The organism is Xanthomonas sp. LMG 12459 (genome assembly GCF_009192905.1).
Lineage (GTDB): Bacteria > Pseudomonadota > Gammaproteobacteria > Xanthomonadales > Xanthomonadaceae > Xanthomonas_A > Xanthomonas_A sontii.
In genome coordinates this window covers 1-55697 of the sequence record NZ_NSGT01000066.1, presented here as the reverse complement: position 1 = coordinate 55697, position 55697 = coordinate 1, and the positions used below count along the sequence as shown (strand labels likewise).

Sequence of the window (55697 nt, the reverse complement as noted above, 5' to 3'; positions counted from 1 at the left end):
CCGACCTGGCGGTGCAGGCCTTCGCCCGCGACCTGGACCATCCGCGCTGGCTTTACGTGCTGCCCAACGGCGACGTGCTGGTCGCCGAGACCGCCGAGCCGCCGGCACCGGAAAAGGAGAGCAGCGGCCTGCGCGACAAGATCCAGGGCGCGATGATGGCCAAGGCCGGCGCCGCCGTGCCCAGCGCCAACCGCATCACCCTGCTGCGCGACGCCGACGGCGATGGCGTCGCCGAGGTGCGCACGCAGTTCCTCAAGGGCCTGTATTCGCCGTTCGGCATGGCCCTGGTCGGCGACCGTCTGTACATCGCCAATGCCGATGCCCTGGTCAGCTTCCCGTACAAGGAGGGCGACACCCAGATCACCGCCGCGCCGAGCTTCGTCGCCAACCTGCCCGGCGGCATCAACCACCACTGGACCAAGAGCCTGCTGGCCAGCCGCGACGGCAAGAAGCTGTACGTGGGCGTCGGCTCCAACAGCAACGTCGCCGAGAACGGCATGGAGCAGGAGCTCAACCGCGCCGCGATCCTGGAAGTGGACGCCGCCAGCGGCGCCACCCGCGTGTTCGCCAGCGGCCTGCGCAATCCGGTCGGCCTGGCCTGGCAGCCCGGCACCGACACGCTGTGGACCGTGGTCAACGAACGCGACGAGATCGGCAGCGACCTGGTGCCGGATTATCTGACCTCGGTGCGCGAGGGCGGTTTCTACGGCTGGCCGTACAGCTACTACGGCCAGCACGTGGACGAGCGCGTGCAGCCGCAGAACCCGGAGATGGTGGCCAGCGCGATCAAGCCGGACTACGCGCTGGGCGCGCATACCGCCTCGCTGGGCCTGGCCTTCTACGAAGGTGCGCTGCTGCCGCAGCCCTACCGCGGCGGCGCCTTCATCGGCCAGCACGGCTCCTGGAACCGCGACCCGCCGTCGGGCTACAAGGTGATCTACGTGCCCTTCGCCAACGGCAAGCCCAGCGGCAAGCCGCAGGACGTGCTGACCGGCTTCCTCGACGCCGAGGGCCGCGCGCAGGGCCGCCCGGTCGGCGTGGCGGTGGACAAGCCGGGCGCGCTGCTGGTCGCCGACGACGTCGGCAATGTGGTGTGGCGGGTGACGCCGAAGCCGGGCAAGTAAGCGGCGTGGTGAGTCGCGTGTTTCCGCATCGATCGTAGAAGCGGCTTCGGTCGCGGCGCGGGATTGATGGCTGCGACGTAGGCTTCATGGTGAAGCCCGATCGCGGCTTAGGCCGTTCCTGCAAAGGACCACTTCGGAAGGTGTGGCGCGTGCCCCCAGGGCTGCTGCATCGCGCATCTCATTGCGCGGCCGCGTGCTTCGAAAAACAGGGAAAACCACGACCGCAGCCGCTTCCTGGAAGCCGGCCTTGTTTGCTGCAATCGAAAATCGCGCGAGTGAGCACGAGGGCAAATCCATCTCTGCTAACGCGTGCAGGAGCGGCGTCGGCCGCGACCGGGATGCGCCTGGCACGACCTGGTCGCGGCCGACGCCGCTCCTGCACGTTTGATTGACCGAGCCGAAAGCCTGGCGTCAGTGCTCCACAGGCGCCGGTTCCACACCGAAGCGGCGGGCGTAGCCGCGTTCGTTGAAGACGCGCTCCACTTCGGTGTCGCCCAGTTCCGGGGCGGCATAGACGGCATAGACCACGCTGCCGTCGTCGCGTGCGCCGCGCTGGTGCAGGCGGTAGCGCGGACGGCCGGTGCCGGTGTTCTCCGGGTAGTGCAACGGCGGCTGGCTGCCATCCAGGTCCACTTCGCTGTTGTCGACGACGCCGCCGATGAACACTGCGCGCATGCTGCCTCTCCGGTCATTGGGTGCCTTGCAGCCTAGGCGCGGCGATGTTGCCGGAACATCAATGATGCGTTGGATTCGCGCAAAACCGGGGTCGCCGCGCACTGCCGGTAGAATGCGCGTCCCTGTTCCGATGACTCACGCCCGATGCCGGCTGCGCAAGACGCCCCCCTCGACACCCTGTTCCTGCCGTTCGCCCAGGGCGTGCTGCGCTGGCCTGCCGGCAAGGTGCTGTTCCTGCGCGCCCGCGACGGCTGGGCGCTGCGTCAGCACGCGCAGTCGCCGCAATTGGTCTGCGAGCAGGACTACCGGCCGTTCGCCAGCGCGCTGCAGCAGGGCGGCTGGACGGTGCGTGCGGAGCAGGACGGCGCCGCCGACGCCGGCGGCTACGCGCTGGTGCTGGTGCTGCCGCCGCGCCAGCGCGAGGAAGCGCGGGCGCTGCTGGCGCGCGCCGTGGCGCTGGCCGCGCCGGGCGGCATGGTGGTGGCCTGCCAGGCCAACAACGAGGGGGCGCGCTCCGGCGAGGACGACCTGCAGCAATTGGCCGGCCTCGGCGGCAAGCTGACCAAGCACCACTGCCGGGTGTACTGGACCGCGCCGCTGCAGGGCGGCCACGACGCCGCGCTGCAGCAGCGCTGGGCGACGCTGGATGCGGTGCGGCCGATTCTCAACGGTCGCTTCCGCAGCCGCCCGGGCGTGTTCGCCTGGGATCGCATCGACCCGGCCTCGGCGCTGCTGGCCGAGCACCTGCCCGCCGATCTGGGCGGCCGTGCCGCCGATCTCGGCGCCGGCTACGGCTACCTGTCGGCCGAACTGCTGGCACGCTGCCCGCAACTGACCGCGCTGGACCTGTTCGAGGCCGACGCGCGCGCGCTGGCGCTGGCGCGCGCGAATCTGGCGCAGGCACCGGCCGGCCCGACGCTGGGCTTCCACTGGCACGACGTGACCACCGGACTGCCGGGGGAGTACGACGTCATCGTCAGCAATCCACCGTTCCATGCGCCGGGGCGGCTGGAGCGGCCGGACATCGGCCGGCGCTTCATCGCGGTGGCGGCGCAGGCGCTGGCGCCCGGCGGGCGGCTGTTCCTGGTCGCCAACCGGCATCTGCCCTACGAGGCGGTGCTCGACGCCAGCTTCGGGGAGACCGAGGTGCTCGCCACCCGCGACGGCTTCAAGCTGATCCACGCGGTGCGCAGCCGCGCCGGAGCGCGCCGATGAAGCTGGTCAAGCACTTGGCCAACCTGGGCTACGGCAGCCGCAAGCAGGTGGCGCTGATGTTCCGCGAGGGCCGCATCACCGACGCCGAGGGCGAGGTGCTGTATGCCGACGACCAAGTGCCGCACGCCACGATCCGCGTCGACAGCGAGCCGCTGGACCCGCCGCCCGGGCTGATCCTGGCGTTGCACAAGCCTGTGGGCTACACCTGCTCGACCAAGGATCCGGGACGCATCGTCTACGACCTGCTGCCGCCGCGCTTCCGCCTGCGCTCGCCGCTGCTGTCCACGGTGGGGCGGCTGGACCGCGACACCAGCGGTCTGCTGCTGATGACCGACGACGGTGCGCTGCTGCATCGCATCGTCTCGCCCAAGGCGCGGCTGGCCAAGGTCTACGAGGCCACCCTGGCCGAGGATCTGCGCGGCGACGAGGCCGCGCAGTTCGCCAGCGGCACGCTGATGCTCGACGGCGAGACCACGCCGCTGCTGCCGGTGCAACTGGAGACGCTGGGGCCGCGGCAGGTGCGCGTGGCCCTGCACGAAGGCCGCTACCACCAGGTGCGGCGCATGTTCGCGGCGGTCTGCAACCACGTGGTCGCGCTGCACCGCAGCCATATCGGCGGCCTGGGCCTGGGCGACCTGGCGCCAGGGCAATGGCGTGCGCTGGATGCCGCCGACATGACGCGGTTGTTCGAGAGCCGGGATTAGGGATTCGGGAGTGGGGATTGGCAAAGGCGCGATGCTCCACGCACCGCGGCGAATCCGCTTTTACGACTCCCGACTCCCGACTCCGGACTCCCTGCCGTCAAGCGCGCGCTTCCATCCCTCAAGCCCCAGCGTCTCCAGGGTCTGCAGATTGCGTTCGACGATCACGTCGGCGTCGGGGAACGCGGCCACCGCGCGCTCCACGCTGTCCTCGCGCAGCAGGTGCAGGGTCGGGTAGGGCGCGCGGTTGGTGTAGTTGCCGATGTCGTCCGCCGCGGTGCCGGCGAACTGGTACTGCGGATGGAAGCTGGCCACCTGCAGGATGCCGTGCAGGTCCAGCGCCTCGACCGCGGCGTCGGCGTTGTCGAGGAAGTCGTTGTAGTCCAGGAAGTCCTGCAGCACGTCCGGATGCACGATCAACGTGGTGTCGATCTGCTCGGCCGGGGTGTCGCGCAGCAGCACCAGTTCCTCGGCCAGCTGTTCGAGCAGTGCCTCGGGCGTACTCGCATCGCTGAGCACGAAACGCACCTGCTGCTTGACGTACACCGCCTTGGCGAACGGACACAGGTTCAGCCCGATCACCGCGCGCTCCAGCCATCGGCGGGTCAGGGCGATCGGGTCGTCGGAGGCGGGGGCAAGCGAGGTGGGAGGCATGGCGTCGGCGGTGGCGAAGGGGCGGCGCGCGTGGGCACGGGGCCGCGCGCGGCGGCCAGTGTATGCCGGATAGGCGCCGGTGGCCGGGGTTACGGTGCGTTCCAGCGGTTGTAGGACACGTCCAGCCACGGCGGATGCTCGGCATACATCTCGCGGATCAGTTGCTTGGTCAGTTCCACCAGGCCGGAGTCGTCGTTGCGGCGATAACTCATGATGATCGGCGAGGTGGCGTGTTCGTCGTCGATCAGGCGGTAATGCAGGTCGCTGCGCATCGACCGCGCCGAGGCCGGGATCAGGCAGATCCCGCTCTCGGCCGCGACCAGGCCCAGCGCGGTCTGCAGCTCGCGCACCTCCTGCAGTTCGCTGGGATGCGCGCCGTGATCCTGCAGCAGCGACAGCACCTGATCGGCGAAGCTGGGGCGCGGATGGCTGGGATAGAGCAGCAGCCGTTGCCCGGCCAGCGCCGCCGGCGGCAGCGGCGCGTCCTCCGCGGCCAGCGGGTGTTCCATCGGGATCGCCGCGACCAGGCGCTCCTCGCGCAGGACCAGGCGTTCGACATGCTGGTCGCTGCTGCGCACGCGGCCGAAGCCCAGGTCGATGCGGCCTTCCTTCAGCGCTTCCACCTGCTGGCTGGACATCAGCTCGACCAGGCGCACTTCCAGGTCCGGTCGCGCCTGGCGCAGGCGCCGCACCACCGTGGGCAGACCGCCGTACAGGGTGGAGGCGACGAAGCCGATCGAGGCCACGCGGCGCTCGCTGCGGCCGAGCCGGCGCGCGGCCTCGGTCATCTGCTCGACCCGGCCCAGCACCTGCAGCGCTTCCTCGTAGAACAGCCGTCCGGCGTCGGTGAGACGCAGCGGGCGGCTGCGCCGCACCAGCAGCGGCACGCCCAGTTGCTGTTCGATCTGCTGGATCTGCCGGCTCAGCGGCGGTTGCGCGATATGCAGGATTTCTGCGGCACGGGTGAAGTTGCGTTCGCGGGCGACGGCCACGAAGTAGCGGAGTTGACGCAGATCCATAGACGCTCGCTGTGGCGGAAAGTTACATGACATTCAAAGTATGCTGTGCTGCAGCAAATCATGAACGTCTAGGTTTCCCGCCATACTATATCTTCAGGGTATGAAATGGTGCTGCATTCAGTCTTGGACGGCAGTGCCGTGCCGGGCCAAGAATCGGCGCCATGCCACGCGACCACGCCGCCATCGCTCCGAACATCGAACGCGTCGAGACGCTGCTGCTCGACCTGCCCACGATCCGCCCGCATCGCCTGTCGATGGCGACCATGCGCGGACAGACCCTGATGCTGGTACGCGTGCATTGCAGCGACGGCATCGTCGGGCTGGGCGAGGGCACCACCATCGCCGGGCTGGCCTACGGCGCGGAGAGCCCGGAGGGGATGCAACTGGCGATTGACCGCTACATCGCGCCGCTGCTGGTCGGTGCCGACGCCAGTGCGGTGCAGGCGCTGATGCAGCGTGTCGGCAGCATGGTCAAGGGGAACCATTTCGCCAAGTGCGCGATCGAGACCGCGCTGCTGGACGCGCAGGGCAAGCGCGTCGGACTGCCTGTGTCCGAACTGCTGGGCGGGCGCCAGCGCCAGCGCCTGCCGGTGGCGTGGACCCTGGCCTCCGGCGACACCGCGCGCGACATCGACGAGGCCGAGCGCATGCTCGACGCGCGCAGGCACAACGTGTTCAAGCTGAAGATCGGCACGCGAGCGGTGGCCGAGGACGTGGCGCACGTGGCCGCGATCAAGCGCGCGCTGGGCGCGCGCGCCGCGGTGCGCGTGGACGTGAACATGGCCTGGAGCGAGACCGAGGCGGTGCGCGCGCTGCCGGCGCTGGCCGACGCCGGCTGCGAACTGGTCGAACAGCCGGTGGCGTCGCTGGCGGCGATGCGGCGGCTGATGCGGCGCTTCCCGATCGCGCTGATGGCCGATGAGATGCTGAGCGGCCCGGAAAGCGCCTTCGAGGCGGCGCGACGCGGCGCGGCCGACGTGTTCGCCGTGAAGATCGAGCAGTCCGGCGGCCTGTACGCCGCGCAGAAGGTCGCGGCCATCGCCGATGCCGCCGGCATCGGCCTGTACGGCGGGACGATGCTGGAAGGGGCGATCGGCACGATCGCTTCGGCCCATGCCTTCGCCACCTTCGCCAACCTGCAATGGGGCACCGAGCTGTTCGGTCCCTTGTTGCTGACCGAGGAGATCCTCGCCGAGCCGCTGCGCTACGAGGATTTCCAACTGCACTTGCCGTGCGGACCAGGCCTGGGCATCGCCCTGGACGAGGCACGGGTGGACGCGCTGCGCCGCGATCGCCGCCGCATCGTGATGCCGGTGGCTACCGGCGTGGAGGAATGAACATGTTGTTTCACGTGAGCATGGAAGTGAACCTGCCCGGCGACATGCCGCCCGAGCGTGCCGAGCAGCTCAAGCGCGACGAAAAGGCGCGTTTCCAGCAGCTGCAGCGCAGCGGCCAGTGGCGCCATATCTGGCGGGTGGTCGGGCAGTACGCCAACGTCAGCATCTTCGACGTGGCCGACAACGCCGAACTGCACGCGCTGCTGCTGTCGCTGCCGTTGTTTCCCTACATGCGCATCGCGGTCACCCCGCTGTGCCGCCATCCCTCGTCGCTGTACGAGGACGATCGCTAGTCCCGCACCACGGGCGCTTCCTCGGGAGGGGAACGTCTCAAGGCAGCCAACGCAACCATGAGCAGAGAAGGAACCAGACGATGAGCGTCAAGATTTTCGAGACCCCGGAGGTGCAGGCGTTCCTGCGCACGGTCAGCGGCCTGGAGCAGACGGCCGGCGACGCGCGTGTGAAACGGATCGTGCATCGCGTGCTGTCGGACCTGTTCAAGGCCATCGACGATCTGGATGTCACGCCCGACGAGTACTGGAGCGCGATCGCCTGGCTCAACGACCTGGGCGCGGCAGGGCAGGCCGGGCTGATCTCGCCCGGGCTGGGCCTGGACCACTTCCTGGATCTGCGCCTGGACGCCATCGACGCGCAACTGGGCATCGACAATCCGACGCCGCGGACCATCGAAGGACCGCTGTACGTGGCCGGCGCGCCGGTGGCGCACGGCTTCGCCCGGCTCGACGACGGCAGCGACGAAAACGGCCATCCGCTGATCATGCACGGCACCGTGTACGCCGCCGACGGCCGCCCGCTGCCCGGCGCCACGGTGGAGGTGTGGCACTGCGACACGCGCGGTTTCTATTCGCACTTCGATCCCACCGGCAAGCAGGCGCCGTTCAACATGCGCCGCACCATCGTCGCCGACGACAACGGCCAGTACCGTTTCCAGAGCATCGTGCCCAAGGGCTACGGCGTGCCGCCGGGCAGCCCGACCGAACGCCTGCTGTTCGCGCTCGGCCGCCATGGCCAGCGTCCGGCGCACATCCACTTCTTCGTCGGCGCCGACGGCCACCGCAAGCTGACCACGCAGATCAACATCGCCGGCGACCCGCTGGTCAACGACGACTTCGCCTACGCCACCCGCGATGGCCTGGTGCCGGATCTGGTGGAACGCAGCGACGAGGCCAGCATCCAGGCCAACGGCCTGAGCGGCCCGTTTGCCGAGATCCAGTTCGATTTCCGCCTCACCGCACTGGTGGAAGGCGTGGACAACCAGGCCAATCCGCTGCGCCGCCGCGTCGCCGCCTAGTTTCCGCCGCGTCACGGGGCACGCTGCGCGTCGCCCCGTGCCGGTCACTGCCGCTGCCTGCGGTTGCCAACGCAGGCCGCCGCCATTCTCACAGGAGACACCCCCATGTCTGCCGTCATCGACCCTGCGGCCGCGCTCGACACCCTGCTCGCCAATGCCGTGCAGGACGATCCCGCCGCGGGACAGTTCCGCTGCCGTCGCGAGATCTTCACCAGCGCCGATCTGTTCGAACTGGAAATGAAGCATCTGTTCGAGGGCAACTGGATCTATCTGGCGCACGAGAGCCAGATCCCCGCGCCGAACGACTACTACAGCACCTACATCGGCCGTCAGCCGGTGGTGATCACCCGCGACAAGCACGGCGAACTGCACGCGGTCATCAACGTCTGCGCGCATCGCGGCGCGATGCTGTGCCGGCGCAAGCACGGCAACAAGGGCAGCTTCACCTGTCCGTTCCATGGCTGGACCTTCTCCAATACCGGCAAGCTGCTCAAGGTCAAGGACGAGAAGACCACCCAGTACCCGCCGCAGTTCGGCCAGGACGGCAGCCACGATCTCAAGCGCGTGCCGCGCTTCGAGAGCTACCGCGGCTTCCTGTTCGGCAGCCTGCGCGAGGACGTGGCGCCACTGCACGAGTTCCTGGGGCAGACCCGGATCATCATCGACCAGATCGTCGATCAGGCGCCGCAGGGGCTGGAAGTGCTGCGCGGCAACTCGTCCTATGTCTACGACGGCAACTGGAAGCTGCAGATGGAGAACGGCTGCGACGGCTACCACGTCAGCACCGTGCACTGGAATTACGCCGCCACCATGAGCCGGCGCAAGCAGGAAGGCACCCCGGCGGTCGATGCCGGCAGCTGGAGCAAGAGCGTCGCCGGCGTGTACGGCTTCGAGAACGGCCACATCCTGCTGTGGACCAAGACCATGAACCCGGAAGTGCGCCCGGTGTACGCGCAGCGCGAGGAACTGGCGCAGCGCCTGGGCGCCGACCGCGCCGCGTTCATCGTCGAGCAGACGCGCAACCTGTGTCTGTATCCGAACCTGTTCCTGATGGACCAGTTCTCCACGCAGATCCGCGTGGTCAGGCCGCTGGACGTGGACAAGACCGAGGTCAGCATCTTCTGCTTCGCGCCCAAGGGCGAAAGCGCGCGCGACCGTGCGCTGCGCATCCGCCAATACGAGGATTTCTTCAACGTCTCGGGGATGGGCACCGCCGACGACCTGGAGGAGTTCCGCGCGTGCCAGGCCGGCTACGCCGCCGGCGCGGCGCCGTGGAACGATCTCAGCCGCGGCGCGCCGTTGTGGATCGACGGCCCCGACGAGAATGCGCGGCGGATGGGACTGGCGCCGCTGCTGTCGGGCGAGCGCAGCGAGGACGAAGGCCTGTTCGTGCGCCAGCACGCGTACTGGGCGGAGGCGATGCGCGAGGCGATCGCACGCGAACGCGAGGGTACGGCATGAGCACCGACTACCAGACCATCTGCGCCTTCCTGTACCGCGAGGCGCGCCTGCTCGACGACCGCCAGTGGGACGAGTGGCTGACCCTGTACGCCGAGGACGCGGTGTACTGGATGCCGGCCTGGGACGACGACGACCGCCTCACCGACGATCCGCAGTCGCAGATCTCGCTGATCTACTACGCCGATCGCTCCGGGCTGGAGGACCGCGTGTTCCGCATCAAGACCGAGCGCTCCGGCGCCTCCACGCCGGAGCCGCGCACCAGCCACAACCTGAGCAACATCGAGGTGCTGTCCGAGCACGGGCAGGACATCGAGGTGCGGCACAACTTCCACACGCTCAGCCATCGCTACAAGGTCACCGACCAATTCTTCGGCACGGTGACGCTGACCCTGCGCCGGCAGGACGACGCGCTGCGCATCGCGCGCAAGACCATCGTGCTGAAGAACGATTACATCCGCCAGGTCGTCGACGTCTACCACGTCTGATCGGCACGCACCTGCGAGCAACCGCCATGTCCTATCGCATCGCGCTGAATTTCGAAGACGGCATCACCCGCTTCATCGACTGCAACGACGGCGAGACGGTGCTCGACGCCGCCTTCCGCCAGCGCATCAACCTGCCGATGGATTGCGCCGACGGCGTGTGCGGCACCTGCAAGTGCCGCGCCGAACGTGGGCGCTACGATCTGGGCGAGGACTACATCGAGGACGCGCTCAGCGCCGATGAAGCCGCCGCCGGCATGGTCCTGACCTGCCAGATGCGGCCGCAGTCGGACTGCGCCGTGGCGGTGCCGGCGACCTCGCTCGCCTGCAAGACCGGGAGCGTGCACTTCCAGGCCACGGTGGCGGCGGTGGTCGCGCATGCCGACGCCGCGCTGGAACTGACCCTGGAGACGATCGGCCCGGCGCCGGCCTTCCTGCCCGGCCAGTACGTCAACATCGCCGTGCCCGGCAGCGGCCAGTTGCGCGCGTATTCCTTCAGTTCCGCGCCGGGTGCGTCCACGCTGACCTTCCTGATCCGGCGCGTCCCCGGCGGCCTGATGAGCGCCTACCTGGACGCGGCCACGCCGGGACAGGTCCTGGACCTCAACGGCCCGCTGGGCAGCTTCTACCTGCGCGAGATCACCCGGCCGCTGCTGTTGCTGGCCGGCGGCACCGGCCTGGCGCCGTTCCTGTCGATGCTGGCGCAATTGCAGGCCAGCGGCTGCGCGCATCCGGTGCATCTGATGTACGGCGTGACCCGCGGCGCCGACCTGGTGCTGCTGGAGCGCCTGCAGGCGCTGGCCGAGCAGGCCGACTGGTTCACGTTCGATACCTGCGTGGTCGATCCGGCGGCGGCGCATCCGCGCACCGGCTACGTCACCGAGCACCTGCCTGCGCACGCCCTGCACGGCGGCGACGTGGACGTGTACCTGTGCGGACCGCCGCCGATGGTCGAAGCGGTGCGCACGCATTTTTCCGGCATCGGGCTGGTTCCGGCCGCCTTCCACTACGAGAAGTTCACCCCCAGCGCCGTGGCGCCGGTGCAGGAACGGGCCGCATGAGCGCGCGTTTCGCCGGCAAGGTGGTGGTGGTCACCGGCGCGGCGCAGGGCATCGGCCTGCGCGTGGCCGAGCGTGCCGCCGCCGAGGGCGCACGGCTGGTGCTGGTGGACCGCGCCGCCCATGTCGCCGAACTGTCCCAGGCACTGGCGCCGGCCGAAGTCGCCACGCTGGTGGCCGACCTGGAACACTACGAGGAGAACGCGCGGGCGATGCAGTTCGCGCAGGCGCAGATGGGCCGCATCGACGTGCTGGTGAACAACGTCGGCGGCACCATCTGGGCGCAGCCGTACCAGGAATACACCCCGGCGCAGATCGAGGCCGAGGTGCGGCGCTCGTTGTTCCCGGCGCTGTGGGGATGCCGCGCGGCGCTGCCGTACATGATCGCGCAGGGCGGTGGGGCGATCGTCAACGTCTCCTCCATCGCCACCCGCAGCATCCATCGCGTGCCGTACGGCGCGGCCAAGGGCGGGGTCAACGCGCTGACCGCGTGCCTGGCGTTCGAGCACGCCGCGCATGGCATCCGCGTCAACGCGGTCGCCCCGGGCGGTACCGAGGCGCCGCCGCGACGGGTGCCGCGCAATGCCGATGCGCAGAGCGCGCAGGCGCAGGCCTGGTATCAGCAGATCGTCGCGCAGACCGTGGAATCGAGCCTGATGAAACGCTACGGCACGCTCGACGAGCAGGCCGCGGCGATCCTGTTCCTGGCCTCGGACGAGGCTTCCTACATCACCGGGACGGTGCTGCCGGTGGGCGGCGGCGACCAGGGATGATCCACCCGCCCGGCCCGCCGTGCGCGCGTCGCCGCGGCCTGTCGCCACGCACCGGCGGCGCCCACTGACCCCCGTGTCCTCACCTCTGTCCTTTCCTGGAGCGAACGCCATGCAGTCCCCTCTCTTCGACCCTTCGCGGCTGGCGCCGGACGTGCTGGCGGTGTTGCAAGGCATGGCCGCCAGCGGCGCGCCCCCGCTGGAGACCCTGCCGATCCCGCAGCTGCGCCAGGCCTACGGTCAGATCGGCGCGCTGCTCGGCGGCACGCCGTTGCCGGTGGCCGAGGTCCGTGCGCTGACCGCCACGGGGCCGGCCGGTCCGATCCCGCTGCGCCTGTATCGGCCGGTCAGCGCGCCGCAGGCCACCGCGGCCATCGTCTATCTGCACGGCGGCGGCTGGAGTGCCGGCGATCTGGACACCCACGATCCGGTCTGCCGGCGCCTGGCGCAGGCGGCCGCGTGCGCGGTGGTGGCGGTGGACTACCGGCTGGCGCCGGAACATCCGGCCCCGGCCGGCCCGCAGGACGTGGTCGCGGCGATCGCCTGGCTGGCGGCGCACGCCGGCGAGCTGGGCCTGGATGCCGGCCGCCTGGCCGTGGCCGGCGACAGCGCCGGCGGCAGTCTGGCGGCGGTGGCCTGTCAGCAGTTGCGCGGCAGTGCGGTGGCGCTGCGCGCGCAGGCGCTGTTCTATCCGAGTACGGATCTGTCGCCGGCATCGCAGGACTTTGCGGCGCGCCACGAGAACGCGCATGTGCCGCCGCTGACGCTGGCGGTGATGCAGGCGATGTCGGCGCCGTTCGTGGCCGAGTACGACCCCAGCGACAGCCGGCTGTCGCCGCTGCGCGCGGCCGATCTGCGCGGACTGCCACCGGCCTTGATCTACACCGCCGCCTGCGACGTGCTGCGCGACGACGGCCGCCACTACGCCGATGCCCTGCGCACGGCCGGGGTGGCGGTGGAGTACGTCGAACTGCCGGGCATGGTGCACGGCTTCGTCGAAATGGCCGGCGTGCTGCCGGCCGCCGTGCGCGCCATCGAACATGCCGCCGCCTTCCTGAGCGCGCGACTGGCATGACCGGCAACCCCGATTCCCAGGAGAACACCCGCATGAACGATACGCTTTTGCTGCAGCACGATTTTTGGCACGGAGCGCTTTTCACCGGTCAGTGGCAGGCCGCCACCGAGAGCGCGGAGGCGATCGCGCCGGCCAGCGGAGAGCAGCTCGGCCGCGTCGGCCTGGCTGGCCCGGCGCAGGTCGCGGTCTCGGCCGCCGCCGCTGCGCAGGCGCAACGCGGCTGGGCCGCGGCGCCGTATGCGCAACGCGCGCAGGTACTGCGCCAGGCCGCGCAACTGGCCGAGCGGTTCCAGCAGGAGATCGCCGATTGGCTGGTGCGCGAGAGCGGTTCCACCCAAGGCAAGGCCGGCTTCGAAGCGGCCCTGTGCGCCACCGCCCTGCACGAAGCGGCGGCGCTGCCGTCGCGCAGCGCCGGCGAGGTGCTGCCCTCCGCGGCGGGGCGCCTGAGTCTGGCGCGGCGCCGTCCGCTGGGCGTGGTCGGCGTCATCGCGCCGTTCAATTTCCCGCTGTACCTGGCCATGCGCGCGGTGGCGCCGGCGCTGGCGCTGGGCAACGCGGTGGTGCTCAAGCCCGATCCGCGCACCGCGATCTGCGGCGGCGCGGTCATCGCGCGGCTGTTCGAACTGGCCGGCCTGCCGGCCGGCGTGCTGCACGTGCTGCCCGGCGATGGCGGCGCCGGCGCCGCACTGACCGCCGATCCGCACGTGGCGATGATCCAGTTCACCGGTTCCACCGCGGCCGGGCGCAAGGTCGGCGAGGCGGCCAGCCGTCATCTGAAGAAGGTGTCGCTGGAACTGGGCGGCAAGAACTCGCTGATCGTGCTCGACGATGCCGACCTGGATCTGGCGATCGCCAACACCGCCTGGGGCGCGTATCTGCACCAGGGCCAGATCTGCATGTCCGCCGGCCGCGTGCTGGTGCAGCGCGCACTCTACCCGCAGTTCGTCGAGCGGCTGGCGGCCAAGGCCAGGAGCCTGAGCGTCGGCGACCCGGCCAGCGGCGAGGTCGCGCTCGGCCCGTTGATCGATGCGACCCAGCGCGATCACGCAGCGCGCCTGGTCGCGGCCGCGCGCGAGGCCGGTGCCACCGTCGCCGCCGGCGGCGGCTACCGCGACCTGTTCTTCGAGCCCACCGTGCTCAGCGACGTCACCCCCGACAACCCGGCCTTCCGCGAGGAGATCTTCGCTCCGGTGGCGGTGGTGGTGCCGTTCGACACCGATGCCGAGGCCGTCGCCCTGGCCAACGACACCGAGTACGGGCTGTCGATGGCGGTGCTGTCGGCCGACGTCGGCCGCGCAATGGCGCTGGGCGAGCAGTTGCGCACCGGCCTGCTGCACATCAACGACCAGACCGTCAACGACGAGGTGGTCAATCCGTTCGGCGGCGTCGGCGCCTCCGGCAACGGCAGCAGCATCGGTGGCCCGGCGAACCTGGAAGAGTTCACCCAGTGGCAGTGGTTGACCGTCAAGGGCGCAGCGCCCGCCTATCCGCTTTGAACCCCAGGAGACAGTGCGATGAACGCAGCAACCGATAAACGCGAGATCACCGTGGCGGTCGCGCACGCGCCGCAACAGCCCTTCACCATCGAGCAGGCGCGCATCCGCGCGCCGCAGGACGACGAGGTGCTGGTGCGGGTGGTGGCCACCGGCCTGTGCCACACCGACCTGATCGTGCGCGATCAGTACTACCCGGTGCCGCTGCCGGCGGTGCTCGGCCATGAGGGCGCCGGCGTGGTCGAAGCGCTGGGTCCCAACGTCAAGAGCCTGCAGGTCGGCGACCACGTGGTGCTCACCTATGGCGCCTGCGGCCACTGCAATCCCTGCGATGGCGGGCATGCCGCGTATTGCCAGGAGTTCTTCCCGCGCAACTTCGGCGGTGCCGACGCGCATGGCCATACCGCCATCGAGGATCTGCACGGGCAGCCGCTGCACGACCACTTCTTCGCCCAGTCCTCGTTCGCCACCTATGCGCTGGCGCGCGAGAACAATGCGATCAGGGTGTCGCGCGAGGCGCCGCTGGAACTGCTCGGCCCGCTGGGCTGCGGCATCCAGACCGGAGCCGGCGCGGTGATCAATGCGCTGAAGGTGCGCCCTGGCAGCAGCTTCGTTGCGATCGGCGCCGGTGCGGTCGGACTCAGCGCGGTGATGGCCGCGCACGTGGCCGGCGCCGCCTGCATCATCGCCGTGGACGTGGTGCCGTCGCGGCTGGCGCTGGCCAAGGAACTGGGCGCCACGCACGTGATCGACAACCGCGAAGGCGATCTGGTGGAAGCGGTGCGCGCGATCACCGGCGGCGGCGCCGACTTCGCGCTCGAATCCACCGGGCGTCCGCAGTTGCTGGAGGCGGGCATCGAAGCGTTGGCCAGCCTGGGCACGATCGGCGTGGTCGGCGCACCCAAGCTCGGCACCATGGCCGGTTTCGACGTCAACAACCTGCTGCTGGGCGGACGCAGCATCCGCGGCATCGTCGAGGGCGACAGCGTGCCGCAGGTGTTCATTCCGCAACTGGTGACGCTGTACCAGCAGGGCCGCTTCCCGTTCGACAAGCTGGTGAAGTTCTATCCGTTGAGCGACATCAACCAGGCCGCCGCCGACAGCAGCAGCGGCATCACCCTCAAGCCGATCCTGCGCATGGCCAGCTGAGCCTTGCGCTGGCGACGGCGCTGCCGTCGCGCGTGTCCCCGCAGCAGGCGTCGCGCCTGCCTCGGCACCGACGTCGCCACACGCTGCCGTGGGCGATGCCGGTGCCGTTTTTTTTGATCGCGCCCTCGCCGTGCGCGTTCGCCGGCATCCTGCCTGCCTCGGCCGAGACGCGGGAGGCCGGCGCGCGTGCCAGGCTGCGCCGCAGTGCAGCGCCCGAGCGGTGTCTGCGTTGCCCTCCTTGCGTTGCCGGACCGCACCGCCGCCCGATGAAGCCCGTGCCGTGTAGCGCCGCGCGCCGCTGCGCTGCGCGTGCCTGGCTGTCTGTGCGCTGCGGCGCGCGGGGTGTCCAGTGGCATGCAGACACTGGCATGCGCAAGCTCGCCGAGGCGGCGCAGAGCGCGTGTGCGTGCGCGTCCAGGCGTTGGCGTTTGCGCAAGCGATGCGGGCGTGCGCCTGCGACGACGCTGCCGCTGCGTCGGCATGCACGCCATCGAACGCGCATGTTGCATCGCGGAAGATCCAGTGCTAGCGCGCATCGCGCGATGAACATACCAGCAGGGTATGAAACGAGACTGACATGGTCTTGGACGCCTGGTGTGATGCGGGGCAGTGTCGGACGCATGGATGCATCGCCGAGGTCAGTCGTCTCCTGCTTCGATCGTCGCGAGCGTCCGTACCGGTTGCGCGCACGGTCTTGCGTTCGCGTCGTACCGCGTCGCCGTGTCGGCCGACGCGTGCACAAAGGATGAGTGCCGTTTCCAACATCCCGCGCTGCCGGTCGTCACGACGGCAGTGCGGACCCCGCGTGCCGCCGGTCGGCGGCCGCACCCACGCATCGGCTCGGAGGGAGGGCTCGATCATGCAGCAGTTCGCACATCCAATGCGCCGCAGGGCGCAACGACAGGGCACGCCACGCTGGACCACGCTGCTGTGGACCGTGGCGGCGGTTTCGGGTGGTGCCGCCGCCAACAACGGCGTCGCCTTGCCCGGCTACGGCGCGCAGACCCAGGGCCTGGCCGGCACCTCGATCGCGTTGCCGCTGGACGCGGCGGCGTCCGCCAACAACCCGGCCGGCATGGGCGCGGTCGGCGACCGCATGGACGCCGACCTCACCTTGATCGCGGCGCCGGTGCGCGCGCAGGTCGGCCCCAACCGCTACGGCGACGATGCGCTGGTTCCGGTGCCCACCGCCGGCTACAACCATCAACTCAACGACGACCTGAGCCTGGGGGTGTCGGTGTTCGGCCACGGCGTCGCGCTGGACTACGGCGCTCCGGTGTATGGCAGCCACAACACCCTGTCCAAGCTGCAGCAGGTGGTGTTCGCGCCGACCCTGGCCTGGCGCGTGGGCGAGCACCAGTACCTGGGCATCTCGCCGCGGCTGGCCTACCAGCGCTTGCACGTCGCCGGCCTGGAGGGGGTCGGCTTCCAGTCGGCCGGGGCCGATGCGGCCTACGGGTACGGTGTCGCCGTGGGCTGGTACGGCCAGCTCGCGCCGCGCCTGAGCGCCGGCGTCACCTGGTCCAGCCGCATCCGCTTCGGCCAGATGCAGCGCTACCGTGCGCTGCTGCCGGAAGGCCGTCTGAACATGCCGCAGCAGGCCGGTGTCGGTCTGGCCTGGCAGGCCAGCGATGCGCTGACCGTGGCGGCCGACTGGCTGTGGATCGACTGGGCCGGCGAGCGCTCCTACGGCAATCGCGTCGATGAGGGCGGCGCGTTCGGCGATCCGAACGGTCCGGGCTTCGGCTGGCGTAGCCAGCGCGTGTTCCGCCTGGGGGCCGACTACCGCCTCAACGATGCCTGGTCGCTGCGGGCCGGCTATTCCCGCGGCAGCCGCCTGATCCCCGACAGCCAGGCGCAGTTGGCCGTGCTGGCGCCGCTGGCGCAGTACAGCCACTACGCGCTTGGCGCGACCTGGCGGCTGTCGCCGCAGCTGTCGCTGACCGGCAGCGTCACCCACGCACCGGGCGGTTCGGTCGCCAGCGGCGGCGTGCAGGCCGGGACCCGCGACCTCACCTATCTCACTTTCGGCCTCGGCTGGACCTTCCGCTGAGCCACACGGAGACGACCCCATGCAAACCTATCTGTTGCTGCACGGTTCCTGGCACGACGGCCACGCCTGGGACGGCGTCGCCGCCCATCTGCGCGCGCACGGCGTGCAGGTGCACGCACCGACCATCGCCGGGCATGGCGTGGGCGCCGACAAGCGCGTCTCGCACGCCGACTGCGTGGCCTCGGTGGTGGACTACGTGCGCCGCCACGACCTGCGCGACCTGGTCGTGCTCGGCCACAGCTGGGGCGGCAGCATCGTGCAACGCCTGGCCGAGGAGGAGCCGGAGCGCTGCAAGCGGCTGATCTTCCACAACGCCTTCGTGCTGCGCGACGGCGAGGCGCTGTTCGACCTGTTGCCGCCGCATTACCAGGCGCTGTGGAAGAACGCGGTCGATGCCGACGGCGGCATCATGCTGCCGTTTCCGATCTGGCGCGACGGCTTCATCGGCGACGCCGATCTGGCGCAGGCGCAGCAGGCGTACGCGCAGTTGAGTCCGACCCCCGCGCGCAGCCATTTCGACGCGGTACCGCTCAAGCGTTTCCACGAGCTGCAGATCCCGCGCAGCTGGCTCTATGCCACCGACGATGTGGCATTGCCGCCGGGCGAGTACGGCTGGCATCCGCGGCTGAGCGCGCGCCTGGGCGGCTACCGTCTGGTCAGCCTGCCGGGCAGCCACGAAGTGTGTTTCAGCGCGCCTGCGCTGCTGGCCGAGAAAATCCTGCTGGCTGGCCGCGACTGACATTCCCCACCGGAGACTCCAGATGAATCCTGCATCCCCCCTGCGCATCGGCATCGTCGGCGGCGGCATCGCCGGCGTCGGTCTGGCCCTGGGCCTGTGCCGGCACCGCCATCTCGACGTGCAACTGTTCGAATCGGCGCCGGCCTTCGGCGAAATCGGCGCCGGCGTCTCGTTCGGCCCCAATGCGGTACGCGCGCTGGCCGGCCTGGGCATGGGCGAGCCCTATGCCGAACTCGCCGACCGCACCCCCGCCCCATGGCAGGACGTCTGGTTCGAATGGCGCCGCGGCGAGGACGCGCGGCTGCTGGGCCAGACCCTGGCGCCCGGCGTCGGCCAGTCGTCGGTGCACCGCGCCGACTTCCTCGATGCGTTGGCTACCCGCCTGCCGTTCGGGCTGGCCAGGTTCGGCAAACGCGCAGTCGCCGTGGAGCAGGACGCCGACGTGGCGCGCGTGCGCTTCGCCGACGGCAGCCAGTACGAAGGCGACGTGCTGATCGCCGCCGACGGCATCAAGTCCGCCATGCGCGGCGAAGTGCTGCGTGCGCTCGGCCATGCACCGGCCGAACCGCGTTTCACCGGCACCTGCGCCTATCGCGGCCTGATCGACGCCGCGCGGCTACGTGCCGCTTTCGCCGCCCGCGGCGTGGACGCGCACCTGGTCGACGTGCCGCAGATGTTGCTGGGCCTGGACGCGCACATCCTGACCTTCCCGGTGAAGCAGGGAAGGCTGATCAACGTGGTCGCCTTCGTCTCCGACCGCAGCGAGCCGGCACCGCAATGGCGCGCTGGCCAGGCCTGGGTACGCGAGGCCAGCCGCCGCGAGATGCTGGAGGCGTTCGCGCACTGGGGCGAGGCGGCGCGTACGCTGCTGGAGTGCATCGACACGCCCACGCACTGGGCGCTGCACGATCTGGCCGAGCTGCCCGGCTATGTGCATGGGCGGCTGGCGCTGATCGGCGATGCCGCGCACGCGATGCTGCCGCACCAGGGCGCCGGCGCCGGGCAGGGCCTGGAGGATGCCTATCTGCTGGCGCAACTGCTGGCCACGCCTGGCCTGACGCGCGGCGATCTGCCGGCCCTGCTGCAGGTCTACGAGCGCCTGCGCCTGCCGCGCGCCTGCCGCGTGCAGCGCACCTCGCGCGAGGCCGGCGAGCTGTACGAACTGCGCGATCCGCAGGCCGGCGCCGACGATACGCGGCTGGCGCAGACGCTGGCGCAGCGCTTCGACTGGATCTGGACGCACGACCTGGAAGCCGAAGTGGCGCAGGGGCGGAGAATGCTGGCCGCGGGCGTCACCGCGGGTGCCTAGCAAGAAATTGCGGCGCTAGGCGTCCGCGTCCCGGCGCGGAGGCGGGAGTGCCGTTGCGTGGTGTCGTCTCGCTCCGATGCGGAGTGCGTCGCTTTCGCATGGGCTGCAATGGCCGGGATGCGCTCGCTTGGTCATGCCGGCATGCCTGCTTGCGCAGGCCGGACGGCATGCGCAGGTCGCGACATTGGCGTATCGCCTGTCTGCCGTGCCGCCCTGCAAGGCGAGGCGATGCGCAGCCGTGTGCACTCACGCAGCGTGGCGACGATATCGCGCGGTCGACTGCAGAACGACCATCGCCACGCGGTGGTCGTCCTGCACCCTCGCACCGGCATGGCGATGACGCGCGAGGCGTTTGCGCGGCGGCTTCAGTCGCGGAAATTGTCGAACTGCAGCGGCAGCTCGAAATCGCTCTTCTTCAGCAGCGCGATCGCGTCCTGCAGGTCGTCGCGCTTCTTGCCGCTGACCCGCAGCTTGTCGCCGTTGATCTGGGCTTCCACCTTGAGCTTGGCTTCCTTGAGCGTAGCCACGATCTTCTTGCCCAGCTTCTGCTCGATGCCCTGCTTGACCGTGATCTTCTGCCGCGCGCCGGCGAGGTTGGTTTCCACGTCGCCGAACTCCAGGCAGCGCACGTCGATGCCGCGGGCCAGCAGGCGCGCGCGCAGGATGTCGGTCATCTGCTTGACCTGGAAGTCGCTGGGCGCGGACTGGGCGATGACCTGGTCGTCCAGCTCGAACTTGGCGTCGACGCCCTTGAAGTCGAAGCGCGTCGACAGCTCGCGGTTGGCCTGGTCGACGGCATTGGTCAGTTCGTGCTTGTCGACTTCGGACACGATATCGAAGGAAGGCATGGGCAAGTCCTCGGCAAAGATGCCTATCGTAAGACGTGCGGGCGAGGAGTGGGACGCGGCAGGTGGGAAGTGGCAGCGCGGGTGTCGCAGGGGCTGGCACGTGCAGGGTGGGATGGATGTCGGTTCCGGCGCGTTGCGCAATGTCGTGCGTTGGTGGGCGCCGCGCGTCGCGACTGAAGTCGCTCCCACAAGAAGCGGCATCGGCCGGTGCGCCGGCTGGAGCCATGTGGGAGGGACTTCAGTCCCGACGCGATGAGCCCCGGCACCACGCCCACCGCCGATCGCGGCGATAATGCGCCGATGCCCAACTCCCGTTCCAATGCCGCCGCCGCGTGGATGATCGCCGCGGTCGCGTTCTTCTCGCTGATGGATGCGTCGATGAAGCAGCTCAGCACGCATTATCCGGCGCTGCAGGTCGCGGCGCTGCGCGGCGGCGCCTCGCTGCCGTTCGTGCTGGTGTGGGTGCTGGCCAGCGCCGGGCCGCGCGCGATCTGGCCGGTGCGCTGGGGCTTGCATCTGCTGCGCGGCGTGCTCGGCATCGCCATGATCGGCTGCTTCGCCTGGGCCTTGCGCAGCCTGCCGCTGTCCACCGCCTACACCATCTACTTCGTCGCGCCGCTGCTGGTGGCGGCGCTGTCGGTGCCGCTGCTCGGCGAATACGTGGGCCCGCGGCGCTGGGCGGCGATCGGCGTCGGCCTGGTCGGCGTGCTGGTGGTGCTGCGCCCCGGCATGGACGGCTTCGTCTCGCTGCCGGGGCTGATGGTGCTGCTGGCGGCCATCGCCTATGCGGTCGCCTCGGTGCTGGTCAGCCTGCTGGCGCGCACCGACACGTCGCAGTCGCTGGTGGTGTGGTTCCTGCTGATCATGGCGCTGGGCGCCGGTGCGCTGGCGTTGCCGGAGTGGACCCCGCTGCGCCCGGCCGACACCGGCTGGATCGCCGGCATGGGCTTGGCCGGGGCGCTGGGGCAGGTGGCGCTGACCCAGGCGTTCCGCCGCGGCGACGCCTCGCTGGTCGCGCCGCTGGAGTACAGCGGCCTGCTGTGGGTGATCCCCTGGGACTGGCTGCTGTGGCGCAAGCTGCCCGATGTCTGGACCTGGGTGGGCGGGGCGATCATCGTCGCCAGCGGCCTGTACCTGCTGCACCGCGAGCGGATCCGCGCGGTGGCGCATCCGCCGCCGCAGGCACGCCCCTAGGGCCCGCGATGCGCGCGTACGTTAGAATCGAATGGAATAACGCACGCCATCCTGGCCTGCTAGGCTTTGCGCCCCCCGTCGCTGCCGGTCCCGCGCGTTGATCCAGTTCGAGCGCCTGCACAAGTCCTATTCCGTCGCCGGCCAGCCGGTCGTGGCGCTGCATCCGCTCGACCTGCGCATCGAGGCCGGCGAGGTGTTCGGCATCATCGGCCATTCCGGCGCCGGCAAGTCGACCCTGATCCGGTTGATCAATCGGCTCGAAGAGCCCAGCGGCGGCCGCCTGATCATCGACGGCGAGGACGTCACCGCGCTGGACCGCGCCGGGCTGCGCACACTGCGCCAGCGCGTGGGCATGATCTTCCAGCACTTCAACCTGCTGTCCTCGCGTACGGTCGCCGGCAACGTCGCCTTCCCGCTGGAACTGGCCGGCACGCCGCGCGCGGAGATCGACGCGCGGGTGGCCGAGTTGCTGGAGCGGGTCGGGCTGGCCGCGCATGCCGACAAGTATCCGGCGCAGCTGTCGGGCGGACAGAAGCAGCGCGTCGGCATCGCCCGCGCCCTGGCCACGCGCCCGCGGATCCTGCTGTGCGACGAGGCCACCAGCGCGCTGGACCCGCAGACCACCGCCTCGGTGCTGGCGCTGTTGGCGCAGATCAACCGCGAGCTGGGTCTGACCATCGTGCTGATCACCCACGAGATGGAAGTGATCCGCCGCGTGTGCGATCGCGTGGCGGTGCTCGATGCCGGGCATCTGGTCGAGAGCGGGCCGGTCACCGAGGTGTTCCTGCACCCGCAGCATCCGACCACCAAGCGCTTCGTGTCCGAGGCCGAGCACGTCGACGAGGCCGAGCTGTACCGCGATTTCACCGCCGTGGACGGGCGCATCCTGCGGCTGACCTTCCTAGGCACCGACACCTACGCGCCGCTGCTCGGGCGCATCGCCCGCGCCACCGCGGTGGACTACAACATCCTGTCCGGGCGCATCGACCGGATCAAGGACACCCCGTACGGCCAACTGACCGTGGCCCTGGTCGGCGGCGACATGGATGCGGCGCAGGCCGCCTTCGTCGCCGCCGGCGTGCATGTGCAGGAGCTGCGCCGATGAGTCCGATCGCCACTGCCGCCACCGGCTTCTTCCGCAATCTCGATGCCGGCAAGTGGAGCGAGATCGGACGGGCCACCGTCGATACGCTGCTGATGCTCGGCGGCTCGCTGCCGCTGACCCTGCTGATCGGCCTGCCGCTAGGCGTGCTGCTGTTCCTGACCGGCCCGCGCCAGACCCACCAGAAGCCGCTGCTGTACGGCAGCCTGGCGCTGGTGATCAACGTGCTGCGCTCGGTGCCCTTCATCATCCTGATGATCGCGATGATCCCGCTGACGCTGTGGGCGATGGGCACCTCGCTGGGCGTGCGCGGCGCGATCCTGCCGCTGGTGGTGGGCGCGGCGCCGTTCTACGCGCGGCTGGTGGAGACCGCACTGCGCGAAGTGGACCGCGGCGTGGTCGAGGCCAGCCTGGCGATGGGCGCGACCACCTGGCAACTGGTGACGCGGGTGCTGCTGCCGGAAGCTCGGCCGGGCCTGATCGCCGGCGCCACGGTGACCACCATCGCCCTGATCGGCTTCACCGCGATGGGCGGCGCGATCGGGTCGGGCGGCCTCGGCGACCTGGCCTACCGCGACGGGTACCAGCGCTCGCATCCCGACGTGGCCCTGGTGACCGTGGTGATCCTGTTGCTGCTGGTGCAGGCGCTGCAGATGCTCGGCGACCGCCTGGTTGCGCACTACAGCCGACGTTGATGTTCTGCGTGCCGCGGTAGGAACGGCTTCAGCGCGCCCCTGACCGGTGGAGCGGTCGCGGCTGAAGCCGCTCCTGCGCGCATGGATCGCCCCGCCTGCACGGCCGTCTGCTAGCGTGCACGCATCGCGGCCGCGGGTCGCGCTCCTCCACTCCCCCCGTTTCTCCGGATACCTGCCATGACCCGATTCCCGTTTCGCCTCCTGCTCGCCAGCGCCGTGCTCGTGCTCGGCGGCTGCGGCAAGCCCGATGCCGGCGCCGCCGGCGACCATCTCAGCGTCGCCGCCACTGCGGTGCCGCACGCCGAGATCCTGGAGGTGGTCAAGCCGATGCTGGAGCAGCAGGGCCTGACCCTGGACGTGCGCGTGTTCAACGACTACGTGCAGCCCAACGACCAGGTGGTGCAGAAGCAGATCGACGTGAACTACTTCCAGACCGAGCCCTACCTGCAGGCCTACAACCGCGACCGCAAGAGCGACCTGGTGACCGTGGTCGGCGTGCACATCGAACCGTTCGGCGCCTACTCGCGCCGCTACAAGTCGCTGGACGCGTTGCCGCAGGGCGCCGACGTGGTGATCCCCAACGATCCCAGCAACAACAGCCGCGCGCTGATCCTGCTGGACAAGGCCGGGGTCATCAAGCTCAAGGACCCGAGCAATGCGCTGTCCACCCAGCGCGACATCGTCGCCAATCCCAAGCAGTTGAAGTTCCGCGAGCTGGATTCGGCGATGCTGCCGCGCGTGCTGGACCAGGTCGACCTGGCGCTGATCAACACCAACTACGCGCTCGACGCCGGCCTCAACCCGACCCGCGACGCGCTGGCGATCGAAAGCAAGGATTCGCCGTACGTGAACTTCCTGGTCGCGCGTCGCGACAACAAGGACGATCCGCGCGTGCAGAAGCTGGCCAAGGCGCTGACCAGCCCGGAAGTGAAGGCCTTCATCCAGCGCAAGTACCAGGGCGCGGTGCTGCCGGCGTTCTGATCGGGCCACGCGCATGCCGCTGCTGCTGGCCATTCCGCTGGCGATCGTGATCGCGCTGGCGGTGACCGCGGTGCTGTTGCCGCTGTCGCTGCTGCAGCGGTTTCGCGTGGGCACGGCGCGGCGTCAGGCGCGCGGTTGGCTGGTCGCGGTGCAACTGTGGTCGGCGCTGCTGTCCAGCGTGGTGTTGCTGGTCTTCGCCCTGATTGCCGCGCACTGGTGGCCCGGTGCGGCCACGCATGCGCTGGCCGGCTGGGGCATCGGCGCGCTGCTGGGCGCGCTCGGCATCGTCGCCACCCGCTTCGAGCCGTTGCCGCACGGGCTGCACTACACGCCGAACCTGTGGTTGGTCTTGGGTCTGACCGCGCTCGTGGCGGTACGCATCGGTGCCGGACTGTGGCAAGGCTGGCGCAGTCTGGCCGATGGTGCGGCGTGGCCGACCGAGGGCTGGATGAGTCATGCCAGTCTGCTGGCCGCCGCGGCCTTGCTGCTCGGCTATGCCTGCGCCTACGCCTGGCTGCTGCGGCGGCGCCTGCGCCGGTTCGACCGCTACCGCGGTTTCGATCGCTCGCCGCGCTGAAGGCGCCCGCGTGCACGCGCAATGCGATTTGCGCTGGTCGCGCGCTCGATCCAGCGCACGCACAAAAACAAACGGGCCCTTGCGGGCCCGTTTGCGCAAACGCTGGAGACGGAACGCTTAGAAGCGCGCGCCGACGCCGAAGCTGAACAGCCACGGATCCAGCTTCAGGTCTTCGCCGGTGCCTTCGCCGGCCACCTTCAGCTCCGGACGCGAGTGCATGTAGCGCGCATCGGCACGGGCGAACCAGGTGGAGTTGATGTTCATGTCCACGCCGACGGTGCCGATGGCGCCCTTGGCGGTGTCCAGGCTGATGTGCTGGTCCGGGTTCAGGCCAGCCAGCTTCTCGTTGCTGAAGTTGGACTCGTAGTAACCGACGCCGACGAACGGACGGAACACGTTGTCCGCCTGGCCGAAGTGGTACTGGCCGCTCAGCGCGATCGGCTGCTGCTCGACGGTACCGACCTTGCCGATGCCGTCGGCCTTGACGCGGTGGTTGAACTTGTCGGCAGCGCCCCACAGTTCGACCGCCCAGTTGTCGTCGATCAGCCAGCTGGCGCTGATGGTCGGCGCCGGGCCGCCATCGACGTCGAGGCCGGCCGCCGGCTTGGAATGCGGGTCGAGCAGGGTCGCGCTGCCGACGACGGAGAAATGCTTGCCGGAAGCGGTATCGGCATCCTGTGCGAATGCGGCGGGCGCAAACGCAAGGGCGGACACGACAGCCAGGCTCAGGATCTGAATGGACCGCATGGGGTATCTCCTCATCTTGTTCTTGTGGGGCCACGGGAGTGGGCGCGCACACCGTATCGATGAGAAGATGAATCGTCGCCGACCCTCGCCGGACGAATGCAGGCGATGTTCAGGCACTTGCGCCCGATGCTTGAAATAACGAGGTTTTAAGACTTTTGGCTGTTCATCCAGGTGCGCGCGACGTGACGACGCAGCCACTGTTGCAGGGCCTGCCCGCGCAGATTCGCGACGATTGCCGCGTGCTTGTGCTCGGCTCCATGCCCGGTGCGGCGTCGTTGCGGCAGGCGCGTTACTACGCGCATCCGCGCAACCGGTTCTGGCCGCTGATGGCGGCGCTGTGCGGCTTCGATGCGGCACTGGACGCCGAAGTGCGGATGCAGGCGCTGCACGCGGCCGGCGTGGGCCTGTGGGATGTGATCGGCCAGTGCCGACGCCGCGGCAGCCTAGACGCGGCGATCGTGCGCGGCAGCGAAATTCCCAATGCCTTGCCCGAGCGCATCGCGCAGTTGCCGCAGCTGCGCGCCATCGCCTGCAATGGCGCGGCGGCGGCGCAGGCGTTCGCGCGCTTCGTGCAGCCGCACCTGCCGCTGCGCGATCCGCATCTGGTGCTGCTGGCGCTGCCGTCCAGCAGCCCGGCCAATGCGGCGTTCGCCTGGCCGCGGCTGCTGCAGGCGTGGTCGCCGCTGCAGCAATGGCTGCGGGTGCCGATGGCTGGCGATTGACGGGTGCCTCCAATCACGCACGAGGCACACGCGCAGGGGCGGCTTCAGCCGCGACGCGGCTATCCCGACAGCGCTGGCCCGGCCGAAGCCACTCTTACGAGACAGCGCGATGTGGCAAAAACAGGTGATTGGCGGCGCGCTGGCGTTGCGTCCATGGATCAGCGCCGCGCGCGCAGGCGCAGCCACAGCGTCTGCAGCGCCAGCACCGCGGCCAGCAGCAAGGCCACCCACGCTGCGCTCTGCGCACCGGCCAGCGTGCTGGCGGCCTGTTTGACGTAGACCGCGGCCAGCGCCCACAGCGCCGCCGCAGCGTAGGCGAGGTTGCCGCGCATGGCCCGGTTCATGCCCAGCAGCAGCACCGCCGCCAGCGCGAACAGCACCAGGCTCCACGGCAGCATCCGCTCGGTCGAGAGCCAGCGGTAGGCCACGATCACCTGCGCGGTGTTCAGGAATGCCGCCAGCGACAGCCAGCCGGCGTGCAGCGACAGCGGCAGCCAGGCCCACAGGGTCTGGCCGGATTCGGGGGCGGGGTCGCGCGACAGTCGCAGCGCGGCCAGCAGCATCGCCGCCAGCGCGGTCCAGATCACCGCCAGCGCCAGCAGGAAGTGCTGCTGCGAGAACACCGGCATCCACGCCGCCGTCAGCGCGAAGCCCAGCGCCGCCGGCGCCCGCACCTGCGCCAGCGCGCTGACGCGACGGCGCCGCGCGCTGGATTGCCACAGGCCGAAGGCCAGGTCGAGCAGGAAGATCACACCCCAGATCGCGAAGGCGTAGCCGGCGGCGACGATCAGGGTCGGGTAGCGGTCGGAGATGGCGCCGTTGGTCGGGCCGAACGCGCCACGTTGCGAGAACCAGGCGACCAGCGGCATCGCCAACGCCATCAACAGCACCAGGATCCGCATGCCTGCCCTCCGGAAATCTGCGGCGAGCCTAGCCGTGGCCCCGTGAAGGCGGTGCACCGGCGATGGCTGCGCAACATGCGCCGGCGTACTGTCCGCCGGCAGTGGCGCCCCCTGCAGGCGATCGGGCTTTTTTGCCCGCCAAAGGTTGGCGCTGCGGCTGCGGGCCGCCACAATAGGGGTTTCCCCCTCATTAGTTGCCGGAGTTCCCCGCATGGCCGAAATCAAGGAAGCACTTGTCCCCGATATCGGTGACTACAGCGACGTCCCGGTAATCGAAGTGCTGGTGGCCGTCGGCGACACGGTGAAGAAGGACCAGAGCCTGGTCACCCTGGAATCGGACAAGGCGACGATGGAAGTGCCGTCGCCGTTCGCCGGCGTGGTCAAGGAGATCAAGGTCAAGGTCGGCGACAACCTGTCCGAGGGCAAGGTGGTGGCGCTGATCGAAGTGGCCGAGGGCGGCGCCAGTGCCGCAGCCGCCGCGCCTGCGGCCGCCAAGGCCACGCCTGCGCCGGCCCAGCAGGCCGCCGCTCCGGCTGCTGCGTCCGCGCAGAGCGCGGTCAAGCCGGCGCCCGCCGCGGCCGCGCCCGCCGGCGTGGTCGAGGCGCGGGTGCCGGACATCGGCGACTACAGCGACGTGCCGGTGATCGAGGTGCTGGTCGCGGTCGGCGACACGGTCAAGAAGGATCAGGGCCTGGTCACCCTGGAGTCGGACAAGGCGACGATGGAAGTGCCCTCGTCGGTGGCCGGCGTGGTCAAGGAACTCAAGGTCAAGGTCGGCGACAGCCTGTCCGAGGGCAAGCTGGTGGCGCTGATCGAGGTGGCCGGCAGCGATGCCGACGCGCCGGCCGCATCCGCGGTCCAGCCCAGCGCCGAGACCGGCGGCGGCGTGGAGCCGGTGCCGGCCTCGTCCGCGCCGGACAAGCTGGCCCAGCGCGAAATCGCCCAGGTCCAGGCCACGGCGCCGGCCAAGGCCGCCGCACCGTCCGCTACCCAGAGCAGCCCGCCGGTGGCGTTCGACGCCGACAGCGTGCTGCCGCAGAAGGTGCCCTATGCGAGCCCGGCGGTGCGCGTGTTCGCCCGCGAGCTCGGCGTGGACCTGTTCCAGGTCAGCGGCTCGGAGCAGGGTGGCCGCATCACCAAGGACGACGTGCAGCGCTACGTCAAGGCGGCGCTGTCCGGCGCCGCGCCGGCCGCCGCCGGTGCCGCGCCCGCCGCGGGCGGCAATGGCCTGAACCTGCTGCCGTGGCCGAAGGTGGACTTCGCCAAGTTCGGCGAGGTCGAGGTCAAGCCGCTGTCGCGGATCAAGAAGATCTCCGGCGCCAACCTGGCGCGCAACTGGGCGATGATCCCGCACGTCACCCAGTTCGAGCAGGCCGACATCACCGACTTGGAAGCCCTGCGTGTGGCGTTGAACAAGGAGAACGAGAAGGCCGGCATCAAGCTGACCATGCTCGCCTTCCTGCTCAAGGCCAGCGCCGCGGCGCTGAAGCAGTTCCCCGAGTTCAACGCCTCGCTCGATGCCAGCGGCGAGAACCTGACCCTGAAGAAGTACTTCCACATCGGCTTCGCCGCCGACACCCCGAACGGGCTGGTGGTGCCGGTGATCCGCGACGTGGACAAGAAGGGCGTGGTCGAGCTGGCGCGCGAGAGCGGCGAGCTGGCCAAGAAGGCGCGCGACGGCAAGCTCGGCCCGGCCGACATGAGCGGCGGCTGCTTCTCGATCAGCTCGCTCGGCGGCATCGGCGGCACCGCCTTCACCCCGATCGTCAATGCGCCGGAAGTGGCGATCCTGGGCGTGTCCAAGTCGTCGATCCAGCCGGTCTGGAACGGCAAGGAATTCGCGCCCAAGCTGCTGCTGCCGCTGTCGCTGAGCTACGACCACCGGGTCATCGACGGCGCCGCCGCCGCGCGCTTCACCACCTACCTGAGCCAGGTGCTGGCGGACATGCGCCGCGTGCTGCTGTAAGCCCTGTCGTCACGGTGCCGCGTCCGTCGCGGTGCCGGTTTTCCCCCACCTGCGCGCGCCGCCTGTTTGCGCGGTCGCGCCGACGAACTGCAAACGCCCACCGCCGCGGCGATGGGCCACAGGAGAAGCTGCATGGCGGTCATTGAGGTCAAGGTCCCGGATATCGGCGACTACAGCGACGTTCCGGTCATCGAGGTGCTGGTCGCCGTCGGCGACACGGTGAAGAAGGACCAGGGCCTGGTGACGCTGGAGTCGGACAAGGCCACGCTGGAAGTGCCGTCCGCGGCTGCCGGCGTGATCAAGGAACTGAAGGTCAAGCTCGGCGACACCCTGTCCGAGGGCGCGGTGATCGCGCTGCTGGAGACCGCCGACGGCGCCGCTGCGGCGCCCGTCGCGGCCCCGGCCGAGGTGCCGGCCAGCAAGCCGCCGGTGGCGCCGTCGCACCGCGCGCCGGCCGAGCCGCCGGCGCCCAAGCCGGCACTGTCCAGCGGCAAGCCCGCCGACATCGAATGCAAGATGGTGGTGCTCGGCGCCGGTCCCGGCGGCTACACCGCCGCGTTCCGCGCCGCCGATCTGGGCCTGGACACGGTGCTGATCGAGCGCTACGCCAGCCTCGGCGGCGTCTGCCTCAATGTCGGCTGCATCCCGTCCAAGGCGCTGCTGCACGCGGCCGCGGTGATCGACGAGGTCGCCCATGCCGGCGACTTCGGCGTGGACTTCGGCAAGCCCAAGATCACCCTGGACAAGCTGCGCGAGTACAAGGAGAAGGTGGTCGGCAAGCTCACCGGCGGCCTGGCCAGCATGGCCAAGCAGCGCAAGGTGCGCACCGTCACCGGCGTGGCGTCGTTCGTGTCGCCGAACGAGCTGGAGATCGTCGGCGCCGACGGCAAGACCCAGCTGCTGCGTTTCGAGCACTGCATCGTCGCCGCCGGCTCGCAGGCGGTGAAGCTGCCGAATTTCCCGTGGGACGACAAGCGGGTGATGGACTCCACCGACGCGCTGGAACTGCAGGAGATCCCCAAGACCCTGCTGGTGGTCGGCGGCGGCATCATCGGCCTGGAAATGGCCACCGTGTACAGCGCGCTGGGCAGCAAGGTCACCGTGGTCGAGTTCATGGACCAGCTGATGCCGGGCGCGGACAAGGACCTGGTCAAGCCGCTGGCCGACCGCTTGAAGAAGCAGGGCGTGGAGGTCCATCTCAAGACCAAGGCGGCCGAGGTCAAGGCCGATAAGAAGGGCATCACCGTGACCTTCGAAGCCGCCACCGCGGGCGAGACCCCGGCGCTGGCCGCCACCACCTACGACCGCGTGCTGGTCGCGGTGGGTCGCGCGCCCAACGGCAAGAAGATCGGCGCCGACAAGGCCGGCATCAACGTCACCGAGCGCGGTTTCATCCCGGTCGACCGGCAGATGCGCACCAACGTGCCGCATATCTTCGCCATCGGCGACATCGTCGGTAACCCGATGCTGGCGCACAAGGCCACCCACGAGGGCAAGCTGGCCGCGGAAGTGGCCGCCGGCGAGAAGAAGGAGTGGGTGGCGCGGGTGATCCCGTCGGTGGCCTACACCAACCCGGAAATCGCCTGGGTCGGCGTCACCGAGACCGAGGCCAAGGCCAAGGGGCTGAAGGTCGGCGTGGCCAAGTTCCCGTGGGCGGCCAGCGGCCGCGCGATCGGCATCGGCCGCACCGAGGGCTTCACCAAGCTGATCTTCGACGAGGAGACGCACCGCATCATCGGCGGCGCGATCGTCGGCGTGCACGCCGGCGACCTGCTGGCCGAGATCGGCCTGGCGATCGAGATGGGCGCGGAGGCCGAGGACATCGGCCACACCATCCACGCGCATCCGACCCTGAGCGAATCGGTCGGCATGAGCGCCGAGGTCTACGACGGCACCATCACCGACCTGTACATCCCGAAGAAGAAGTGACGCCGCCCGGCGCGACCGTGCCGCTGCGTGCGGTGCGGTCGCGGCCGTGGTGAATCCACGCATGGAGGTCGCCGTGGGGCAGGGCACCCTATGTCCCGAACTGCAGGCGCTGCTGCAGCGCGAACTGGCCAGCGGCAACCGCATCGCCGAGCCGCCGCGCCGGACCGACTGGCCGCATCCTGGCTCGGTCTTCGTGTCGCTGAAGCGCGACCTGCGCAGCGACGTGGCGGCGTTGCCGGCGACGGTGCGGCATGCGATCTGCACCGATCCGCACTACGGCTGGCACGACGAGTGCTACTGCACGACGCACCAGCATCTGCTGGTGGCGGGAGCGACCAAGCCGCCGTGAGCCTGTGTCGGCTGCCGCAGTCGCTGCCACCGCCTCTGCGATCTGCCGCGCACCCCGTTGAACGACAAAACCCCGCATCGCTGCGGGGTTCTGCATGGAACCGCTCGCGGGTCCCGGGTTCCGGGTCCCGAAAGATCAGAACGCGAAGGTCACGCCCGCGACCGGACCCTTGAACTCCTGCTTCAGGCCGATCGCGGCGTTGCCGCCCTTGCGGTCCACGTCGAGCTTGAACCAGTCGTAGCCGGCAAAGATGCCGAAGTTGCGGGTGAAGCGATACTCGGCGATGGCGTTGGCGCGGCTCAGGTCGCCGTCGTATTTCTTGAAATCGCCCCACTTGGTGTTGACGTACTGCCCCTGCACATTGAACAGCCAGTGTTCGTTCGGGTGCGCGGTGAAGCGCAGGCCGACCACCGGCGCGGCGCCGTCGTCGCTTTCGTCGACGAAGGTGCCGGTGTACAGCGGGCCCAGGTCGGCATAGGCCTTGCCGTTGACCTTGGCCCACTCGGCACCGAGCTGCAGGCCCATGCTGAACTGCGGCGTATCGATCACCGAGTAGTCGTACACCAGGCTGGCGACCTGATATTTCAGTTGGCCCTTGACGAAGCTGCCCGACGGCACGGTGACGCCGCCATAGCTGACGTCCTGGCCCAGCTCCTCGCGGCGGTCCTTGTCGTACTTGAAGTAGTCGAAGATCAGGCGCTGGCGGGTGCTGATGCGGAACACGCCGTCCACGCGCGGCTCCCACTCTTTGCCGCCCAGCTTGAAGTCCTGCGACCCGGAGATGGCATTGCCGTTGATGACGGTGTTGCCGCGCAGGGTGTTGTTGTTGTCGACGTTCATCGCGCCCAGGCGCAGGGTGAAGCGGTCGTCGCCGTCTTCGGCGTGGGCGGGCAGGGCGTAAGCGGCGGCGAGCGCGCACGGCAGCGCCAGGGCAAGCAAGTGTTTCATGGGGGACAAGCTCCGTCGTCTTGGGATTTTTTTGATGAGGCGTCGATGGCTGGGCCACCGCGTGCCGTCACTATCCTTAAATTTGCGTCCACCATTCGTGAAAGTATGGTGGCCCGGGCCGCCACGCCCGTCCCAGAACGCGCAACGAAAAGAGCCCCGGGAGGACCGGGGCTCGGTGGGTCTGCGCTGTGGGCCGACGAGGATGGGCGCAGTCCCTGTCCGATCAGACAGCGCAGTGGACAGAAAGTTCCTCCGCAAAGGCGTGCTGCAACGCCGCATTCGGCGCAGGCGGCGGGCGGTGGCCGTGTTATCGTCTACGGGCGGATGGGCATTCGGACGCGGCCAGGACCCCTGGCGGTTGTCTCGCAAATTGTCCCATTGCTATAATTCCGCGGCTCGACGGACGCGAAGACGTCCTCAATCCACCACCAATTGCAGGATTTTCTGTGCTGAACTCCGTTGATGCGGGTCGGCGGCTGATGCTGCGCGCAGCGATTTACCCGCTGGTGGCGGTGGCCGTGGTGTCCCTGCTGTTCCTGCTGCTGGGACCGAAATACGCGATGGGCGCCGCCGCAACCGGGCTGGCGACCGTGGCAGGGGGATGGCTGGCCGCACGCACCGCGCTCAATGGCGGCGTGCAGGCGGCGGGTTCGGCGCTGGCGCGGTTGATCGTGGCCATGGTGCTGAAGTGGGTGTTGGTGTTCGCGGTGCTGGCGCTGGGCTTTGCCTGGTGGCGGTTGCCTCCTCTGGCCCTGTTGGCGGGTATCGCCGTCGGGCTGATGTTCCAGGTTCTGGCTCTGGCCAGGCGTTGATCGAATCAAGAAAAGGCTCAGGACTCATGGCGGGCGAGGCACTAACCCCTACCTCCTACATCCAGCACCACCTCAAGAACCTCACTTTCCAGGTGCAGGAAGGCGGGTTCTGGCAGTTGCACGTCGACACCCTGGTGATGTCGCTGCTGATGGGCCTGCTGATGGTGTTCGGCTTCTGGCTGGCCACGCGCAAGGCCACCGCCGGCGTGCCCGGCAAGTGGCAGGCGTTCGTGGAGATCCTGCTGGAGTTCGTCGACCGCCAGGCCAAGGACACCTACCACGGCACCAGCAAGCTGGTGACCCCGATCGCGATCACCCTGTTCTTCTGGATCCTGATGATGAACCTCATCAAGATGATCCCGGCGGACTTCATCGCCAAGCCGCTGGAACTGCTTGGTGTGCATGCGTGGAAGCCGGTGCCCACCGCCGACGTCAATGCCACCCTGGGCATGTCGATCAGCGTGTTCTTCCTGATGCTGTTCTTCTCGCTGCGCTCCAAGGGCGTGGGCGGGATGACCAAGGAATTCCTCACCGCGCCGTTCGGCAAGTGGATGCTGCCGTTCAACCTGATCCTCAATATCGTCGAATGGCTGAGCAAGCCGGTGTCGCTGGCGATGCGACTGTTCGGCAACATGTTCGGCGGCGAGATCGTGTTCCTGCTGATCTGGGTGCTGGGCGGTGCCGGCATCCTCGGTGCGCTGGCCGGCGGCGCGTTCGGCTTCGGCTGGATGCTGTTCCACCTGCTGGTGATTCCGCTGCAGGCGTTCATTTTCATGATGCTGTCCATCGTGTACCTGAGCCTGGCGGAAGACAGCCACTGACGTTTCTGTTTCACGCGTTCTAAGCAACCCTTCGTTCGATTCACCATCCTCAAGCAACTTTGTTCCTGGAGAAAACCATGTACTTCGCCGTCCTGACCAACCTCGCCCAAGTCCAGAGCTCCACCGTCCTCGCCGTCGGCATCATGATCGGCCTGGCCGCGCTGGGCGCCGGCCTCGGTCTGGCCATCATGGCCGGCAAGTTCCTGGAATCGGCCGCGCGCCAGCCGGAACTGATCCCGGTGCTGCAGGTCCGCATGTTCATCACCGCCGGCCTGATCGACGCCGCGTTCATCATCAGCGTCGCGGTCGGCCTGCTGTTCGCGTTCGCCAACCCGATGATCGGCGAGTTCGTCGCGCGTCTGCCGCAGGGCGGTTGATCCCGTCGTACCGGCGTGCGGTCGCCATCGGCGGCCGCCGCTACGGATGAAGGTTCGGACGCGTCGCCGTGCTGGCGGCGCGTCCACCCCGTCACCATTGGCTGAGCGTACCCCATGAATATCGGTCTCACCCTCTTTGCCCAGGCGCTGGCGTTCGCCGGTCTGATCTGGATCGTCGCGACCAAGATCTGGCCGCCGCTGATGCAGGCCATCGAAGAGCGCCAACAGAAGATCGCCGAAGGCCTGGCCGCCGCCGATCGCAGCCAGAAGGATCTGGCGCAGGCGCAGGAAAAGGTCAACGAAGCGTTGAAGGATGCCCGCATCAAGGCCAACGAGATCATCGATCAGGCCCATGCGCGCGCCAACCAGATCGTCGAGGCGGCCAAGCACGAGGCGATCGTCGAAGCCACCAGGCAGAAGGAACTGGCCCAGGCCGAGATCGACGCCGCGGCCAACCGCGCGCGCGAAGACCTGCGTCGCCAGGTGTCGCTGCTGGCGGTGAGCGGCGCCGAGAAGCTGCTCAAGCGCGAAATCGACGCCAACGCCCACAAGGCGCTGCTCGACGAGCTGGCGGCGGAGATCTGAGATGAGCCAGGCCCTCACACTGGCGCGTCCCTACGCTCGCGCCGCGTTCGCCGCGGCCAGCGACGCCGGCAAGCTCGCGCCCTGGTCGCAGGCGCTGGCGTTCTCCGCCCAGGTCGCCGCCGACCCGCGCGTGGCCGCGCTGCTGCACAACCCGCTGCTGCAGCGGGAGCAGGCGGTGTCGCTGCTGGCGCCGGAGGCGGCCGACGAGCAGTACCAGCGCTTCCTGAGCCTGCTGGCCGAAGGCCAGCGGCTGCCGCTGCTGCCGGAGATCGCCGGGCTGTACGACCAGCTGCGGGCCGAGGCCGAGCGCGTGGTGCAGGCCAACGTGACCTCCGCGACGGCGCTGAGCGATGCCGAGGTGGCCTCGCTGAAGGTGGCGCTGAAGCAGCGCTTCGGCCGCGAGGTCGAGATCACCACGGCGGTGGACGCTTCGCTGATCGGCGGCGCGGTGATCGACGCCGGCGACGTGGTCATCGACGGTTCGTTGAAAGGCAAGCTGTCGCGTCTGCAATCCGCACTGGCCCACTAAGAAACGGGAATGGCGAATAGAGAGGAGAGAACCCGGCCCGGCGGCGACGCCACCCGCGATTCCCGATTCCCCATTCCCGATTCTCAAAGAAGCTAACCACACGTCGCCATCCGCCGCTGCGCGATGGACGATCCGAAGGAAACCAAGATGGCAACCACGCTCAACCCCTCCGAAATCAGCGAACTGATCAAGAACCGCATCGAGCAGGTCAAGCTGGCCGCGGAGTCGCGCAACGAAGGCACGGTCACCAGCGTGTCCGACGGCATCGTGCGCATCTTCGGCCTGGCCGACGTGATGCAGGGCGAAATGATCGAACTGCCGAACGACACCTACGCCCTGGCGCTGAACCTGGAGCGCGACTCGGTCGGCGCCGTGGTGCTCGGCGACTACGAGAACCTGCGCGAAGGCGACGTGGCCAAGACCACCGGCCGCATCCTGGAAGTGCCGGTCGGCAAGGAATTGCTGGGCCGCGTGGTCAACGCGCTGGGCGAGCCGATCGACGGCAAGGGCCCGCTGGGCACCAGCCAGACCGCGCCGGTGGAGCGCGTGGCGCCGGGCGTGATCTGGCGCAAGTCGGTCGACCAGCCGGTGCAGACCGGCTACAAGTCGGTCGACGCCATGATCCCGATCGGCCGCGGCCAGCGCGAGCTGGTCATCGGCGACCGCCAGACCGGCAAGACCGCGCTGGCCATCGACGCGGTGATCAACCAGAAGAACACCGGCATCAAGTGCGTGTACGTGGCGATCGGGCAGAAGGCCTCGACCGTCGCCAACATCGTGCGCAAGCTGGAAGAGAACGGCGCGCTGGCGCACACCATCGTGGTCGCCGCGACCGCTTCCGAATCGGCGGCGATGCAGTACATCAGCGCCTACGCCGGCTGCACCATGGGCGAGTACTTCATGGACCGCGGCGAAGACGCGCTGATCGTGTACGACGATCTGTCCAAGCAGGCCGTGGCCTACCGCCAGATCTCGCTGCTGCTGAAGCGCCCGCCGGGCCGCGAAGCCTACCCGGGCGACGTGTTCTACCTGCACAGCCGCCTGCTGGAGCGCGCCGCGCGCGTGTCCGAGGAGTACGTGGAGCAGTTCACCAAGGGCGAGGTCAAGGGCAAGACCGGTTCGCTGACCGCGCTGCCGATCATCGAGACCCAGGCCGGCGACGTGTCCGCGTTCGTGCCGACCAACGTGATCTCGATCACCGACGGCCAGATCTTCCTGGAAACCGACCTGTTCAACGCCGGCATCCGCCCGGCGGTGAACGCCGGTATCTCGGTCTCGCGCGTCGGCGGCGCCGCGCAGACCAAGATCATCAAGAAGCTCTCCGGCGGCATCCGCATCTCGCTGGCGCAGTACCGCGAGCTGGCGGCGTTCGCGCAGTTCGCCTCGGACCTGGACGAAGCCACCCGCAAGCAGCTCGAGCGCGGCCAGCGCGTCACCGAGCTGATGAAGCAGAAGCAATACATGCCGATGTCCATCGCCAACCAGGCGCTGTCGATCTACGCGGTCAACGAGGGCTACCTCGACGACGTGCCGGTCAACAAGCTGCTGGCGTTCGAAGAGGGCCTGCACGCCCACTTCGCCAACACCCAGGGCGAGCTGATCGCCAAGGTCAACGATACCGGCGACTGGAACGGCGACATCGAAGCCGCGTTCAAGAAGGGCATCGGCGAGTTCAAGACCACGGGCAGCTGGTAAATCAGTTGCCGGGAATCGGGAATAGAGAATAGGGAATCGTAGGAGCGGGATCCGGGCTTGCCCATTCCCGATTCTCCATTCCCCATTCCCACGAAGCGAGCAAAGCGAGCGAGAGCATGGCAGGCGGACGCGAAATCAAATCCAAGATCAAGAGCGTGCAGAACACCCGCAAGGTGACGCGCGCGCTCGAGATGGTCTCGGCCTCCAAGATCCGCAAGGCGCAGGATCGGATGAAGACCTCGCGTCCGTACGCGCAGGCGATGAAGCAGGTGATCGGGCATCTGGCGCAGGCCAGCACCGATTACACGCATCCGTTCCTGGTGCAGCGCGAGTCGGTCAAGCGCGTCGGCTACATCGTGATCTCCTCCGATCGCGGCCTGGCCGGCGGCCTGAACAACAACCTGTTCCGCAAGATGCTGGGCGAAGTGCGCCAGTGGCAGGACCAGGGCGCGGGCGTGGACGTGGTCACCATCGGCCAGAAGGCCTCGGTGTTCTTCCGCCGGATCAAGGTGGACATGGTCGGCAGCGTCAGCCACCTCGGCGACCTGCCGCAGCTGGAGCAGTTGATCGGCGTGATCAAGGTGATGCTGGACGCGTTCACCGAAGGCAAGCTGGACCGCGTGTATCTGGTCTACAACCGCTTCGTCAACACGATGACGCAGAAGGCCAGCTTCGACCAGTTGCTGCCGCTGCCGGCGGCCGAGAGCCAGGTCGCGCACCACGACTGGGACTACCTGTACGAACCCGATGCCGCGAGCGTGCTCGAGCACGTGATGACGCGCTACATCGAGTCGCTGGTGTACCAGGCGGTGCTGGAGAACGTGGCGTCCGAGCATGCGGCGCGCATGGTCGCGATGAAGGCGGCCAGCGACAACGCCAGCAAGCTGATCAGCACCTTGCAGTTGGTCTACAACAAGGCGCGTCAGGCTGCGATCACCCAGGAAATTTCCGAAATCGTCGGCGGCGCAGCCGCTGTGTAGCCGGGAATGGGGAATGGAGAAACGGGAATGGTCGAAGCAGCAGCGCTTGATCTTCCCATTCCCGATTCCCCGTTCCCCATTCCCGACACCAGATTCGCATAGACATTAGTGGAGTTATCCAAATGAGTCAGGGCAAGATCGTTCAGATCATCGGCGCGGTCGTCGACGTCGAATTCGCGCGTGCCGATGTGCCGAAGGTGTACGACGCACTGAAGGTCGACGGCACCGCCATCACGCTGGAAGTGCAGCAGCAGTTGGGCGACGGCGTCGTGCGTACGATCGCCCTCGGCTCCACCGACGGCCTCAAGCGCAACCTGGTCGCCACCAACACCGGCCGTGCGATCTCGGTGCCGGTCGGCGCCGGCACGCTGGGCCGCATCATGGACGTGCTGGGTCGTCCGATCGACGAGGCCGGCGACGTGCAGGCCACCGACCATTGGGAAATCCACCGCGCGGCGCCGACCTACGAAGACCAGTCCTCGGCCACCGAGCTGCTGGAGACCGGCATCAAGGTCATCGACCTGATGTGCCCGTTCGCCAAGGGCGGCAAGGTCGGCCTGTTCGGCGGCGCCGGCGTCGGCAAGACCGTCAACATGATGGAACTGATCAACAACATCGCCAAGGCGCACTCGGGTCTGTCCGTGTTCGCCGGCGTGGGCGAGCGTACCCGCGAGGGCAACGACTTCTACCACGAGATGAAGGACTCCAACGTCCTGGACAAGGTGGCGATGGTGTACGGCCAGATGAACGAGCCGCCGGGCAACCGCCTGCGCGTCGCGCTGACCGGCCTGACCATGGCCGAGTACTTCCGCGACGAGAAGGACGCCTCGGGCAAGGGCAAGGACGTGCTGCTGTTCGTCGACAACATCTACCGTTACACCCTGGCCGGTACCGAAGTGTCGGCGCTGCTGGGCCGCATGCCGTCGGCGGTGGGCTACCAGCCGACCCTGGCCGAGGAAATGGGCGTGCTGCAGGAGCGCATCACCTCGACCAAGTCCGGCTCGATCACCTCGATCCAGGCCGTGTACGTGCCAGCGGACGACCTGACCGACCCGTCGCCGGCGACCACCTTCGCCCACCTCGACGCCACCGTCGTGCTGTCGCGTAACATCGCTTCGCTGGGTATCTACCCGGCGGTGGATCCGCTCGATTCGACCAGCCGCCAGCTGGACCCGAACGTGATCGGCCACGAGCACTACGACACCGCCCGCCGCGTGCAGTCCACCTTGCAGAAGTACAAGGAACTGAAGGACATCATCGCGATCCTGGGCATGGACGAACTGTCCGAAGAGGACAAGCAGGCCGTGTCGCGCGCGCGCAAGATCGAGCGCTTCTTCAGCCAGCCGTTCCACGTGGCCGAAGTGTTCACCGGCTCGCCGGGCAAGTACGTGTCGCTGAAGGACACCATCCGCGGCTTCAAGGCCATCGTCGACGGCGAATACGACCACCTGCCGGAGCAGGCCTTCTACATGGTCGGCGGCATCGAGGAAGCGGTCGAGAAGGCCAAGAAAATGGCCGAGAAGGCCTGATCTGGACGCCGGCCGCAGGCGGCCGGCATCCGGGAATGGGGAATCGGGAATAGAGAATCGTCAAGGCGGGACAACTGGAATCTGATGCATCGCGTACTGGTTGAGAGAAGGCAGACTGCTTCTCCCCATTCCCGATTCCCGATTCCCGATTCCCGCCTCACCCAGTGAGGCACCATGAGCACCATCCGTTGCGACATCGTCAGCGCCGAGCATGAGATCTACCACGGCGACGCCACCCTGGTGGTCGCGACCGGCGAGCTGGGCGAGCTGGGCATCGCGCCCAAGCACGCGCCGTTGATCACCCGGCTCAAGCCCGGCAAGGTGGTGGTGACCACCCCGAGCGGCGAGCAGCTGGATTTCGCCATTTCCGGCGGCATCCTCGAGGTGCAGCCGCAGGTGGTGACGATCCTGGCCGACACCGCGATCCGCGCGCAGGACATCGACGAGGCGTCGGTGCGCAAGGCCAAGGAAGAAGCCGAGCGCCTGCTCGCCAACCGCGGCGAAGGCATGGACGTGGCCGAGGCACAGGCCAAGCTGGCCGAGGTCACCGCGCAGTTGCAGGCGCTGGAGCGCCTGCGCAAGAACCTCAAGCACTGAGTTCACCGCCCCGCGGCCTGATGGCCGCATGCGACAACGCCGGCGTTTGCCGGCGTTGTCGTGTCTGGGAGATGGGGGTCTCCTTCGCACGCCACCTCTGCGTGCATGTGGGGGATCACCTCGCGGATCCGGCTTGCCGCTCTTTGTGACGCGCAGGCGCATTGGATCGCCGCGAAGATCGCATTCCTGCGGCGTAGCCCGAGATGGAGCTGGACTGCGACGCAGCGCACGGCGCTGGCTTGCTGGTCGCTGACTCGGCCGCGCTGGCATGCGACAAGACGCGGGTGCGGTCATCGTGCGGTCGGTGGACTGCGGCAAGATGGCCGCCCGATCTGCGGTTCATCCCCCACCCGCAGACGGTTACCGGAGAACCGAGATGAGCCTGTCCGCTGCCGTTCCTCGTCCCTGCATGCATGCGCTGACCGCCGTGCTGGCCGGCGCCCTGTTGATGGGATGCGCATTGCCCGCACGCAGTGCCACCCCACTGGAGCCGCTGCTGGATCGCATCGTCGAGCGCAATGCGATCGGCGACCAGGTGGCGCTGAGCAAGTGGGACAGCGGCAAGCCGGTGCTGGATGCCACGCGCGAGGCCGCGGTGCTGGCCAGCGTGCGCGATCAGGCGCCGGCCCACGGCGTGGATCCGGACGATGCGGCGCGTTTCTTCGGCATGCAGATCGAATCCAACAAGCTGGTGCAGTACGAACTGCTGTCGCGCTGGCACCTGCGCGGCCGCGCGCCCAACAGCCCGCGCCCGGACCTGACCGCACTGCGCGCGCGCCTGGACCAGCTGCAGGGCGAGATGCTGGACGCGTTGCAGGCCAGCGCGGCGGTGCGCCAGGCCCCGGACTGCCCGGCCACGACCGCGCGCGCGGCCGAGGCCTATGCGCTGCGCTGGCAGCTGGACCAGTTGCACCGCACGGCACTGGTGCGCAGCCTGGGCGATTTCTGCCGCTGAGTCGTCGGTAGCGGGGCCGATGGCGCGTTGCCTGCGCCCAACGGGGCGCTGAAGCCGATTTGGCGCTCTGCAGGCCCGATCCGCGCTGGCCGTCTAGGCTTCGCTCGTCGCGACTGAAGTCGCTCCCACATGGATGCTCCCGGCATACGTTAGGTCTTTTGTGGGAGGGGCTTCAGCCCCGACAGCCGGCGCCGATCGCGCGCAGCGGTGCCGCCTGCCTGCCGTGCTCGCCAGCGCTAGCGATACACCAACTGCCGTCCCAGGAAGAACGACACCACCGCCAGCATGCCCTCGACCAGCGGCTTGGCCAGCCAGGCCAGGCGCAGGCCCAGGGCGTGGGCGCACAGCGCCACCAGCCAGGTGCTGAGCGCGGTAAGCACCAGCCACATGGCCATGAAGCGGCCGAAGCGGCGCCAGCCCAGGCGTGCGGCGTCGTCGCTGGCGAAGGTGATGCGGCCGTTGAGCCAGAACCCGAGCAGGGCGCCGCAGACGCGGCCCAGCACGTTGCCCGGGACCGTCGGCATGCCGGCCGCGGTGGCGGCGACGAACACGCTCCAGTCGATCAGCAATTGCAGCAGGCCGATCAGCAGGAACTGGCTGCCCTGGCGCAGGAGACCCATGAACATCCGCAGGAGAAGACGATCGCGCATGCTAGCGCCTGCGGCGCCGATGTGCAGCCCGCCGCGTGTGGCGCGGTCGTGACGGCAGGCATGGCCGGCAGCCTCTAGAATTCGTCGTCCACCCGCAACGGAACCGCCCCATGAGTCTGCCCCTGCACGTCGTGATCCTCGCCGCCGGCGCGGGCAAGCGGATGAAGTCGGCCAAGCCCAAGGTGCTGCAGCCGATCGCCGGCCGGCCGATGCTGGCGCATGTGATCGAGACCGCGCGCCACCTGCAGCCGGACGCGATCCACATCGTCCATGGCCACGGCGGCGAGGCGGTGCTGGCGGCGTTCGCCGACCAGCCGGACCTGCTGTGGGCCGAGCAGGCGCAACAGCTGGGCACCGGCCACGCGGTGCAGCAGGCGATGGCGGCCGTGCCCGATGCCGCTACGGTGCTGGTGCTGTACGGCGACGTGCCGCTGATCCGCGCCGAGACCCTGACCCGCCTGCTGCATGCGCCCGGTCGCGTCGCAGTGCTGGTGGCCGAGCCGGAGGATCCCACCGGCTACGGCCGCATCGTGCGCGATGCCGCCGGCAAGGTCGCGGCGATCGTCGAGCAGAAGGACGCCGACGACGAGCAGCGGCGCATCCGCACCATCAACACCGGCATCGTCACCGCCGAGTCCACCGCGCTGAAGCGCTGGCTGGCGCAGTTGCGCAACGACAACGCGCAGGGCGAGTACTACCTGACCGACGTGTTCGCCGCCGCTGCCGCCGAGTTCACCCCGGCCGAGATGGTGCTGGTGGCCGACCCGATCGAGGCCGAGGGCGCCAACGATCCGTGGCAGCTGGCGCAACTGGAACGCGCCTGGCAACTGCGTGCGGCGCGTGCGCTGTGCGAGCAGGGCGTGCAACTGATCGACCCGAACCGCCTGGACCAGCGCGGCCGCGTGCGCGCCGGCCATGATGTGCGCATCGACGCCAACGTGATCCTGGAAGGCGAGGTGGAATTGGGCGACGGCGTCAGCATCGGCCCGTTCGTGCGCTTGAAGGACGTGGTGCTGGGGCCGGGTACCGAGGTGCGTGCGCATTGCGACCTGGAAGGCGTGGTCGCCGAGGGCGCGGTGCAGATCGGCCCGTTCGCGCGGCTGCGCCCGGGCACGGTACTGGCCGATGGCGTGCACATCGGCAACTTCGTCGAGACCAAGAAGGCGGTGCTCGGCGTCGGCAGCAAAGCCAATCACCTGACCTACCTCGGCGACGCGACCATCGGCAGCGGCGTCAACGTCGGTGCCGGGGTGATCACCTGCAACTACGACGGCGTCAACAAGTCGCAGACGGTGATCGGCGATGGCGTGTTCGTCGGCTCCAACAGCGCGCTGGTGGCGCCGCTGGAGATCGGCGACGGCGCCACCATCGGCGCCGGCTCGGTGATCACCCGCAGCGCGCCGGCCGGCAAGCTGAGCGTGGCACGCGTACGCCAGGAAACCGTCGAAGGCTGGAAACGCCCGGGCAAGCGCGACTGAGGCATGGCCGGGCGCATCCGTCTGGCGCGCGAGCAGGAGTTGGCGCGGTTGCCGGAGATCGAACGGCGCGCCGGTGCCCTGCTGCAAGGGCATCCGGCGCAGGCCGTGTTCGCGGCGCACGCGTTGGAGACGCACGCCCTACGTGCCGGATTGGCGCGCGAGCAGTTATGGGTGGCGCTGGACGAGGACGAACGTTGCGTCGGCTATCTGCTCGGCGGGCGCCTGGACGACGGCTTCCACGTGCAGCAGATGGACGTGGATCCGTGCTACGGGCGCCGCGGCCACGGTCGTGCGCTGCTGCGGCATGCGCGCGCCGCCGCGGCAGCTGCTGGTTTTCAATGCATGCTGCTGACCACCTTGCGCGACGTGCCGTGGAATGCGACGTTCTACGCCAGCGAAGGCTTCGTCGAGATGTCGCCTACGCAGTGGGGTCCGCAGTTGCGCGCGACTTGGCGACAGGAAGCCGCACTCGGTTTCCCGATGCACCTGCGGGTGGCGATGCGTTGTCCGCTGCCATCGCGCTGAGCCTCGCGGCCGGGTCGTCGATGCTGCCGGGGTAGCGCTGATACTGTATACAGATGGAAGCGCGGCAATGATGCCGCGACGGTCCAATCCAGGGGAGATCATGAAGCGACTTGTCGTGGCGTCAGTGCTGACGCTGCTGAGTTTTCAGGCGCCGGCGTTTGAGCGCGTGCATGCAAAGGTCAGCAAGTTATATTCGGAATCCAATCGATTCACCCTCGTCGTCGCCGATAGCGATATTCCGCAGCAATGCGGCGGTGTGTTCTATGAGGTCTACCGCGACGAAGCGACGCCCCACTTCAAGGAACTGTATTCGCTCGCCCTGGCTGCGTTCACCAGCAAGGCCAATGTCGAGATCGTGGTCAAGGGCTGCGCCGACGTCGATCGCGCCGTGATCGACCACATGGCGATCTACTGAGCCACTGCGCCCGACGTGTCCTGGGTGCGCGCCGCTGAACCGCAGCGCTTTTGCTTGAGCGGAACGTAGCGCGACGGTCACGGCTTGGCTAGGTGCGCTCATGCTCTTCGGGTCCCGGGTCCCGGCGCTCAATCCCCAATCCCCAATCCCGAAAAAAATCAGCCCCGCTCCCCCTGTGGCAACTGCACCGTCACGCACAGTCCGCCTTCGTCGCGGTTGTGCAGCGACAGGCGGCCGCCGTGGGCTTCGACGATCTCGCGGGTCAGGGCCAGGCCCAGGCCGGTGCCGTTGCGCTTGGTCGAGTAGAACGGCATCAACGCGTTGTGCAACACCGCCTCGTTCATGCCGCTGCCGCGGTCCAGTACTTCCAGGCGCAGCCAGTCCGGGCGGGTGGACACGCGCACGCGCACGCCATCGGCCGGCGTCTGCCCCTCGGGCAGGGATTCGTGGGCGTTCTTGACCAGGTTGAGCAGGGCCTGCTGCAGTTGCGCCGGATCGACCCGGCTGTGCAGGTCCGGCGATTCCAGGTCCAGCGCGAACGGAATCTGCTGCTGCAGCCCGGCCAGGAACTGCGCCCAGTGCACCGTCTGCAGTTGCGGCTGCGGCAGCTTGGCGAAGCGCGCGTAGCCGCGGATGAAGCCTTCCAGGTGCCGCGCGCGTTCCTCGATGGTGCCGAACACCTCTTCCAGCCGCTCCACCTTCTGCCGCCGCACCAGCTCGGCGCCGGAGTGCGCCAGCGAGGCGATCGGCGCCAGCGAGTTGTTGAGCTCGTGGCTGATCACCCGGATCACCTTCTTCCAGGTGTGCACTTCCTGGCGGCGCAGTTCGGCGGTGAGCAGGCGGATCAACAGCAGTTCGTGCGGGCGGCCGTTGAGATGGAAGCGGCGCTGCGACAGGTGGTAGATCTGCTCCTCCTCCGGGTCCTCGTCGCTGCCTTCGATGGCGAACAGGCTGTCGCCACCGCGAGAGATCGCCTCGCGCAGCGGCGCCGGCACGCCCAGCAGCAGGTCGTCCAGGCGCTGTCCTTCCAGCTTCCAGCCGCTGTGCAGCAGCTTGCGCGCGGCCAGGTTGGAGAACACCACGCGGCGCAGGCCGTCGCCGCCCTTGGAGGTGAGCAGCATCGCCACCGGGGTGTTCTGCACCATGGTGTCGAGCATCAGCTCGCGCTGCGCCAGGCCCTGGCGCTGTTCGCGCAGGATCTCGCCCAGTTGCGCGTGCGCGGCGACCATCTCGCCCAGTTCGTCGTCGCCGCGCCAGTGCACGCCGAAGTTGTATTCGCCGTCGCGGTAGCTGCTGACGGTGCCGGCCAGGGCGCGGAACAGCGAGCGCATCGGCGCGGTGGCGCGGCGCAGCGTCCACCACATCAACAGCAGCAGGGTCAGCGCCGAGGCCGTGACCACTTCCCAGCCGCGGTCCATCCAGTAGGCCAGCAGCCACGGCAGGGCGGCGGCCAGCGCCAGCACCGGCAGCAGGCGCAGGAACAGCATGACGGTGAAGGAGCGGCGCAGTTTCATTCGCGCGGGATGCCGTAGCGGTCCATGCGCCGGTACAGCGCCTGCCGGCTCATGCCCAGTTCGGCGGCGGCCTGGGCGATGACGCCGTGCGCACGGCTCAGCTCGGCCACGATGCGCTCGCGGTCGGGTTCGGCAGCGGCGGCCGTGCGCGGCGCGGCGGGCTTGGGCAGGTTGAGGTCGGCGGCCTCGATCTGCGCGCCGCCGGCCAGCAGTTCGGCGCGCTGCACCACGTTGCGCAGTTCGCGCACGTTGCCGGGCCAGGCGTGGCGCTGCAGCGCCTGGCAGGCGCCGGCCGACAGCGGCTTGTCGCCGGAGAGGAAGTGTTCGGCCAGCGGCACGATGTCGCCGGGGCGCTCGGCCAGCGCCGGCAGCGACAGTTCCACCGCGTTGAGCCGGTAGTACAGGTCCTCGCGGAAGCTGCCGTCGCGGATCATCGCGGTCAGGTCGGCATTGGTGGCGCTGATCACCCGCACCTTGACCTGCCGCTCGCGGTTGGAGCCGAGCCGTTCGAACCGGCCGGTCTCCAGCACCCGCAGCAGCTTCATCTGCCCGGCCAGCGACAGGTTGCCGATCTCGTCCAGGAACAGCGTGCCGCCGTCGGCGGCCTCGAACTTGCCCTCGCGCACCTTGTTGGCGCCGGTGTAGGCGCCGGCCTCGGCGCCGAACAGCTCGGCCTCGATCAGTTCGGCCGGGATCGCGCCGCAATTGAGCGCCACGAACGGGCCGCGCCGTACCGAGGAGTTGGCCTGGATGATCTGCGCGATCTTCTCCTTGCCGCTGCCGTTGGGGCCGGTGATCAGCACCGGCAGTTCCGAGCGCGCCACCTGGCAGGCCAGCGCGATCGCGCGCTCGCTGGCGGGATCGGCGAACACCGCGCCGCACAGGTCGTAGCGCTGCGCCAATTGCTGGCGATGGCGGCGCTCGCCGTCGCGGCGGCGTTCCAGTTCGCGTCGTGTCTCAGACAGCTCCAGCAGGTTGTTGACCGTGGTCAGCAGCTTGCGGTCGTCCCAGGGCTTGGCCAGGTAGTCGGCGGCGCCGGCCTTGACCAGTTCCACCGCGCTGCTGAGTTGGGTCCAGGCGGTCAGCAGGATCACCGGCAGATCCGGATGGCGCGTGCGGATCGCCTCGAACAGGGCCACGCCTTCCTCGCCGGAGGTAGTGTCGGCGGTGAAGTTCATGTCCTGCAGGACCAGGTCGATGTCGCCCTCGCCCAGGCGCTGCAGGCCGGCCTGCGGGCTGTCGGCATGGACGGTGTCGATGTCGTGCAGGGAGAACAGCACTTCCAGCGCGGTGGCGACCGCAGGGTTGTCGTCGATGATCAGCAGGCAGGGCATCGTGCACCTTGGGCGCGGGATGGCGCGCCGTCGAAGAAAAACGGACCAGTCGGCATCATCGCAGTCTGCGTGGAGATTGTCGTGCCTGCGTGCATCGGCGCCTCAGACACTGCGCGTGGCCACCGCCGGCGGCACCGCTGCGGCGCGACGTGCGGGCGCCAGGATCGCCAGCTGGCCGAGCAGCAGGAGCGCCGCAGCGACGGTCGGCAGGTAGCCCAGCGGCAGGCGTGGCAGGTCGTAGCGCTGCAACAGCGCTTGATTGAGCAGCAACGCCAGCACCATGCCCACGGCGCTGCCGGCGCTCACGATCAGCAGGTTTTCGGTCTGGAAATGGCGCAGGATGTCGCGACGGGTCGCGCCGATGGCGCGGCGGATGCCGATCTGGCGCGTGCGTTGCTGCACCCAGAAACTGGCCAGCCCGCCGATGCCCAGGGCGGTCACGAACAACAGGCCCGTGGTCGCCGCGAGCAGCAACCCGATCATGGTGGCATCGCGCTGGAAATAGCGCTGCCGCAGCTGGGCGTAGCTGCGGCGCCCTTCGGCCGGAATCAGCCGCAGCGGTCCTGCCTGTGCCAGCGCGTCGGCCGCCGCGGCCAGGATCCGTTCGCGGTCCTGCGGCGCGCTGCGCAACAGGTACTGCACCTGGTTGCCCGCGGGCAACTGCGGCGATAGCGTGGCCAGATGGTCGACCGCTGCGCCGCGCAGCGTCGTGCGCAGCAGATCGTCGACGACGCCGACGACGACGGCGCCCTGGACTACGCCATACAGCGTTTTGCCGACCGCAGGTTGACCTGGCCACAGTTGCCGCGCCAGCGCGCGGGTGACGATCACGGCGCTCGGTGTGGCGGTGGAATATTCGTCGGCATGGAAGTCGCGGCCGGCGATCAGGTGGGCGCCCATGGCCTGCACGAAACCGGGCGAGCCGCTGTAGTACGTGGCCTGGATGCACCCTGTATCGTCCATCGACTGCCGCGCCATCGCGCGGTCCAGCGTCTGCCGGTCGGGGCAACCGCCATAGTCGTTGGCGCCGCCGGACAGCGGCAGGCTGAAGCCGATCGCGGCGGCCGCGGCGACACCGGGAATGCTGCGCAACGCCCGCAGATCGGATTGCTGCTGGGCCAGCGCATTGCCATCGCTCTGGACGCCGCGAACCGAGATCAGCGCCAGTTCTTCCTCGGGCAAGCCGCTGGAGACCCGCAGACGTTCGATGCGCCCACCGATCAGGAACACGGCGTTGGCGACGAAGGCGCAGGTCAGTGCGACCTGCAGGGCCAGCAGCGCGGCGGTCAGGCGGTGATGCTGCAGGCTGGAGAGGATGGGGCGGATCGGCAGATTCATGTCAGGTCCTTGATCTGCAGGGCGGGGTTGATCCGGCTGGCCCGCCAGGCGGGCAGCAGGCCCGCCAGCAGGGCGGCGATCACCGCCAGTGCTACGGTGGCGAGCAGCATCTGCAGGTCCATCCGCGCCAGCCTGGCGTAGTCGTCCGGGCGCTGGCGCACGCTCCACAGACCCAGTTCGGCGATCGCGATGCCAACGGCGCCACCGAGCAATCCGATCAGCGCGGCCTCGCTGCCGAACTGCAGGAACACGTGGCCGCGGCGGGCACCGAGCGCGCGTCGCACGCCGATCTCGCCACCGCGACGCAGGAATTTCGCCAGCAGCAAGGCGATCACGTTGACCAGGCAGATCCACAGGAAGCCCAGCGCCAGCAGCGTCTGCAGGCGCACATCGTCGGGCACCATCCGCAAATGGTGCAGCCAGTCCATCAACGCATACAGGCGCGCCCGCTCCGGCGGCCGCTGGAAGCGGCCGCTGGCGTGCTGTGTCGCGGCGTAGTCGTAGAGCAGGCGCTGGTAGGCGGCGACCTGTTGCGGCGTGTCCAGGCGCACCCAGAACTGCAGCCAGCTGGTCGAGGGATCCTTGCGTCGCGCCGCGTCGTCGCCGTTGAAGCTGTTCCAACTGCTGATGTTGCTGTTGACGTCCAGCGCCAGTTCCATCGCGGTCGACAGGGGCAGGAAGAAATCGTCGCGCTGCCCGAAACTGCCCTTGCTGCCCGGGTCGGCGTAGAACAGCGGTTGCGGATCCCAATCGCCGGTCACGCCGATCACCTCGAAGCCGATGCGCTTTTCCCCGAGCGCCACCCGCTGGCCGACCGGATCGCGCGCGCCGAACAGGGTGTCGGCCAGGGTGCGGCTCAGCACGATGACGCGGGCGTGGCTCCGGTCGTCCGCCACGCTCCAGCCGTGGCCGCGCTGCAAGGGGATGCCGAACACGGCGAAGAATCCGGCGCTGGTGTAGCGGCCGCTCAGGTCGAGCGGCGCTTGCGTCGCACGCGGCGGCCACAGCAAGATCTGCCCGCCGGCCATCGCCGCCTGCGGCGTCGTGGGTGCGGCGCGCAGCAGCGCCATGGCGTCGGGCCAGGTGAGGTTGTCGGCCGGATCGCCCCACTCCTGGTTGTCCGGGTAGCTGCTCGGCAATGGATCCAGATGCGGGGTGTAGAGCGCAGCGCTCCTGTCCGGCAGCGGGTCGCGCGACATCACGTGCAGCACCGTCAGCATGGTCATGCTCGCGCCGATGCCCAGGCCGATCGCCAGCACCATCAGCGCGGTGGCGATCGGCGTGCGCCGCAGGCTGCGCCAGGCCAGCAGCAGATAATGGTTCAGCATCCTGCCTCTCCTCGTTTGGACGGTGGCCGCGTTCGCTCAGACACTGCGCGTGGCCACCGCCGGCGGCACCGCCGCGGCGCGGCGTGCGGGCGGCAGCACCGCGAGCTGGCCGAGCAGCCACAGCACCACCGCGCCGACCGGCAGGTACCACAGCGGCAGCCGCGGCAGTTCGTAGGCGCTCATCAGGTACAGGTTGGCGGCGTAGGCCAGCAGCATGCCGAGCACGATGCCGGCGCTGGCGAGCAGGAAGTTCTCCAGCTGGAAATGCCGCAGGATTTGCGTGCAGGTAGCGCCGAGCGCGCGGCGGATGCCGATCTGCTTGGTGCGCTGCTGCACCCAGAAACTGGTCAGGCCGACGATGCCCAGGGCGGTGACCAACAGCAGCAGGACGCAGACGCCGACCAGGAGCCAGGCCATCGCCTGGTCGTCGCGGTAGTAGTCCGCGCGTGCCTGCTGCAAGGTCCGGGCGCCGTTCACCATGCGCCGTGGACCGTGTTGCGCCAGCGTCGCCTTGGCTTGTCGCAACACTGCCTCGCGCTGCGCCGGATCGCGCACGCGCAGCAGGTAGGTGCCGCGATCGTAGGGAACGTTCACCGGGAACAGCATCGTGTCCTCGTAGTGGCCGACGTTCCCTCCTTCGCGGGGTTGCACCAGGCGTTGCACCACGCCGACGACGCGGTGTTCGCCGTAGACGTAGATGGTGCGGCCCACCGCGTTCTGGCCGGGGAACAGGCGTTGCGCCAGCGACTGGCTGAGGATGACCGAGGGCGGGATGCGCTTGGCCACCGGATCGCGCAGTTGCGCGTCGTCGATGAACTCGTCGTCCGCGAAGCGGCGCCCTGCGACCAGATGCAGCCCCAGGGTATCGAGCAGCCGCGCGTCGCCGAAGTACTGCACCGCGTGCAAGGTGCTGCGTTCCTGGTCCGGGCGCAGCGACACGCCGCTGTAGCCGAGCGAATCGCCGAACAGCGGCTGGTTGATAATGCTGGCCTCGCGCACACCCGGAATGCGGCGCAGCGCGTCCAGGTCGGCGCGGGTCTGCGCTGCGCCATTGCCGTCGCTGACCACGCTGCGGCTGCGCAGTTGCACCAGTTCCTGCTCGGCAGCACCGCTGGGCCGCTGCATGCGCTCGAGCCGCTGATCGATCAGGAACAGCGCGTTGCAGACGACGGCGCAACTGAAGGCGATCTCCAGCACGATCAGGCCGGCGGCGACGCGGTGCTTGCGCAGACTGGAGAGGATGGGATGGAGGGACACGGTGGGAGTTCCTGGCGGAGAGGGCGCGCGCGGCGCGTCATTGCGACTTGAGCTGCAGGGCGGTGGACACGCGCATCGCCTGCCAGGCCGGCAGCAGGCCGGCGAGCAGCGCGCTGCCCAGGCTCATCGCCAGGGCGAGCAGCAGCATGCGGCCGTCCAGGTGCGCCAGCGCGGCGTAGTCGGCCGGCTGCTGCCGTACCAGCCAGGTGCCGATCCAGGCCAGCAGCAGGCCGCCGGCGCCGCCGGCCAGGCCGATCGCCGCCGCTTCGATCAGGTGCTGGGCGAAGATCGTCCGCCGCGAGGCGCCGAGCGCGCGGCGCACGCCGATCTCGCCGCTGTGGCGCAGGAACTTGGCCAGCATCAGCCCGGCGGTGTTGAGCAGGCAGATGCCCAGGAACGCCAGTGCCAGCCCCACCTGCAGACGCACGTCGGAGGGCACGGCGTGGTTGCGGTCCAGCCAGGTCATCACGTCGCTGAGGCGGATGTCCGGCGGATGGCGGAAGCGTCCCGCGTCGCGCTGCTGCCGCGCATAGGTCTGCAGCGCGTCCAGGTAGGCGGCGCGCTTGCCGGGGCTGTCCAGTTCCACCCAGTACTGGATCCAGGCGCAGGGGGCGTTCGCGCTGGTCCTGTTGCCGGCATGGTCGCCCCAGCAGGACATCGAGCCGCTGACGTCCAGGTCCAGGTCGCGCGCGGTGGAGAACGGCACGAACACGTCCTCGCTGTCGCCATATTCGGTGTTGGTCAGGTCGTAGAAGCGCGGGTTCATGTCCCAGACGTCGATCACCCCGACCACCCGCAGCACGGCATCGCCGAGCTGGAGCTGGCGGCCGACACTGTCCACGTCGCCGAACAGCTGGGTATTGAGCCGCCGCGAGATCACCGCGACACGTGCGCGCCGGGCATCGTCGTCCGCGGTCCAGGCGTGGCCGTAGCGCATCGGCACGGCGAACATCGGGAAGAAGTCGGCGCTGGTGTAGCGCGCTTCGGCGCCGAACGGGGTCAGCTGCGGCTGCGCCGGCACGACCGTCACGCTGCCGGCCGACATCATCGCCTGGCGGTCGCCGCGCCGGTCGCGCAGCAGCGCCTCGGCATCGCGGCGGGTCAGTTGCTGCGGGTCGGTGTCGTTCGGATCGTAACGGTCGTCCGGTTCGACGTTGAGTTCGACGTTGAACAGCTGCCCGCTCTTGCCGGGAATGGGATCGGCCGCCAGCACGTGGAACACGGTCAGCGTGGTCATCGATGCGCCAATGCCGACCGCGATCGCCAGCACCATCAGGGCGGTCAGCAGGCGGTTGCGACCGAAGCTGTGCAGCGCCAGTTTGCAGTAGTAGCCGAACATCGTGGCGTCCTGGAGAAGGGGGCGGTGGCGGGCGATGGAAGGACGGGATCAGAGGCTGCGGGTGGCCACGGCCGGCGGCACCGCCGCCGCGCGCCGCGCCGGCGCGAGCACCGCGCACTGGCCGAGCAGCCACAGCGTCGCCGCGCCGAGCGGCAGGTAGGACAGCGGCAGCCGCGGCAGTTCGTACCGGCCCATCAGCCACTGGTTGATCGCGTACGCCAGCAGCATGCCCAGCGCGATGCCGGCGCTGGTCAGCAGGAAATTCTCGGCCTGGAAGTCGCGCAGGATCTGGCTGCGGGTGGCGCCGAGGGCGCGGCGGATGCCGATCTGCCGGGTGCGCTGCTGCACCCAGAAACTGGCCAGGCCGACGATGCCCAGCGCGGTGACCACCAGCAGCAACACGCACACCGCGCCGAGCAGCCACACCATGGTGCGGTCGCCCTGGAAGTAGGCGTCGCGGATCTCGCTGTAGGTCTGCTGATCGAGCACCAGCCGGCTGCTGTCCACCTGCATCAGCGCCGCGGTCGCCGCGGCGAGCACGGCCTGGCGTTGCGCCGGGTCGCGCACGCGCAGCACGTACAGCCCGTCGGTGTAGGGCATGCGCAGCGGAATCAGCAATGCGTAGGGCGCCTGCGCCGGGCCGACCAGGTCCGGGTTGGGGCGGGCCAGGGCGTCGACGATGCCGACCACCTGCGCCGGCACGGTGCCGCGGTAGACGGTCCTGCCCAGCGCGTTCTGTCCGGGAAACACCTTCTCCGCCGCCGCCCGGTTGAGGATGACCGCGCCGCCGGCGTTGCGCAGGCGCTCGTCGTTGCGCAGGGCGTCCAGGTCCAGGTATTCGTCGGCGCGGAAATCGCGCCCGGCGATCAGGCGCAGGCCCAGCGTGCGCAGCGTGGCGTCCTCGGCCTTGTACTGCGCGGCATTGAGCGTGGGCCATTCCTGGGCGGGGGTCAGATTCAGGCCGACGTTCCAGGCGGCGTCCCCGAACGGCATCTGGTTGACGACGGTGGCGTTGCGCACGCCGGGCAGCGCGCGCAACGCGGCCAGGTCTTCGCGGGTGCGTGCCGCCGCGTCGACCTGCCGGCCGATGCCGCCGAGGGCGATCGTCACCAGTTCCGCTTCGGCGACGCCGCTGGCGCTGCGCAGGGTCGCGATGCGGTTGCCGATCAGGAACAGCGCGTTGCAGACGATCGCGCAGGCCAGCGCGATCTCCAGCACGATCAGCGTCGCCGCGGTGCGGTGCCGGGACAGCGTCGAGAGCATCGGACCCAGTGCCATGGCGGCGACGTTCAACGGCCGCGCCGCACCGGCGCCGCCAGGCCGATCGGGTATGGTTGCGGCCACGCAGGCGCGCGGCGCAGGAGACCGGAGGACGGCAGTGGGCGATGGTTGCGGGGCATGGCGCGCTCGATGGAAAAAAGGCCGGCCGGAGCCGGCCAAGGGGATGGATCAGGTGCTGCGGGTGGCCACGGCCGGCGGCACGTCGGCGGCGCGGCGCGCCGGCGCGAACACCGCCAGCTGGCCGAGCAGCCACAGCGCCACCGCGCCGATCGGCAGGTAGGACAGCGGCAGCCGCGGCAATTCGTACTTGCCCATCAGCCACTGGTTGATGGCGTAGGCCAGCAGCATGCCGAGCACGATGCCGGTGCTGGCCAGCAGGAAGTTCTCGGTCTGGAAGTAGCGCAGGATCTGCCCGCGGGTGGCGCCGAGCGCGCGGCGGATGCCGATCTGCTTGGTGCGCTGCTGCACCCAGAAGCTGGCCAGGCCGACGATGCCCAGCGCGGTGACCACCAGCAGCGCCACGCACACCGCGCCGAGCAGCCACACCATCGCGCGGTCGCCCTGGAAGTAGGCGTCGCGGATCTCGCTGTAGGTCTGCTGCTTGAGCACCAGCCGGCTGCTGTCGACCTTCATCAAGGCCGCGGTCGCCGCGTTCAGCACTTCCTGGCGCCGCGCCGGGTCGGTGACGCGCAGCACGTACAGGCCGTCGGTGTAGCTCAGGCGAAACGGCAGCAGCATCGCGTAGTCGATCTCGGCCAGGCCGCTGGTGGCGGTGGGCCGCGCCAGGGTCTCGACGATGCCGACCACGCGGGCGCCCACCGGCCCGGTGTACACGGTCTTGCCCAGCGCGTTCTGCCCCGGGAACATCTTTTCCGCGGTGGCGCGGTTGAGGATGATCGCGGTGCCTTTCTCCTGGATCCGCTTGTCGGTCTGCGCCGCTTCCAGATCCATGTACTCGTCGGGCGCGAAATCGCGACCGGCCACCAGCTTCAGGCCCAGGGTCTTCAGCGTGCCCTCCTCGGCCATGTACTGCGCCGCGTTCAGGGTGGGTCGCTCCTGGTCCGGGGTCAGCGACAGGCTGGTGTTCCAGGAGTAGTGCACGAACGGCACCTGGTTGAGCAGGGTGGCGTTGCGCACCCCGGGTACGGCGCGCAACGCGGCCAGGTCCTCGCGGGTGCGCGCAGCGGCGTTGACCTGCTGGCCGATGCCGCCCAGCGAGATCGTCACCAGTTCCGACTCGGCGATGCCGCTGGGCCGGTGCAGGGTCTCGATGCGGTTGCCGATCAGGAACAGCGCGTTGCACACGATCGCGCAGGCCAAGGCGATCTCCAGCACGATCAGCGCGGCGGCGGTCTTGTGCCGGCGCAAGGTGGACAGGATGGGGCGGATATCCATGGCGATGACCTTGTGAGAATGCGTGGAAGGCGCAGGGCGCGCAGGATCAGGACTTGAGCTGCAGAGCGGGGGCCACCTGGATGGCGCGCCACGACGGCAGCAGGCCGGCGAGCAGGCTGGCGCCCACCGCCATGGCGAAGGTCAGCGCCAGCATGCTCGGGTCCAGGTGCGCCAGCTTGGCGTAGCTGGCCGGCTGCTGGCGCACGGCCCACAGACCGAGCGTGGCCAGTCCCAGGCCGGCCACGCCGCCGGCCAGGCCGATGGCGCCGGCCTCCACCAGGCATTGCGCGAAGATCGCCCCGCGCGAGGCGCCGAGCGCGCGACGCACGCCGATCTCGCCGCTGCGGCGCAGGAACTTGGCCAGCAGCAGGCCGACG

The 55697-nt window shown here is 69.2% G+C and carries 55 protein-coding genes (1 of these 55 running past the window's edge); 38 read left to right on the top strand and 17 right to left on the bottom strand.

Features of this window, described 5'->3' with window-relative positions; genetic code table 11:
• Positions 1 to 1124: the 3' portion of a sorbosone dehydrogenase family protein gene (locus CEK65_RS14740; protein ID WP_193314801.1), read on the top strand. The gene continues 211 nt to the left of window position 1, outside the view; the window shows 1124 of its 1335 coding nt (coding positions 212–1335); its start codon lies off the left edge, out of view; the stop codon is at positions 1122 to 1124.
• Between the two features lie 411 nt (positions 1125 to 1535).
• Here the strand turns inward: CEK65_RS14740 and CEK65_RS14735 are convergent, their stop codons facing one another.
• The gene (locus CEK65_RS14735; RefSeq protein WP_017908770.1) at positions 1536 to 1799 is read right to left on the bottom strand and encodes a hypothetical protein; all 264 of its coding nucleotides are present in this window, start codon (positions 1797 to 1799) and stop codon (positions 1536 to 1538) included.
• 144 nt (positions 1800 to 1943) lie between these two features.
• Between CEK65_RS14735 and CEK65_RS14730 the strand changes: the two genes are divergently transcribed.
• Together CEK65_RS14730 and CEK65_RS14725 are read left to right on the top strand one after the other, a co-directional pair.
• On the top strand, positions 1944 to 3014 hold the full coding sequence (locus tag CEK65_RS14730) for a methyltransferase (RefSeq protein ID WP_152182196.1): 1071 nt from the start codon (positions 1944 to 1946) through the stop codon (positions 3012 to 3014).
• A complete protein-coding gene (locus CEK65_RS14725; protein WP_152182195.1) occupies positions 3011 to 3718 on the top strand; it encodes a pseudouridine synthase in 708 nt (235 codons plus the stop codon). The genes CEK65_RS14730 and CEK65_RS14725 overlap by 4 nt, the downstream gene beginning before the upstream one ends.
• 60 nt (positions 3719 to 3778) lie before the next feature.
• Here the strand turns inward: CEK65_RS14725 and CEK65_RS14720 are convergent, their stop codons facing one another.
• Both CEK65_RS14720 and CEK65_RS14715 read right to left on the bottom strand, forming a co-directional pair.
• A complete protein-coding gene (locus tag CEK65_RS14720; protein ID WP_152182194.1) occupies positions 3779 to 4369 on the bottom strand; it encodes a DUF1415 domain-containing protein in 591 nt (196 codons plus the stop codon).
• 89 nt (positions 4370 to 4458) lie between these two features.
• Positions 4459 to 5388, bottom strand: a complete 930-nt coding sequence (locus tag CEK65_RS14715; RefSeq protein WP_017908774.1) for a LysR family transcriptional regulator — start codon at positions 5386 to 5388, stop codon at positions 4459 to 4461.
• A 161-nt stretch (positions 5389 to 5549) separates the two neighbouring features.
• Here CEK65_RS14715 and CEK65_RS14710 point away from each other — a divergent pair, with 161 nt between their 5' ends.
• The 13 genes from CEK65_RS14710 to salA all read left to right on the top strand — a co-directional run bounded on the left by CEK65_RS14710 (position 5550) and on the right by salA (position 19626).
• On the top strand, positions 5550 to 6725 hold the full coding sequence (locus CEK65_RS14710; protein WP_152182193.1) for a muconate/chloromuconate family cycloisomerase: 1176 nt from the start codon (positions 5550 to 5552) through the stop codon (positions 6723 to 6725).
• A gap of 2 nt (positions 6726 to 6727) precedes the next feature.
• On the top strand, positions 6728 to 7018 hold the full coding sequence (gene catC, locus CEK65_RS14705) for a muconolactone Delta-isomerase (protein WP_043095268.1): 291 nt from the start codon (positions 6728 to 6730) through the stop codon (positions 7016 to 7018).
• Between the two features lie 80 nt (positions 7019 to 7098).
• Positions 7099 to 8037, top strand: a complete 939-nt coding sequence (gene catA / locus CEK65_RS14700; RefSeq protein ID WP_017914954.1) for a catechol 1,2-dioxygenase — start codon at positions 7099 to 7101, stop codon at positions 8035 to 8037.
• Positions 8038 to 8142: 105 nt separating this feature from the next.
• Positions 8143 to 9498, top strand: a complete 1356-nt coding sequence (locus CEK65_RS14695; protein ID WP_152182192.1) for a Rieske 2Fe-2S domain-containing protein — start codon at positions 8143 to 8145, stop codon at positions 9496 to 9498.
• A complete protein-coding gene (benB, locus tag CEK65_RS14690; protein ID WP_017908779.1) occupies positions 9495 to 9983 on the top strand; it encodes a benzoate 1,2-dioxygenase small subunit in 489 nt (162 codons plus the stop codon). Before CEK65_RS14695 ends, benB begins: the two co-directional genes overlap by 4 nt.
• A 26-nt stretch (positions 9984 to 10009) precedes the next feature.
• A complete protein-coding gene (benC, locus tag CEK65_RS14685) occupies positions 10010 to 11041 on the top strand; it encodes a benzoate 1,2-dioxygenase electron transfer component BenC (RefSeq protein ID WP_043093402.1) in 1032 nt (343 codons plus the stop codon).
• The gene (locus CEK65_RS14680; protein ID WP_017908781.1) at positions 11038 to 11811 is read left to right on the top strand and encodes a 1,6-dihydroxycyclohexa-2,4-diene-1-carboxylate dehydrogenase; all 774 of its coding nucleotides are present in this window, start codon (positions 11038 to 11040) and stop codon (positions 11809 to 11811) included. Before benC ends, CEK65_RS14680 begins: the two co-directional genes overlap by 4 nt.
• Before the next feature lie 109 nt (positions 11812 to 11920).
• Positions 11921 to 12883, top strand: a complete 963-nt coding sequence (locus CEK65_RS14675) for an alpha/beta hydrolase (RefSeq protein ID WP_017908782.1) — start codon at positions 11921 to 11923, stop codon at positions 12881 to 12883.
• Positions 12884 to 12915: 32 nt separating this feature from the next.
• On the top strand, positions 12916 to 14379 hold the full coding sequence (locus CEK65_RS14670; protein ID WP_148828001.1) for a benzaldehyde dehydrogenase: 1464 nt from the start codon (positions 12916 to 12918) through the stop codon (positions 14377 to 14379).
• An 18-nt stretch (positions 14380 to 14397) separates the two neighbouring features.
• Positions 14398 to 15525 carry an NAD(P)-dependent alcohol dehydrogenase gene (locus tag CEK65_RS14665; RefSeq protein ID WP_017913080.1) on the top strand — a complete coding sequence of 376 codons (1128 nt, stop codon included), beginning with the start codon at positions 14398 to 14400 and terminating at the stop codon, positions 15523 to 15525.
• An 859-nt stretch (positions 15526 to 16384) separates the two neighbouring features.
• The gene (locus CEK65_RS14660; protein ID WP_017913079.1) at positions 16385 to 17578 is read left to right on the top strand and encodes an outer membrane protein transport protein; all 1194 of its coding nucleotides are present in this window, start codon (positions 16385 to 16387) and stop codon (positions 17576 to 17578) included.
• A 19-nt stretch (positions 17579 to 17597) separates the two neighbouring features.
• On the top strand, positions 17598 to 18317 hold the full coding sequence (locus CEK65_RS14655) for an alpha/beta hydrolase (protein ID WP_017915018.1): 720 nt from the start codon (positions 17598 to 17600) through the stop codon (positions 18315 to 18317).
• Between the two features lie 22 nt (positions 18318 to 18339).
• Positions 18340 to 19626: a salicylate 1-monooxygenase gene (gene salA / locus CEK65_RS14650; protein ID WP_043093397.1), complete on the top strand. Its 1287-nt coding sequence runs from the start codon at positions 18340 to 18342 to the stop codon at positions 19624 to 19626.
• A 365-nt stretch (positions 19627 to 19991) separates the two neighbouring features.
• On the opposite strand, the gene CEK65_RS14645 is transcribed toward salA, so the two are convergent.
• Positions 19992 to 20474, bottom strand: coding sequence for a YajQ family cyclic di-GMP-binding protein (locus tag CEK65_RS14645; RefSeq protein ID WP_152182191.1), 483 nt, complete (start codon positions 20472 to 20474; stop codon positions 19992 to 19994).
• Positions 20475 to 20774: 300 nt separating this feature from the next.
• Between CEK65_RS14645 and CEK65_RS14640 the strand changes: the two genes are divergently transcribed.
• From CEK65_RS14640 to CEK65_RS14620, 5 genes are all read left to right on the top strand, one after another.
• Positions 20775 to 21668: a DMT family transporter gene (locus tag CEK65_RS14640; protein WP_152182190.1), complete on the top strand. Its 894-nt coding sequence runs from the start codon at positions 20775 to 20777 to the stop codon at positions 21666 to 21668.
• A 97-nt stretch (positions 21669 to 21765) separates the two neighbouring features.
• Positions 21766 to 22773, top strand: a complete 1008-nt coding sequence (locus CEK65_RS14635; RefSeq protein WP_017907482.1) for a methionine ABC transporter ATP-binding protein — start codon at positions 21766 to 21768, stop codon at positions 22771 to 22773.
• The gene (locus tag CEK65_RS14630; protein WP_152182189.1) at positions 22770 to 23465 is read left to right on the top strand and encodes a methionine ABC transporter permease; all 696 of its coding nucleotides are present in this window, start codon (positions 22770 to 22772) and stop codon (positions 23463 to 23465) included. The genes CEK65_RS14635 and CEK65_RS14630 overlap by 4 nt, the downstream gene beginning before the upstream one ends.
• Before the next feature lie 177 nt (positions 23466 to 23642).
• Positions 23643 to 24446 carry a MetQ/NlpA family ABC transporter substrate-binding protein gene (locus CEK65_RS14625; protein WP_017907484.1) on the top strand — a complete coding sequence of 268 codons (804 nt, stop codon included), beginning with the start codon at positions 23643 to 23645 and terminating at the stop codon, positions 24444 to 24446.
• 13 nt (positions 24447 to 24459) lie between these two features.
• On the top strand, positions 24460 to 25023 hold the full coding sequence (locus CEK65_RS14620; protein ID WP_148827998.1) for a DUF1453 domain-containing protein: 564 nt from the start codon (positions 24460 to 24462) through the stop codon (positions 25021 to 25023).
• Between the two features lie 117 nt (positions 25024 to 25140).
• On the opposite strand, the gene CEK65_RS14615 is transcribed toward CEK65_RS14620, so the two are convergent.
• A complete protein-coding gene (locus CEK65_RS14615) occupies positions 25141 to 25770 on the bottom strand; it encodes an OmpW family outer membrane protein (RefSeq protein ID WP_017907486.1) in 630 nt (209 codons plus the stop codon).
• 182 nt (positions 25771 to 25952) lie between these two features.
• Between CEK65_RS14615 and CEK65_RS14610 the strand changes: the two genes are divergently transcribed.
• Positions 25953 to 26492, top strand: coding sequence for a DNA-deoxyinosine glycosylase (locus CEK65_RS14610; protein ID WP_152182188.1), 540 nt, complete (start codon positions 25953 to 25955; stop codon positions 26490 to 26492).
• A 158-nt stretch (positions 26493 to 26650) separates the two neighbouring features.
• Here the strand turns inward: CEK65_RS14610 and CEK65_RS14605 are convergent, their stop codons facing one another.
• Positions 26651 to 27394, bottom strand: a complete 744-nt coding sequence (locus CEK65_RS14605; RefSeq protein ID WP_152182187.1) for a hypothetical protein — start codon at positions 27392 to 27394, stop codon at positions 26651 to 26653.
• A gap of 211 nt (positions 27395 to 27605) precedes the next feature.
• Between CEK65_RS14605 and aceF the strand changes: the two genes are divergently transcribed.
• The 3 genes from aceF (at position 27606) to CEK65_RS14590 (ending at position 31638) form a co-directional block, all read left to right on the top strand.
• Positions 27606 to 29360 carry a dihydrolipoyllysine-residue acetyltransferase gene (aceF, locus tag CEK65_RS14600; RefSeq protein ID WP_152182186.1) on the top strand — a complete coding sequence of 585 codons (1755 nt, stop codon included), beginning with the start codon at positions 27606 to 27608 and terminating at the stop codon, positions 29358 to 29360.
• A gap of 132 nt (positions 29361 to 29492) precedes the next feature.
• Positions 29493 to 31289, top strand: a complete 1797-nt coding sequence (lpdA, locus tag CEK65_RS14595; protein ID WP_152182185.1) for a dihydrolipoyl dehydrogenase — start codon at positions 29493 to 29495, stop codon at positions 31287 to 31289.
• A gap of 61 nt (positions 31290 to 31350) precedes the next feature.
• Complete coding sequence (locus CEK65_RS14590; protein ID WP_152182184.1) at positions 31351 to 31638, top strand: hypothetical protein; 288 nt, start codon at positions 31351 to 31353, stop codon at positions 31636 to 31638.
• Positions 31639 to 31773: 135 nt separating this feature from the next.
• Here the strand turns inward: CEK65_RS14590 and CEK65_RS14585 are convergent, their stop codons facing one another.
• Positions 31774 to 32586, bottom strand: coding sequence for a hypothetical protein (locus tag CEK65_RS14585; RefSeq protein WP_017911696.1), 813 nt, complete (start codon positions 32584 to 32586; stop codon positions 31774 to 31776).
• Between the two features lie 446 nt (positions 32587 to 33032).
• Between CEK65_RS14585 and CEK65_RS14580 the strand changes: the two genes are divergently transcribed.
• The 10 genes from CEK65_RS14580 (at position 33033) to CEK65_RS14535 (ending at position 41466) form a co-directional block, all read left to right on the top strand.
• Entirely contained in the window at positions 33033 to 33398 is a 366-nt protein-coding gene (locus tag CEK65_RS14580) for an ATP synthase subunit I (protein WP_026143249.1), read from the top strand.
• 26 nt (positions 33399 to 33424) lie between these two features.
• Positions 33425 to 34219 (top strand): F0F1 ATP synthase subunit A, encoded by a 795-nt coding sequence (gene atpB / locus CEK65_RS14575; protein ID WP_150411110.1) that lies wholly within the window; start codon positions 33425 to 33427, stop codon positions 34217 to 34219.
• A gap of 77 nt (positions 34220 to 34296) precedes the next feature.
• Positions 34297 to 34596: a F0F1 ATP synthase subunit C gene (atpE, locus tag CEK65_RS14570; RefSeq protein WP_010340497.1), complete on the top strand. Its 300-nt coding sequence runs from the start codon at positions 34297 to 34299 to the stop codon at positions 34594 to 34596.
• 114 nt (positions 34597 to 34710) lie between these two features.
• The gene (locus tag CEK65_RS14565) at positions 34711 to 35181 is read left to right on the top strand and encodes a F0F1 ATP synthase subunit B (protein ID WP_010340680.1); all 471 of its coding nucleotides are present in this window, start codon (positions 34711 to 34713) and stop codon (positions 35179 to 35181) included.
• Between the two features lies 1 nt (position 35182).
• The gene (locus tag CEK65_RS14560) at positions 35183 to 35710 is read left to right on the top strand and encodes a F0F1 ATP synthase subunit delta (RefSeq protein ID WP_017910292.1); all 528 of its coding nucleotides are present in this window, start codon (positions 35183 to 35185) and stop codon (positions 35708 to 35710) included.
• 147 nt (positions 35711 to 35857) lie between these two features.
• Entirely contained in the window at positions 35858 to 37405 is a 1548-nt protein-coding gene (gene atpA, locus CEK65_RS14555; RefSeq protein WP_026143773.1) for a F0F1 ATP synthase subunit alpha, read from the top strand.
• Between the two features lie 116 nt (positions 37406 to 37521).
• Positions 37522 to 38385 (top strand): F0F1 ATP synthase subunit gamma, encoded by an 864-nt coding sequence (atpG, locus tag CEK65_RS14550; RefSeq protein ID WP_017910294.1) that lies wholly within the window; start codon positions 37522 to 37524, stop codon positions 38383 to 38385.
• A 122-nt stretch (positions 38386 to 38507) separates the two neighbouring features.
• Positions 38508 to 39914: a F0F1 ATP synthase subunit beta gene (atpD, locus tag CEK65_RS14545; RefSeq protein WP_017910295.1), complete on the top strand. Its 1407-nt coding sequence runs from the start codon at positions 38508 to 38510 to the stop codon at positions 39912 to 39914.
• Between the two features lie 174 nt (positions 39915 to 40088).
• Positions 40089 to 40511, top strand: coding sequence for a F0F1 ATP synthase subunit epsilon (locus CEK65_RS14540; protein ID WP_019796279.1), 423 nt, complete (start codon positions 40089 to 40091; stop codon positions 40509 to 40511).
• 409 nt (positions 40512 to 40920) lie between these two features.
• Positions 40921 to 41466 (top strand): chorismate mutase, encoded by a 546-nt coding sequence (locus tag CEK65_RS14535; RefSeq protein ID WP_152182203.1) that lies wholly within the window; start codon positions 40921 to 40923, stop codon positions 41464 to 41466.
• 236 nt (positions 41467 to 41702) lie between these two features.
• Here the strand turns inward: CEK65_RS14535 and CEK65_RS14530 are convergent, their stop codons facing one another.
• Positions 41703 to 42086, bottom strand: coding sequence for a GtrA family protein (locus tag CEK65_RS14530; RefSeq protein ID WP_026143775.1), 384 nt, complete (start codon positions 42084 to 42086; stop codon positions 41703 to 41705).
• A gap of 140 nt (positions 42087 to 42226) precedes the next feature.
• On the opposite strand from CEK65_RS14530, the gene glmU reads away from it, so the two are divergent.
• The 3 genes from glmU to CEK65_RS14515 all read left to right on the top strand — a co-directional run bounded on the left by glmU (position 42227) and on the right by CEK65_RS14515 (position 44534).
• Positions 42227 to 43594 (top strand): bifunctional UDP-N-acetylglucosamine diphosphorylase/glucosamine-1-phosphate N-acetyltransferase GlmU, encoded by a 1368-nt coding sequence (gene glmU, locus CEK65_RS14525; RefSeq protein WP_152182183.1) that lies wholly within the window; start codon positions 42227 to 42229, stop codon positions 43592 to 43594.
• 3 nt (positions 43595 to 43597) lie between these two features.
• Positions 43598 to 44119: a GNAT family N-acetyltransferase gene (locus CEK65_RS14520; RefSeq protein ID WP_152182182.1), complete on the top strand. Its 522-nt coding sequence runs from the start codon at positions 43598 to 43600 to the stop codon at positions 44117 to 44119.
• A 100-nt stretch (positions 44120 to 44219) separates the two neighbouring features.
• Positions 44220 to 44534, top strand: coding sequence for a hypothetical protein (locus tag CEK65_RS14515; RefSeq protein WP_153752204.1), 315 nt, complete (start codon positions 44220 to 44222; stop codon positions 44532 to 44534).
• Positions 44535 to 44692: 158 nt separating this feature from the next.
• Here CEK65_RS14515 and CEK65_RS14510 read toward each other — a convergent pair whose 3' ends face one another.
• From CEK65_RS14510 to CEK65_RS14470, 9 genes are all read right to left on the bottom strand, one after another.
• The gene (locus CEK65_RS14510) at positions 44693 to 46048 is read right to left on the bottom strand and encodes a HAMP domain-containing sensor histidine kinase (protein WP_017910302.1); all 1356 of its coding nucleotides are present in this window, start codon (positions 46046 to 46048) and stop codon (positions 44693 to 44695) included.
• A complete protein-coding gene (locus tag CEK65_RS14505; RefSeq protein WP_152182181.1) occupies positions 46045 to 47382 on the bottom strand; it encodes a sigma-54 dependent transcriptional regulator in 1338 nt (445 codons plus the stop codon). The genes CEK65_RS14510 and CEK65_RS14505 overlap by 4 nt, the downstream gene beginning before the upstream one ends.
• 102 nt (positions 47383 to 47484) lie before the next feature.
• A complete protein-coding gene (locus tag CEK65_RS14500; RefSeq protein ID WP_152182180.1) occupies positions 47485 to 48720 on the bottom strand; it encodes an FtsX-like permease family protein in 1236 nt (411 codons plus the stop codon).
• Complete coding sequence (locus CEK65_RS14495) at positions 48717 to 50048, bottom strand: ABC transporter permease (protein ID WP_152182179.1); 1332 nt, start codon at positions 50046 to 50048, stop codon at positions 48717 to 48719. The genes CEK65_RS14500 and CEK65_RS14495 overlap by 4 nt, the downstream gene beginning before the upstream one ends.
• Before the next feature lie 36 nt (positions 50049 to 50084).
• Positions 50085 to 51305: an FtsX-like permease family protein gene (locus CEK65_RS14490; RefSeq protein WP_152182178.1), complete on the bottom strand. Its 1221-nt coding sequence runs from the start codon at positions 51303 to 51305 to the stop codon at positions 50085 to 50087.
• Between the two features lie 37 nt (positions 51306 to 51342).
• Positions 51343 to 52644, bottom strand: a complete 1302-nt coding sequence (locus CEK65_RS14485; protein WP_152182177.1) for an ABC transporter permease — start codon at positions 52642 to 52644, stop codon at positions 51343 to 51345.
• Between the two features lie 48 nt (positions 52645 to 52692).
• Positions 52693 to 53922 (bottom strand): FtsX-like permease family protein, encoded by a 1230-nt coding sequence (locus CEK65_RS14480; protein ID WP_152182176.1) that lies wholly within the window; start codon positions 53920 to 53922, stop codon positions 52693 to 52695.
• A 171-nt stretch (positions 53923 to 54093) separates the two neighbouring features.
• The gene (locus CEK65_RS14475; protein WP_152182175.1) at positions 54094 to 55320 is read right to left on the bottom strand and encodes an FtsX-like permease family protein; all 1227 of its coding nucleotides are present in this window, start codon (positions 55318 to 55320) and stop codon (positions 54094 to 54096) included.
• Between the two features lie 46 nt (positions 55321 to 55366).
• The coding region (locus CEK65_RS14470) for an FtsX-like permease family protein (RefSeq protein WP_152182174.1) at positions 55367 to 55697 on the bottom strand (331 nt) is incomplete at its 5' end.

Coding starts and splice junctions, on each gene's coding strand:
- CEK65_RS14735 (WP_017908770.1), bottom strand. CDS start 1,799: ATGCGCGCAGTGTTCATCGGCGGCGTCGTCGACAACAGCGAAGTGGAC.
- CEK65_RS14730 (WP_152182196.1), top strand. CDS start 1,944: ATGCCGGCTGCGCAAGACGCCCCCCTCGACACCCTGTTCCTGCCGTTC.
- CEK65_RS14725 (WP_152182195.1), top strand. CDS start 3,011: ATGAAGCTGGTCAAGCACTTGGCCAACCTGGGCTACGGCAGCCGCAAG.
- CEK65_RS14720 (WP_152182194.1), bottom strand. CDS start 4,369: ATGCCTCCCACCTCGCTTGCCCCCGCCTCCGACGACCCGATCGCCCTG.
- CEK65_RS14715 (WP_017908774.1), bottom strand. CDS start 5,388: ATGGATCTGCGTCAACTCCGCTACTTCGTGGCCGTCGCCCGCGAACGC.
- CEK65_RS14710 (WP_152182193.1), top strand. CDS start 5,550: ATGCCACGCGACCACGCCGCCATCGCTCCGAACATCGAACGCGTCGAG.
- catC (WP_043095268.1), top strand. CDS start 6,728: ATGTTGTTTCACGTGAGCATGGAAGTGAACCTGCCCGGCGACATGCCG.
- catA (WP_017914954.1), top strand. CDS start 7,099: ATGAGCGTCAAGATTTTCGAGACCCCGGAGGTGCAGGCGTTCCTGCGC.
- CEK65_RS14695 (WP_152182192.1), top strand. CDS start 8,143: ATGTCTGCCGTCATCGACCCTGCGGCCGCGCTCGACACCCTGCTCGCC.
- benB (WP_017908779.1), top strand. CDS start 9,495: ATGAGCACCGACTACCAGACCATCTGCGCCTTCCTGTACCGCGAGGCG.
- benC (WP_043093402.1), top strand. CDS start 10,010: ATGTCCTATCGCATCGCGCTGAATTTCGAAGACGGCATCACCCGCTTC.
- CEK65_RS14680 (WP_017908781.1), top strand. CDS start 11,038: ATGAGCGCGCGTTTCGCCGGCAAGGTGGTGGTGGTCACCGGCGCGGCG.
- CEK65_RS14675 (WP_017908782.1), top strand. CDS start 11,921: ATGCAGTCCCCTCTCTTCGACCCTTCGCGGCTGGCGCCGGACGTGCTG.
- CEK65_RS14670 (WP_148828001.1), top strand. CDS start 12,916: ATGAACGATACGCTTTTGCTGCAGCACGATTTTTGGCACGGAGCGCTT.
- CEK65_RS14665 (WP_017913080.1), top strand. CDS start 14,398: ATGAACGCAGCAACCGATAAACGCGAGATCACCGTGGCGGTCGCGCAC.
- CEK65_RS14660 (WP_017913079.1), top strand. CDS start 16,385: ATGCAGCAGTTCGCACATCCAATGCGCCGCAGGGCGCAACGACAGGGC.
- CEK65_RS14655 (WP_017915018.1), top strand. CDS start 17,598: ATGCAAACCTATCTGTTGCTGCACGGTTCCTGGCACGACGGCCACGCC.
- salA (WP_043093397.1), top strand. CDS start 18,340: ATGAATCCTGCATCCCCCCTGCGCATCGGCATCGTCGGCGGCGGCATC.
- CEK65_RS14645 (WP_152182191.1), bottom strand. CDS start 20,474: ATGCCTTCCTTCGATATCGTGTCCGAAGTCGACAAGCACGAACTGACC.
- CEK65_RS14640 (WP_152182190.1), top strand. CDS start 20,775: ATGCCCAACTCCCGTTCCAATGCCGCCGCCGCGTGGATGATCGCCGCG.
- CEK65_RS14630 (WP_152182189.1), top strand. CDS start 22,770: ATGAGTCCGATCGCCACTGCCGCCACCGGCTTCTTCCGCAATCTCGAT.
- CEK65_RS14625 (WP_017907484.1), top strand. CDS start 23,643: ATGACCCGATTCCCGTTTCGCCTCCTGCTCGCCAGCGCCGTGCTCGTG.
- CEK65_RS14620 (WP_148827998.1), top strand. CDS start 24,460: ATGCCGCTGCTGCTGGCCATTCCGCTGGCGATCGTGATCGCGCTGGCG.
- CEK65_RS14615 (WP_017907486.1), bottom strand. CDS start 25,770: ATGCGGTCCATTCAGATCCTGAGCCTGGCTGTCGTGTCCGCCCTTGCG.
- CEK65_RS14605 (WP_152182187.1), bottom strand. CDS start 27,394: ATGCGGATCCTGGTGCTGTTGATGGCGTTGGCGATGCCGCTGGTCGCC.
- aceF (WP_152182186.1), top strand. CDS start 27,606: ATGGCCGAAATCAAGGAAGCACTTGTCCCCGATATCGGTGACTACAGC.
- lpdA (WP_152182185.1), top strand. CDS start 29,493: ATGGCGGTCATTGAGGTCAAGGTCCCGGATATCGGCGACTACAGCGAC.
- CEK65_RS14590 (WP_152182184.1), top strand. CDS start 31,351: ATGGAGGTCGCCGTGGGGCAGGGCACCCTATGTCCCGAACTGCAGGCG.
- CEK65_RS14585 (WP_017911696.1), bottom strand. CDS start 32,586: ATGAAACACTTGCTTGCCCTGGCGCTGCCGTGCGCGCTCGCCGCCGCT.
- atpB (WP_150411110.1), top strand. CDS start 33,425: ATGGCGGGCGAGGCACTAACCCCTACCTCCTACATCCAGCACCACCTC.
- atpE (WP_010340497.1), top strand. CDS start 34,297: ATGTACTTCGCCGTCCTGACCAACCTCGCCCAAGTCCAGAGCTCCACC.
- CEK65_RS14565 (WP_010340680.1), top strand. CDS start 34,711: ATGAATATCGGTCTCACCCTCTTTGCCCAGGCGCTGGCGTTCGCCGGT.
- CEK65_RS14560 (WP_017910292.1), top strand. CDS start 35,183: ATGAGCCAGGCCCTCACACTGGCGCGTCCCTACGCTCGCGCCGCGTTC.
- atpA (WP_026143773.1), top strand. CDS start 35,858: ATGGCAACCACGCTCAACCCCTCCGAAATCAGCGAACTGATCAAGAAC.
- atpG (WP_017910294.1), top strand. CDS start 37,522: ATGGCAGGCGGACGCGAAATCAAATCCAAGATCAAGAGCGTGCAGAAC.
- atpD (WP_017910295.1), top strand. CDS start 38,508: ATGAGTCAGGGCAAGATCGTTCAGATCATCGGCGCGGTCGTCGACGTC.
- CEK65_RS14540 (WP_019796279.1), top strand. CDS start 40,089: ATGAGCACCATCCGTTGCGACATCGTCAGCGCCGAGCATGAGATCTAC.
- CEK65_RS14535 (WP_152182203.1), top strand. CDS start 40,921: ATGCATGCGCTGACCGCCGTGCTGGCCGGCGCCCTGTTGATGGGATGC.
- CEK65_RS14530 (WP_026143775.1), bottom strand. CDS start 42,086: ATGGGTCTCCTGCGCCAGGGCAGCCAGTTCCTGCTGATCGGCCTGCTG.
- glmU (WP_152182183.1), top strand. CDS start 42,227: ATGAGTCTGCCCCTGCACGTCGTGATCCTCGCCGCCGGCGCGGGCAAG.
- CEK65_RS14520 (WP_152182182.1), top strand. CDS start 43,598: ATGGCCGGGCGCATCCGTCTGGCGCGCGAGCAGGAGTTGGCGCGGTTG.
- CEK65_RS14515 (WP_153752204.1), top strand. CDS start 44,220: ATGAAGCGACTTGTCGTGGCGTCAGTGCTGACGCTGCTGAGTTTTCAG.
- CEK65_RS14510 (WP_017910302.1), bottom strand. CDS start 46,048: ATGAAACTGCGCCGCTCCTTCACCGTCATGCTGTTCCTGCGCCTGCTG.
- CEK65_RS14505 (WP_152182181.1), bottom strand. CDS start 47,382: ATGCCCTGCCTGCTGATCATCGACGACAACCCTGCGGTCGCCACCGCG.
- CEK65_RS14500 (WP_152182180.1), bottom strand. CDS start 48,720: ATGAATCTGCCGATCCGCCCCATCCTCTCCAGCCTGCAGCATCACCGC.
- CEK65_RS14495 (WP_152182179.1), bottom strand. CDS start 50,048: ATGCTGAACCATTATCTGCTGCTGGCCTGGCGCAGCCTGCGGCGCACG.
- CEK65_RS14485 (WP_152182177.1), bottom strand. CDS start 52,644: ATGTTCGGCTACTACTGCAAACTGGCGCTGCACAGCTTCGGTCGCAAC.
- CEK65_RS14480 (WP_152182176.1), bottom strand. CDS start 53,922: ATGGCACTGGGTCCGATGCTCTCGACGCTGTCCCGGCACCGCACCGCG.
- CEK65_RS14475 (WP_152182175.1), bottom strand. CDS start 55,320: ATGGATATCCGCCCCATCCTGTCCACCTTGCGCCGGCACAAGACCGCC.